Origin of the sequence: Companilactobacillus nodensis DSM 19682 = JCM 14932 = NBRC 107160 (genome assembly GCF_000615905.1) — a bacterium.
Lineage (GTDB): Bacteria > Bacillota > Bacilli > Lactobacillales > Lactobacillaceae > Companilactobacillus > Companilactobacillus nodensis.
Map to the genome: position 1 here is coordinate 56536 of NZ_BAMN01000002.1, position 57671 is coordinate 114206.

Sequence of the window (57671 nt, forward strand, 5' to 3'; positions counted from 1 at the left end):
CCATTTGATGATATTTCAAAATCTAAGTTTAGACTAGCATTAGTAGTTGATATTTATGATAATTATGTTTTAGTTTTCAAAATAACTTCTAAGTACACAAACAAATCTACTAATACCAAGAAGTTTTATTATCCTATAAAATATTGGGAGGAAGCTGGTCTTATAAAAAAGTCATATGTTGATATTCATAAGAATTATAAGATTGCTAGAAGTACAGTATTTAAACGTCCGCCTATTGGGAGACTAGAAATTACTGATATAAATGATCTATATTTGTTTGTACAGACATATAAAAATAATTTGTGATTACAGAAACGACTCGAAAGTAAAATTTCGAGTCGCTTTTTTCTTTGCTCAAATATATCTTACAAAATTGTAAGTAAATGTAATATGAATCGAACGACCTTTTTGACGATTTTTTTTATGATAGATATATCAAATGGAGGTTCAAGAAATGCAAAAAATTGTAGAAGTGAAAAATGTTGAAAAGATTTATGGTAAGGCTGATGAGAAACAATTCAAAGCTTTGTCGGATGTAAATTTTGAAGTTCAACCAGGAGAATTCGTTGGTATCATGGGGGCATCTGGTTCAGGTAAGACAACATTATTAAATATTTTGTCCACTCTTGATACGCCTACAAGTGGTTCGGTTAAAATTGCCGGACAAGATATCACTAAATTAAAAACTAATGAGATGGCTGATTTCCGTGCTAACAAGATTGGTTTCATCTTCCAAGACTTCAATTTGTTGGAAAACTTAACAGCATACGAGAATATTGCCTTGCCACTGGCATTACAAAATGTTTCACCTAAAAAAATCAAACCAGCCGTTACAGCTATTACTGAAAAACTTGGTTTGACCGAAATCCTCAATCACTATCCAACTGAATTATCTGGTGGTCAAAAACAACGTGTCGCTGCGGCTCGTGCCTTGGTTCATGAACCAAGTATCGTCTTCGGTGATGAGCCAACTGGTGCGCTGGATTCTAAGAGTGCCCGTGCCTTGATGGATACGATGACTAAGATCAATCAAGAAGATAATGTTTCGATCCTTTTGGTAACACATGATCCTTTCTCAGCTAGTTACTGCGACAGAATCCTCTTCATCAAAGATGGTGAAATTGGCCAAGAATTGAAAAAAGAAGACAGTTCTCGTGGTGAATTTTATCAAGAAATCTTAGATTCATTAGGAACGTTTGTCGAATAGATTTCAGAGAGTGTAGACATTTGGTTTTAGTAACTCGTTTCAAATAAGGAGATTAAATTATGTTAAACAAACTAGCCCTAAGCGGCATCCGTCATCGAATGCGAGACTACACAGTTCTGTTCTCGGGTTTGATCATTGCTTCAGCAATTTTTTATATGTTTTTGTCGTTAGCCATCAACAAAACATTTTTGAGCTCTAATTCACCAGCTGCAGCGACAGCGTTCATCTTTGGCTTTGGAATCATTCTGTTGGCAATAATTACCATCGTCTACATCAATTATGCGAATAGTTTCCTGCTGAGCATGCGGCAAAAAGAATATGGGATGTTCATGATGCTCGGCGCCAAAAGTAGCAAGATCTCTAGAATGATTTTTGTTGAAACATTTGCCATCGGTACTATCTCAACTTTGATCGGCTTAGCAATCGGTATTATTGCGACTAAATACGTCAGTCAGATGGTAATATCGGCACTGGATATGCAAGTCAAACACTTTGACAGTTTTTATTTACCAGCTCTGATCTGGACATTTGTATTTTTCATTCTATTGTTTATTTTTTCAGCAATTCGTAATTCAATTACACTTCGTCGAACAAAGGTTTTGACGCTATTACACAAGGACAGTCAACCAGCTAAGATCAAGCGTAACGGCGCTCTCAAAGTTATTCAAGCCATTATCGGGATTGTCTTCTTGGCAATCGGTTATTATGTAATGTGGTATATGGGTAAGAACGCGTTGTTCATTTATCTAGGTGTGCCCATTGCCTTGGTTACTATCGTTATCGGTACTTACTTCACGATCAATGCCGCTATTACAGCAGTGATCTCAATGTTGAAGCGTAACGAAAGATTTGCTCAAAAAGGTTTAAATAATTTTACGCTGTCACAATTAAGTTTTAGAATCAGTGATTACACTAAGATCCTATCAATGGTATCGATTATGTTTGCTCTAGCCCTTGGTGCGATTACGGTTGGCCTTGGCTTTCAAAATCAAATCGACACAGTTGTGAATGGTCAGAATTACTATGATGTGGCAGTTCATAACGCCGATACGGCACAAAAAAGTCGGATAAATCACTTGAGTGGTGATGATCAATTTAATTATTCATACAAAGCTGACGATAAGGGCAAAGTTCTTTATTATCGTCAAAGTGAGTTCAAGAAGCAACCGTTCCATTATGAAGCATTCAATATGAAGAGCATGATTGCGACAACGAAGAAGAGTAGTAATATCGCTGATCCGAATGTTAGTTATTCAATGTTACAAAATATGATGCCTAAATATCGAATGAGTCAGGTCAAAATGGTTAGTGATGCTGAGTTTGATAAGATTCAAGCTAAGACTGATACTTTGACATTGGTTAAGACAACTTCATTTAAGGATAACTTAAGTAAGATCAAGGCTATCTCTAAAGAAGAGTCAAAACGTTATCCTGAATTGAAACAAGCAGGTGGTGATAAGTATAGCGCCTATACTTTGATCAATGGATTCTTCTCCGGACTAGAGTTCATGGGCTTCTTCCTCGGAATTGCCTTTCTAGCAATGCTTGCCAGTTGCTTGATGTTCAAGATCTTGTCAGGAGCAAACGGTGACGTTAAGCGTTACAACATGCTTCACAAGATCGGTACACGTCAAAAGATGCTTCGTTCTACTATTAATAAAGAAATTGCCGTGTTATTCGCAGTACCAGCTGGGCTAGGTATCATTCATGTGTTGCTGGGACTACAGATGTTCAAGGGTATTTTATACAAGCCATATACACATATCGAAATTCCGTTTGGAATCTTCATTGTCTTGTATCTATGCTATTACTTCTTAACACGCTACTTATATAAGAAGATCGTTTTAAAATAAAGTTTAACCAGTTTTCCTTTCGGGGGAACTGGGGTCAACGGGTATTCCCCCTAACTAATACCTATTGACCCCAGCTCCTCCGAATAGAGGAGCATTAATTGTTTAAAAGCGTTGAAGAAACCTTCCCCCTCTGAGACGCAATATTATATGGAAATCCCTCAACAAGATTCCTGAAACACCCTTCAATATATGTAATGAGAATTCCCGTTCTCAAAAGTGTGAGAGCAGTCACACTAAATTCGTCACCTATTAATTAGGTGGCGTTTTTTTATTTGTTGATATTCACTTCGATTACAGACGATGTATTCCGCTGTGTGAACCGGTTCGAGCCGCGGTCTCGAACCTCGATTTTGAACTTTGCCGAGACCGCAAATTTCAAAATACGTTCGTTATGTAAGGACGAAACGTCCTAACATAATTATCACTGCACAACACATCGTCTTCCATCTACGTCGTAATTTAGATTGTCTTAATGTGATTTTGAGATAGCTGTCCAATCGGCGATGAGCCGGAGGGCACAAGCAATAATCCAGCAGTGGCAGCGGTGTTGGAATGTTTCATTCCTACAGCGCAGGGCGTGTTATGAAATTCACGGTCCGTGTGAAGTTCATAACCGAGTTTCGAGACCTTGGCTCGAAACGTACCTCACAGCGGATTCTTGCTTGTGCCCGTAGGCGCAAAACAAGAAGAACATTCTTACCAAAGGTGTTCTTCGTTTGATTAAAATAAATATAATTTTAGGAGAATGTTTTAATTTATGATACAATTAATTACTTGATAAAATTTTAACAATCATTTAGTTCGTATTTTGAGGTTAAGTGAATATTTAATAATTTTTTTCATATAGTAATATGTCAAGACAAACCATTGACATGAAAGAACTCTAGCGTAATAATCACGTTGTGCTAAAGACGAACATGTTCATTGTTTGAACGTTTTTTGTTGCTAAATTCATATTTAAACATTAAAATTTCTTTAATGATTATTTTTCAGGAAATTTTAAGATAAATTTCAGAGGGAATAGAAGGGAGAAAGTTTATGTCATCAATGATTGAATTCCGTGATGTACAAAAATATTACGGTAAGTTTCACGCACTAAAGGACATCAACTTAAAAATCGATAAGGGAGAAACTGTTGTTTTGATCGGACCTTCAGGATCTGGTAAGAGTACTCTAGCCAGAACTGTTAATGGTCTGGAAACAATTCAAGAGGGACAGTTGATCATCAACGGTCATGATATTGCCGACAAGTCGACTGATATCAACCGTATTCGTACAGATGTCGGGATGGTTTTCCAACATTTTAATTTATACGCCAATAAAGACGTTCTTGAAAATGTTATGTTAGCTCCAAGAATCGTATTGAAGTTGAGTGAAGAGGAGAATAAGAAAGCTGCTATGGCTTTACTAGACCAAGTTGGTTTGGCAGATAAAGCTCATAACATGCCTTCTCAGATCTCTGGTGGACAGGCACAACGTGTAGCCATCGCTAGATCACTTGCAATGAAACCTCGTTGCATGTTATTCGACGAACCAACTAGTGCGCTAGACCCAGAAATGATCGACGATGTTTTGGGTGTTATCAAGTATGTTACTAGCCAAAGTGATATGACATCACTTATCGTTACTCACGAAATGGGCTTCGCTCAGGAAGTTGCTAACCGTGTTATTTTCATGGCTGATGGTCAGATCCTAGAAGATGATGAGACAGAGAAGTTCTTCAAGCACCCTTCAAACGAACGTGCAAATCAGTTCTTAGGTAAGATCATTAAGCATTAAAATAGGGGGTATTTGATATGAAAAGATTCAAGTATTTGTCATTGATCATCACGTCATTGCTCCTAGTTCTGACGCTTGCCGGATGTGGAACACAACCATTATCTTCCCAAAATGTTTTGGAAAACGACAAGAAGTCGAACACGATTACTTGGGGTGTTAAGGCTGATCAAAAATTGATCGGTTTGATCGACGTTAAAGATGGTCAGGAAAAAGGTTTTGAAATTGATTTGGCTAAGGCTATTACCAAAAAAGTCCTTGGCAAGAATGGTAATGCGAAGTTCGTTACCGTTACATCACAATCACGTATTCCATTGTTAAAGAATGGAAATATCGATGCGATCATCGCGACAATGTCTATTTTGCCGGATCGTAAAAAGGTCATTGATTTTTCAGATTCGTATTTTGACGCTGGACAATCGATCTTAGTTAAAAAGAATTCATCTATTAAGAGCGTTAAGGATCTGAATGGTAAGACTGTAACTAGTGCTGTTGGTTCTAACTCAGTTGATAATATTCAAAAGATTGCTCCGAAGGCTCGAGTACTTCAACTTCCTGACTTTGCGCAAGCATTGACAGCTTTGAAGTCTGGTCAGGGTGATGCTATGACAACTGATAATGTTATTTTGGCTGGTCTAGCAGTTGAAAACCCTGACTACAAGTTAGTCGGTGGAACATTTACAACTGAACCTTATGGTATTGGTATCAATAAAGGTCAACCTGATTTCCGTAACGCCATCAACAAGGGTCTTGCAGAAGTTATTAAGGACGGAACATACAACAAACTGATCATGAAGTGGTTCGGTAATGTTCCAGGATTTGATTACAAGGAGGTGCTGAGAAAATGATAAAACTACTAGTAGATAATTGGTCAGCCTTTATTTCTGGATTCGGTTGGACAGTCTTATCCAGTCTCTTGGCACTATTCTTCAGTTTGATCATCGGTTCACTGTTCGCTATTTTGGAAGTTATGCCTAGTAAAGTTGCTCGTGTGATTGGGAATGTTTATGTTGAAGTTTTCCGTAATATCCCGTTGTTGGTTATCACGATGTTCTTCTATCTGGTTATTACACTATACGTGGTGAAAATCAATGGATTCACAGCCGGTACGATTGGACTGACGATTTATACTTCAGCCTTTATCGCTGAAACAGTTCGTTCAGGTATTAACTCAGTTGATGTTGGTCAGATGGAAGCCGCCCGTGCGCAGGGAATGACTTTTTGGCAAGCTATGCAGAACGTTGTTTTGCCACAGGCATTCAAACTGGTTATTCCGCCACTAGGTAATCAATTCATTAACTTGGTTAAGAATTCATCAGTTCTAGCTTTCGTGGCTGGATTTGACTTGATGTATCAAGGTAATGCGATTGCTTCAACAACCTTTGAAACAGTCAATACATATGTTGTTGTCGGCTTGTTCTACTTAGTTATTACATTGCCGATCAGTTATTACATGCAACATCTAGAAAGAAAATTAGCTTAGGGGAGGACGTATTATGCAAAACTGGATAGACGCGTATTCATGGATCAATATACGATTCCTGCTCCAAGGGCTAGAAATCACAATTTTGATCTCAGTAATTTCAGTAGTATTAAGTTTTATTTTTGGTTCAGTTCTAGGAATTATTCGTTATGCGAAGATTCCATATTTTTCAAGGATCATTGGTTTTATTATCGATGTTATCCGTAACTTACCATTGCTTTTGATCATCTTCTTTACATACTTTGGTTTGCCAGCATTTGGTTTCAAACCAGATACGATTCCAGCAGCCATTTTAGCGATGACAGTCTTCGAATCAATGATGATCGCCGAGATTATCCGTTCAGGTATTTTGGCTGTTGATATTGGTCAGATGGAAGCGTCTCGTGCTATGGGTATGAAGATGGGCCAAGCTATGTGGCACGTTGTTTTACCACAGGCTTACAAAAAAATGATCCCAGCTTTGGTTAGTCAATTTATTTCATTGATCAAGGATACTTCATTGGCAACGATTATCGTTGTGCCAGAGTTGATGCAACATGGACAAGTGGTTTATGGACAAAATCCTAATTACATTATTCCGGTCTTCGTTGCGATGGCTATAATGTACTTTGTTGTTTGTTACGCTTTGTCGTTGTTGTCTAAAGTTATTGACAGACGAATGGCTTAAAAAAATTAGAATGCGCAAGCATTCTTTTTTGTTTGGTTTGTGGTTGGTTATGCCGCCTGCGGTTGGAAGTGAGTGAGCCTGCTGTGGGACCGACTTCAGCCAAGGTCTGAAGTCTCGCATTTGAACTCCGCATAGACCGCAAATTTCAAATGTCGTCCAGTAGAATGGGAACGGCATGAACCGCCGTTCTCATTCTACTATCACTGCTGGCTCGTCACTTCCATCCTCCGGCTGAAGTATCCGCTGTTAGTGTTGGGATGCTCAATCTGGGTGCTAGTGCTGCTAGTATTAGCTGGAGGTGGAGAGATTTTTACCAGCCGTGAGTGTGGCGTAAGCCACAGGACGAGCTTTAAGATTTGCGAAGCAAAGCTCAAAGTCGAGGTCCGAGACCATGGCTCGGGCCGGTCCCCACGGCAGGTAAAACATCTCGGAATCGTAAGCGGCAATAGAAAACCAAAATTAGAGAATTATTAAAATGAAAGCTTGACTTATAATTTAATTACTGATAATATTCAAGTCAATCAAATAAATAAATATAAGTGTCTGAAGCAAGTAGTACTGCATCTGTGTGTAAGAAAGCCGGTGGTTGATGCGAACCGGTCAGGGTGTACGTCATGAAATACCAGACATGACTTGGTTTTTCCAAGCGGGTAAAGAGAACCGTTACTTCTCGAGAGTGGAGAATATTTTATTCTCAATCTGGGTGGTACCACGGTTATTAGTCGTCCCTGTTGCGTAAGCAATAGGAACGACTTTTTTTGTATCTAGGGTTTGGAAAGGGAGATTAATTATGGAAAACAAAGTCAGCTTCAGAGAGGCAATTTCAATTTTAGTAGTAATGTTAGTCGTCTTGGGATTCAGTGTTATCAAATTTGGATTATCACCACAGACACCAGTTCTAGTGGTTATTGGATTATTAGTTCTTTGGGCTAAGGTTCGTGGAGCTAGTTGGGATGATATTCATGCTGGAATTATTGATGGTGTTAAGAATGGTATCGTACCGATTTTTATTTTTATTCTGATCGGTGCTTTGATCGGTACTTGGATTGCGGCTGGGATCATTCCTTCAATGATGGTCGCCGGATTCCACATGATTTCAGTTCAGTGGTTCGTTCCTTCAGTCTTCATCGTTTGTGCGATCATCGGAACCTCTGTCGGTAGTGCCTTCACAATTATTTCTACTCTAGGTATTGCATTATTCGGTATGGGAACAACAATCGGTGCTAATCCAGCCTTGGTTGCTGGAGCAATTATCTCAGGAGCAATCTTTGGAGATAAGACTTCACCACTTTCAGATTCAACTAACTTGGCTTCAGCTATAGCAGAAGATGACCTATTCGCTCATATCAAGAACTTGATGTGGACGACGATTCCTGCTTTTATTATTTCTCTTATCCTTTACGCTATTATTGGAAAAAGCGGTTCATCAAACGCTAGTTTAGGAAATATCAACACAACTTTGAATGTTTTGAATAGTAACTTCGTTATTTCTTGGTGGGCTATCTTGCCAGTGGCACTATTGTTCGTATGTGCGATCTCTAAGGTTCCTGCTATTGCTACCTTGATCCTGAATATCACCGTTACAGTTGGAATGATCTTCATTCAAAAACCAAGCACGCAGATTAAAGATGTTGCAGGTTTCATCGAAAGTGGATTTGTTTCTAAGACTGGTAATTCAGCTGTTGATGCCTTACTTACTCGTGGTGGTATCACTTCGATGATGGGTACAGTTTCATTGATCTTCTTAACTCTTTCATTAGGTGGTCTGTTGATGAAGTTCAACGTCATTCAAACAGCCATGACACCACTCGCTGCTAAGCTTAAGACTCCGGGTTCAGTCGTTACAGCAACTATCCTTTCAGGTATCGGAGTTAATATCTTCGTTGGTGAACAATACTTATCAGTTATCTTACCTGGTAAAGCATTCAAATCAACCTTTAACAAACGTGGTCTTGATAACTTAGCACTCAGTCGTGTACTTGAAGATGGTGGTACAGTTATCAATTACTTGATTCCTTGGGGTGTTGCCGGAGCATTCGCAGCCAATACACTCGGTGTTTCAACGTTAGCCTTCTTACCATTCTGTTTCTTCAGTTTATTATCACCAATTCTTTCTATTATTAGTGGCTTCACTGGAATTGGATTGAAACGTTTGGATAAGTCAGAGAAGACTGCTGATAATGATGATACTGTTACGGCATAATTATTTTCAGAAATATTCCATATTAATTACTGAAAAAGTAGTTTTTATGGAATATTTTTTTGCCTTTTTTGACCTTACAAAATTGTAAGGTCAGGTTATTCTAATCACACTAAATCAGTATATTTATTAGGTAGAATTAAATGTATAATGGAACAAGTCTTTTTGAAAATAGGGAGGAAATATGAAAAGGATTAAACTTACAATTTGGGGAATTGCCGCTGTCATGGCAATTATTGCTATAGCCGTGATCGTAGGCAAAAGCAACGATGACCAAAATGATAAATACAACACTTATACAGTGAAATCAGAACAAACTGATAACTTCACAGGTGTTGTTCAAGCAGACCAAAAACACGCCGTCAGTGATGAACCAAAAGCTGACGATGAAACACTCGCATCATCAAATGTCAGAAATGGCGAAGAAGTTATCAAAGGACAAGTTCTCTTTACATTCTATCGAAACATGTCTAGTGAGATTGCTTCAGCTAATCTAGAGATCAGACAAGCTCAATTAGCCATTCAACAATTGAACACAACAACTGATAAGAATACTGATTATCAAATCGAATTAGCTAAGGACCAAGCCGTCTTAGGTGACGCTCAAGATAAACTAAATAAATTGACTAAAGCACAAAGTCGTACGGTTCTAGCACCAACTGCTGGACTTTATTTTAAGGATAGCGAAGGCCGTAGTTTTGTTTACGGTACACCGATCATTGAGGGTAATGTCAATGAATTCTCATTGGATAAGATCAAAAAGGGCAAGTCAGTTACTGTTATCAAGAATAATGGCGACAAGATCAAGGGAACTTATGGTTCTAAGGACAAGATTCCATACAATAATGGTGCTGTTTCTTACTATCACTTCCAAGTAAACACTGATGAAACTTTGACTTATGGAATGCATGTCCAGATTCAAAATAAAACTCGTGGTTTCAAGATTCCTAAGACCGCTGTTAAGTCAGGCGATACAGTTTATGTTGTCAAGAATGACAAGAAACACCGTCGTGTACTTGATTTAACTAAGTATGATAACAATTATTACGTCAAAAAAGGAATCAAGGCTGGCGATAAGCTGGTCTTGTTCTAGGGCGGTGATTTCATGTTAAAGATAAGTAACGTGGGAAAATCATACGGCCAATTTAAAGTCTTACAAGATATTAACTTAGAAGTTCCCGAGGGCGAATTTTTGGCTATCATGGGACCATCTGGTTCTGGTAAGTCAACCTTGATCAATATCCTGGGACTTTTGGATCAAGATTATACTGGTGAATATTTATTAAATGATAAGAATTATAAAGATACTTCTGATAACCTTTTATCGCGTATTCGTGGTGATCAATTGGGATTTGTTTTTCAGAATTTCAAACTATTAACTACTTATAATGTCTATGAAAATATCGAAGTTCCATTGGTGTATAGCAAGACAGAGCAACACAATAAGCTAGAACGTGTTGAAGATGTAATCGAACAAGTTGGTTTGGCAGGCAAAGAAAAAAGCCGTCCTTCAGAGTTATCTGGTGGACAGCAACAGCGTGTGGCAATTGCTCGTGCAATCGTTAATCACCCTAAGCTGATCATTGCGGACGAACCAACTGGGGCTTTGGATACTAAGACTAGTAAGGAAATCATGGATATTTTCACGAAGTTGAATCAAGCTGGCACGACGATCATCATGGTTACTCACGATGAAGAAGTTGCCCAGTACGCGATGCGAACAGTCTATATTCGTGACGGAAGACTATATCATGACGCAAAGGATGTGTTTAAGAATGATTGATAAGATTATGATCGCATTCAAGTCGATTGGTAAGAACAAAAATCGCAATTTTCTAACGATGTTAGGAATCATCATTGGTATTGCCTGCGTTATTGCCATTTTAGCTGTTGGTGATGGTTTCACGAAGACAATGACTAAGGGTATGGGAACACACAATGACAAGGGTCGCGTCACAATTAGTTTTCAATCGTCGTCATATGATGATGTAACTAGTGGTCTCACCCAAAACGACGTTAGCACTTTGGAACGAGTATCTGGTGTCGATCACGTCAAGCTAGACAGCAGTAATACTGCTGCTACGGCTAAGATTCAATATAAGACTAAGCGTGAATCAACGGATTTGAACAAGGCACCTAAGCATTTGAAGCTATATAAGGGTGTCGGCACGACGATCGATAAGTCGGATATGAGTAATATTTTTATCTCACATGGCTTAGCAACACGTATCTTTAAAGGTGAATCAGCGTTGAACAAACCGCTTATTATAGAGGGAAATGTCTTCATCATTCGTGGAATCTACAAGGTTAGTGACTTCAACTATCGTCCTGATATTTATGTTTCAAAAGATGTTTTCAAACAACTCTTCGCTAATCAGATCACACAAAATATTGCACGTATCTATGTGCAACCAGATGCTAATAAGAAGACTGTCGGTAAGCAAGCTGTTCAGCAGATGAAGAAATTTGGTGAAGACAAGCAGATGGGTAGTTATTCTGTTTCTAATCCAGATCAAATCAGTAAGACCTTCACGAAGATGTTGAATTACATTACTTACTTCGTAGCATTAGTAGCCGGTATTTCACTATTGATCGCTGGTATCGGCGTTATGAACGTGATGTATATCACTGTATCAGAACGACGCAAAGAAATCGGGATTCGTCGTGCCTTTGGGGCAACCTCGAACGATATCCGCAGTCAGTTCTTGATCGAGAGTGTGGTACTTTGTGTTATCGGTGGTTTGATCGGTATTATCTGCGGTTATGCACTGGTAGCTGTCATCAATGCCTTCTTACCATTCAAGGCAATCGTGACCGGATATTCATTAGCTATCTCCTTGTCAGTTTCAACTGCGGTCGGCTTGATTTTTGGTTTTATTCCATCAAATAAAGCTGCACAATCACCACTGGTTGGATTACTTAAGGAAGAATAGTTAGTTTTAAAAAGGGGATTAATATGAAAAAATTATACAAATTAGATGGCTGGACCTTGTTTGCAATGTTTTTGATTTTAGCATTCATGGAATTGATACAGATGTTCTTATCTAATCAAAGAATCGGCGCCGCTCCAGCAATGGGCAAAGCCTTGGAATTAGGAATGTATACTGTAACGATTATTTTTAGCTTTGCAATTTATTACGGCGTTATGTACCTAGTATTGAATAATAATGAAACGGGATTTCAAAAGACGATTTTTGTCAATATCGTGATTGGATTAACGTTGGCCTCATTGTTAAGCATCATTGCTGATTTAATTACCGGTAAAGCTCCTAATATTTGGATCAAGATAGTAATTGGTTTGATCGGTAATGGCTTGATTGCTTGGACTAACTGGAAAGAATTAGATGTTTCCCAAAATAGTAAAATCAAGATCAGTGTTTGTACAGCAATCTGTTTTGTTGTATCATCACTCTAATAGTGTAACGGCGTTATGAGTCTGGGCAGAAATGTTCAGGCTTTTTTATTGTCATAATTGTATTTGATTATACTGGATCGAAATAGAGATAGAATGGATATTCATGCTATGCTGTAGGTAAACATTGCCGGAAAGGGCCATAATTATGAAGAAGATAGTAATCTTTCTTGTGACAGGACTTTCAGTGTTATTCTTAGCGGGATGTCAGTCCGCCGACGATTCTGATAGGGATAGTGCTAAGGATAAAGAAGCGTCAGCACAACAGGTTCAGAAGCAGACAATTGCGAAGAATAAGACTAAGTGGGATGCACAAGTGGCTAAAGCCAAAAAGATAGATGTGACTTCTATTGGTGAGACATCCTCATATGTTTTCCCTAGTAGCATTAAGAAATTCAAAGAAGCTAAAAGTCTGTTGATCAAGGGAACAGTTGTTAATTACGAGAAACTATCTTATATTCACGACGATGCTTACACGAAGGCATCTATTAAGATTGATAAGGTGTTGTTAGGTAATCAAAAAAAGCTTGAGGGCAAAACCGTTACTTTAATATTACACGGTGGTTTAACCAAATCGAGTGATTATCTATCTGATAAAAATGATTTAGAGTATAACGGCGTTTCGGTCAACCCTCATTCAGATGAAGAACTATATATCCATGATACTGATGCACCACTACCAGCTATCGGATCAAGTATCATCACAGATATTAATTACGTTGAGTATGATGACCAAGATAGTACCGCTTTTGCGAATGCCATGCGGCTGAATAAAATCAAAACCAAAACTGTCTACCGACCACGTGCGGAACAATTTACACTTTGGGTCAAGGATGCTGGTGCCAAAGAATATGTACTGAATAATGAGAACCAGAGAAACAATGCCGACCCCAATGATCTATCTTCAGAAACAGCCTTTACTAAAGAGATAAATGACGCTTATAATAAATAAAAATAACCTCTCGTTGGAGTTTTCCAACAAGAGGTTATTTTTGTGTTTAGTCAGTGAATGATTGATTCAATTTGTTCAATCCACTGTCATTAAACTTGATGTCATCTAGTTGCGATGATTTATCGTGCATGATATTGGTGATCTTATCAGTCATATCATCAACCGTTGACTGCTCAGAATCTTCAGGGAAGATACCCACGATTATGTAGTCGATCGGTGTCTTATCGTTACCCCAAGCAATGGGATCTTTGAATGTTAAAGTCATTGTGTGAACATTACTCTTTTTCTCGCTAGTAGCAAACATGAAGACAGCACGGTCTTCGATAATGATATTTCCGGCAGCGGCACTTGCGAAGATACTGCTTTGAATGTTCTGTTCGTCAATATTGAATTCATCGGCAGCCTTTTTTGCGGCCAATTTTAAGGCACTGAGTTGATTGTTATCCTTTAATTCGATATTTGCAGTTGTGTGGTTTTTTCTAAAAATTTTGAACATAATATATATCTCCTTTGCATTTTTATAAATTCAACGAAGCGGTTCGACATGTCTTAACTTCTCTACATAAGTTATGATATTCTATCGAACCCGTTTCATAGCAAGGGAAAAGTCCAAAAAAATTTTAAAGATTTATTTATCGAATGATATATGAAACTAGAATGGCATGGCAGTAGTGATCGTTGGTATGATTCTAATAACCAATATAAAGGAATAATTATGAGTAAATTTGCTGGAATGATAATAATGATGATAACTTTTATACCACTGACAGCTTGTTATCAAACTGAAGCTGAGTGTACAAACGATGCAAAGAGAATGCTGGATGAGCGCATCGCTAGATTTGAACTTACCAACATGCCTATTTTGGATATTATTTATACTGATATGATCTTTGATTTGAACGGCACAAACAAAGGCAGCAACAAATCAGAAGAAAATTCTGATATAGTTATTATGCGGGATAAAGTATTTTTCCAAGTTGGATATCGAAAAATCAACATCCAAAAAAATAGATATAATAACAAATTAAACCGTTCAACGGTGAAGTAGGGGAAGAATGAAAAAAATCTGGGGAGTTTTGGTAATTCTGTTGGCAGTTGTGACGCTGATCAGTTGTAGCAATAGTGCTCACAAAGCTATAATAGTAAGACTGAAAATGAGAATGCTTCATTAAAGCGTAAAATCAAAGTTAATAAAAAACATTGGAACAAGATGACTTCAGCCGCCATAATTGAATATTTACCTGGCAGCACTAACTTTGATGATGTTTTTCCAAGTACTTGGCATGATATGAAGCATAAAAATGATTATGTAATTGAAGGTACGATCGTTAATTATGAAAAAATGGAACATCAGCCACTGCTTGTGCAAACTAAGGCAACGATCCACGTTGATAGAGTTTTGAGTGGGAGTAAAACTTTGGAGCATCAATACATTGCTACGACGGTTCCGATGGGATTTGCCTTTTCAAAGGACATTAAGTCCAGCGTTGACGGTAGTTCTGATCAGAAGAATACGGAGGTTCTTTATCGACAAACGAACTTCCCCTTACCGAAGATAGGTAGTCAGATAATTACTGGTATTAAGTCTAATAAGAAGAAGTTTGAACAGAACCGAGCATTTAAAAAAGAAATGGCTAAGTACAACTTAAGTGGTTCTGATTCATATTTGATCACAGAACCAAATTATAATTTCTGGATTAAAAATGATGCTGGCAAGTTCATTATCAATAATCTTGATATTAGGAATATGAAGAAGAGCAACCCTAATTACGATAAGGTATACAGTCTTGTGGAATTGACCAAACAATTAAATAGTAAGGTTAAGTAGTCCATGATATTATATGAGCAAAAGGGGTGAGGACTATGATGTATTCTTCAACATTGATAGTACTTTTACTTATTGGTCTAATTTGGTATATGGCTTCGAATAATAATAAAACAGTTAATAATAAGAAAGTAACGCCTATTTTTATTGGTGTTATCGTAGTGGCGGTTCTGGTTATTACAGTTATGCCGATGATCGGTGGCTTTGGTATGTTCCACGGTATGGGTGGTTATGGCATGGGAATGCGCTGTTGGTAATGATTACACAATAATATAAATCAAAAAATGAGATCTCAATTATGAGGTCTCATTTTTTTAATGTAGAAATTTGATATATCAAGCTAGTATTTGTGTACAAAAAACGAATTTGTAACTTATTTTGTAGTTCATAAAAAAGATAGAATAACTTTCGAAAGCGGTTTCACATAGGGAGGAATAAAAATGAAAGAAGTAACACCTAAAGGAGGACTGGAGAACTCGTCAGAACGCAAAAAGAGATCCAAGTTTCGGCAAAAGTTCGCCAATAATGGTCCTTTCATTATCTTTGCGTTGCCGGGTGCCATCTGGATGGTATTTTTCTTCTATATTCCAGTATTCGCCAACGTTGTAGCATTCAAGGATTTCAAATTTTCACCAGATGGATTCATGGCCAGTCTTGCACAAAGTAAGTGGGTCGGATTCCAAAACTTCAAATTCCTATTTTCTTCAAATGCAGCATGGCTGATCACCAAGAATACGTTGCTCTATAACTTAGGATTCATTACCTTGAATCTGATCATTGCCGTATTCTTCGCCATTGTAATGAGTGAATTGAGACATAAGAAGTTAGTTAAGACGTATCAAACATCAATGCTTCTACCATATTTCTTATCATGGGTTATCATTGCTTACTTCGTAATGGCATTCTTGAACCCCGAAAAAGGATTGCTTAACTCAATGCTTCACACAGATATCAACTGGTACGCTGAACCGAAGTATTGGCCATTCTTCCTGTTGATGTTAGGAACTTGGAAGGGTATCGGATACAACAGTATTTTGTACTTTGCGACAGTAATGGGTATCGACCCAACGTACTACGAAGCTGCCATGGTCGATGGTGCTGGTAAGTGGCAACAGATCAAGAACATCACCATCCCCCAACTATTACCATTGATGACACTAATGACGATCCTAGCAGTTGGTAATATCTTCCGTGCTGACTTCGGATTGTTCTATACGGTTCCACAGAACTCAGGGGCGTTGTATAACGTTACTTCAGTTCTAGATACATACATTTATAACGGATTAACTGCCACAGGTGATATCGGTATGTCTAGTGCTGCCAGTTTGTATCAATCAGTTGTTGGTTGTATCTTACTTGTTTCGACAAATATGCTTGTACGTCGTTTTGACGGCGACTCAGCACTATTCTAAGAGGTAAAAAAATGACTAAAAAGAAAGCTATTGAGGATGTTACAGTACGAGCCTTCGGTAAGAAGACTGACTTGTTTTTCAACGTTATCATCGGGTTATTCGCCATTACGTGTATCTTACCGTTATTCTTCGTAATCGTGATTTCGTTGACTGATGAAAATACTTTGTCCCAATATGGTTACCAACTATGGCCTAAGAAATGGAGTTTCGCAGGTTACGAGTACTTGGCAACAATGGGTGGCGAGTTGATGAGATCGCTCTGGATTTCAGTGATCGTAACGGTCTTCGGTACGATGATCAATGCGACATTCACTTCCACATACGCCTATGCTATTTCGAGAAAATCGTTCAAGTATAGAAAATTCTTTACGATCTTCTGCTTGATCACAATGTTGTTCTCACCTGGTATGGTTGCCAATTATATCGTTGTTACTAACATGCTTCACTTAAAGGATACCTTGTGGGCTTTGATCTTGCCGATGGCTGTCAGTCCTTTCAATATCATCGTTATGAGAACCTTCTTCAAGCGCCAGGTTTCTGAATCGATTATCGAGTCAGCTCGAATCGATGGTGCAAGTGAATTGAGAATCTTCTTACAGATTGTTATTCCACTAGCTGTTCCTGGTATTGCGACGATCAGTTTGTTCGCAGCACTAGGTTACTGGAACGATTGGTTCAATGCTCTTCTATATATTTCAGACGATAAACTAGTTCCACTGCAATACTTATTGATGAAGATTCAAGCTAATATCGAAATGCTGACACAAAATGCCGGAACTGGTGCTCAATTTGCTGGTGGTCTAGCTGCTGTTCCTAAAGAAGCAACGAGAATGGCGATGGTTGTTATTGCGACACTACCAATCGCCGCAACCTATCCATTCTTCCAAAAATACTTCGTCCGTGGTCTTACTATCGGTGGTGTTAAGGAATAGGGGGCGTGTATGAAGCCATTCAAATGCACCAACTTAAGTGCAACAGAAATTGAAGAGATTGAATTCATTGTTAAGCATCATAATATTGATTTACATAATCTTTCCAAAATAACCTTGTGTTTAGTACCAGATGGTAGTTTAAAAGACGAATTTAGTTTGTATCGCTCGAGTAGGTTTTTGAAGATAACGGCTAATAGTCTGAATGGTATCAAATATGGCTTATGTGAATTAAAGAATACTGGCTACAAGCAAGTGAACTTACATTATACGGCACGATTATCTGAACGGGCAGTGATGATCGATTGTGGTCGTAAGTACTTTTCAGTCGATTTTTTCAAGAAGTTGATCGAAGAAATGTTTGTTAATAAGTTTAATACACTTCAATTACACCTTTCGGATAATGAGGGATTTCGAATTGAATCGGAGCTGGTTCCTGAGGCTGTTTCGTCAGAGTTCTTAACCAAAAAAGAAATTCGAGAAATCGTTGCTTATGCACATAAGTTTGGAATACAGATTATTCCGGAGTTAGACAGTCCAGGTCATTTGAAACAAGTCTTATCAAAGCATCCCCAATTCCAACTGCCGAATTCCAATGGCTTGAATATTTCTGATGAATCAGCAATTGAATGGTTCAAACAAATTTTACGTGAGTATTTTGAGTTGTTCGCTGATAGCAAGTACTTCCATATCGGTGGCGATGAATTCGTTGAGTTCGATAAGATCAATGATTATCCCGAGTTAGTTGCTTACGCTAAGAATAATATCGATACTCAAGCAACAGGAATTGACACGTACTTACATTACTTGAATCAAATTGCGGAACTGGCGACCCAAAGTGGCTTTGTTCCGAGAGTATGGAATGATGGCTTGTTCAGGGATGAATATCCAGATCCAGTCGTCAAGCTGAGTACGGATTTTGAAATAACTTACTGGACCAAGTGGAACTCAAAAATGGCACCGGTCCAAACGTTCATTGATCATGGATATCAAGTTATCAATTACAATGACGGTTACTTCTATCATGTTCTAGGCGAAGCGGCGTCATATCAATATCCCACTGTCAAAAAGATCGCGCGGTGGCAAATCAATGAGTTCCCAGAATATCAGTACGTTGAAGATATAAGCAACATTAAAGGACAGTCGATGAATGTCTGGTGTGATATTCCCGATGCCCAAACTGAAACAGAAGTCTTACATGCATTAACAAAATATATGCCGATAATCCACGGAAAAGAGTGGTGCGTTCGCAATAGGTGATTTTAATTTTAATAAATGGGTGGTAATTATGAGGAGATCTGTGAAGTACGTTTTAGGCTTAGTACTAGTTCTGATAGCAGCGATCGGTTTAACTGGTTGCGGCAATAAAAAGGAAGCTAATAAAGATTCTGTTCCAACGATATTGATGTATCAAATCGGTGACAAACCTAAGAACTACGATACTTTGATGGCTAATGCGAATAAGATCCTGGAGAAAAAAGTTCATGCCAAACTGAAGATCCAATATATCGGCTGGGGTGACTACGCACAGAAGATGGCCGTTATCGTTTCATCAGGTGAGAACTACGATATTGCCAAAGCTGATAATTATGTTGTTAATGCGCAAAAAGGTGCGTATGCTGATTTGACCAAGTTGCTTCCTAAGTATGCTTCAAGCGCATATAAGGACTTGGATGAAGCTTATATCAAAGGAAACAAGGTTGATGGTAAGCTCTATGCTTTCCCAGTTAACGGTAATGTTTTCGCACAACAAACATTAGCTTTTAATGAGAAATATTTAAATAAGATCGGTATGAATGCTGACGATGTTAATTCATACAAAGATTTGGAACCATTGCTAGCTAAGTTCAAAGAAGAGGATCCTAAAAAGGTTCCATTTGCGACTGGAAATATGTTCCGAGTTGCGGAGAGCTTCGATTACATTCTAAGTACTGAATTGCCTTTTGCAGTAGATTACAGCGAGGGTGCTGACGGTAAGACAATCATTAACCCATATGATAGTGAAACAATGAAGAGTGATCTGCGTGTGATTCGCAGTTACTACAAGAAGGGTTATATCGATAAGGATGCTGCCACAAATAAGACAGGTTATCCACTGACCACTGATAATTGGTTAGTTAGACAAGAGACTCAAGGTTCATTAGGTGTTGGTAATCAAGCCTTGTCAGAAGCTGCTGGTAAGGAAATGGTCTCAAGATCGATCACAACTCCAGCTAAGACTAATACACAAGCACAGATGTGTGACTTCGTTATCAACAACGGTTCAAAGCACAAGATCACATCATTGAAGATCTTAGGTGAGATCAATAGTAATCCTGAATTATTGAACGGCCTTGTCTACGGTGTTGAAGGTGAATCTTGGAAGAAGATCGGCAATGACAGAATTGAATTATTGAAGGGTTACAAAGATGGCTATCACATGGCTGCTTGGAATACTGGTAATGCGGATATCGTCTACAATACCAAAGATGTAACTGATGAAATGTTGGAACAAAAACGTGTTGATACTGAGAATGCTGTACAATCACCAGCTTTGGGATTCCAATTTGATTCATCAAACGTTAAGACAGAGATCACTAATGTTGCGGCGGTTATGAACAAGTATATTGCGGACCTTAATACCGGAACAGTTGATCCAGACAAGACGATTCCTAAGCTCGACAAGGAATTAAAGAGTGCTGGTTACGATAAGGTAATGAAAGAAATGCAAAAGCAATACGACAAGTTTTTACAAAAATAATAGGGGGACCATTCAATGAAGAAATGGGTTAAATATTTATTTGGATTAGTGCTTTTACTATCGGTAAGTGTTGTTGCAGTAGCATGTGGAAATAAAAAAAGTTCATCTGGTGATGGCGATACACCAACATTATTGATGTATCAAATTGGTGATAAGCCAAAGAACTATGATACTTTGATCGCCAATACTAACAAGGTTCTAGAAAAGAAAGTTCATGCCAAGTTGAAGATTCAATACATCGGTTGGGGTGACTACGCTAAGAAGATGCCAGTAATTGTTTCATCAGGTGAGAATTATGATATCGCTAAGGCTGATAATTATGCGGTCAATGCCCAAAAGGGTGCCTATACTGATTTGACAAAGATGATGCCAGAATATGCTCCAAAGGCATATAAGAACCTTGATCCCGCTTATATCAAAGGTAACAAGGTTGACGGTAAACTTTACGCTTTCCCAGTTAACGGTAATGTATATGCCAAACAAGTAATTACTTTTAACAAGAAGTATGTCGACAAGTATGGTTTAGATATCGACAATATCAAGTCATACGATGACTTAGAAGCTGTTTTTGCCAAGTTCCACAAGGAGAATCCTAAGGTTCAAACTTTCGCATTAGGACAAACTTTTAGAGCCGCATCAGATTTTGATTATCCACTAACTGATGTTTATCCATTTGCAGTCGATGTTGTTGACGGCAGAGAAAAGATCGTGAACCAATACGATACTGATAAGATGAAGAGCGTCTTAAGAACTCTTCACAAGTACTATCAAGAAGGATACATTGCTAAAGATGCCGCAACTAGTGTTACTGATTACCCAATCAGTGGTAACACATGGCTAGCACGTCAAGAGACACAAGGACCTTTTGATTACGGTGACAATTTACTAACTATTACAGCTGGACAACCACTAGTATCAAAGGCTGTGACACCAGCTATTAAGTCAGCTGCTCAAGCTCAAATGTGTAGTTTTGTTGTAAGTAGTTCTTCTAAGCACAAGGAACTTGCAGTAAAAGTTCTGGAAGAAATGAACACTAACCCTGAGATCTTGAACGGATTAGTTTATGGTCCTGAGGGTGAAGGTTACAAGTATGTTGATGATAAGAAACGTGTTAAGTTGCTCAAAGGATACAAAGAGAAATATCACTTGGCTGCTTGGAATACAGGTGACAACAGTGTGATCACACCAACTGAAAACGTTACTGATGAGATGATCGACACACGTGTAGCTGATACAAAAGATGCTATCAATTCACCAATTCTAGGTTTCCAATTCAAGACTGACAAAGTAAAGACAGAACTAACAAATATCTCTAATGTAATGAACAAATATATCTCTGGTATTAACACAGGTACTTCTGATCCTGACAAGGTAATTCCTAAGATGGACAAAGAACTAAAGGATGCTGGGTTTGATAAAGTTCAAAAAGAAATGCAAAAACAATATGATGCATTCCTAAAAGACAACAAGTAGAGATCGATTAGAGATTGTGGTTATTTCACAATCTCTTTTTGCTTTGAGATTAGAAATTAATATGTATACTAAACAGTGTAAATATGATTAAGGGGAATTATCATGGTTTCAAAATCCATTCAAGTACTCTTTATACGGATATATACGATCATCAAATTGAATCTGATCTTTTGGGCTTTAGCTTTTGCGGGAGTACTTGTTGCCGGCATTGGCCCCAGTGTTCTGACGGTCAGTGAGTTGTATTATACTCACGGATTTGATTACCGTGAAATAACATTTAGATCAGCTTGGTCCAAATTCAAGACTAATTTTAAAAAAGGAAATACGATTTTTTGGACATTTGCGGCAGTTGAAATATTATTGTCTTATAGCCTATACATGTCAGTTCAATTACATGGTCTTATCTTCATTATCAGTGACTTTGTGATTATCGCTATACTGCTATTGGCGATCTGTTTGTTCTGGTATGTGATGAATATCCAAAGTGGTTTTGTAATCAACTATCCTAATTCTTTGAAATTAGCTTTGGCACATTTCTTTTATAATTTTTTTGATAACGTTAAGGAAATTATCGCTTTGATCATCATTATCGGAGTGACTTATCGTTATAAGGGATTGATCCTCTTTGCGAGTGTCAGTGCCATGATCTTGATTACACACGCAGTCGGCAAAAACTGGCTCAAGCATGTGGATGAAGTTTATAAATAATGAAAAAATTTGTTAAAACCTTTTTAAAACACCAATATAACTTGCATCAGATAATGTACCTCTATACCAGGATCTTGATGGCGACTGTTACTGTCGTAGCACTGATTCTCTTGGGAGTTGCACTATCTAATATTAAGTTTCAATCTAATCAATCACTGTTGATCGGATTGTATAATTCCGCTGACACGATGGGTGACCAGCAGGCTGAGGTCAATAAGTTTGCTCGTGATCTATCTGATGATCCGATTCGAGTGGCTAACTATCGAGATTTTTTTGCCATGAACTCAGAAGATTATTTGAATAAGAGTCAGGAGGAATTTTCTGGTCAGACGTTCTATTATTTACCGACAGTGATGTATGACTTTTTTGATCAGAATAGTAGTTTTCAAAAAGTTACTCTGAATGAGAATTCTTCAAAGGACAGTATGGTAGTTACGCCTAAGGAAATCGGTGGTATCCGGATCAAGGCCAATAAGGTGCGAGCTGAGGGATTGTATTACACGGTGCCACTTGTCGACAAGACATCACTTAGTAATTTTGGCTCAGTCGTCGTGAACGTTTCACCGCAACGGATAACCCAGCGATTCGACAAGTTGAGCTTTAACAAGAGTCTGCAGTTTCTGGTCTTGTCAGATACTGGTCAGATTCAATATGGCTATCATCTCGATGAGCGTCTGAGATCTAAGAAGCTGAAGAATTATTGGCTGGGTCAGGATCAGCAATTTATTTCAAAAGATCTCAGACAGAGCTATTTCATTAAAGGACTCAATATGCCGGGTAATCGTTATATCTACACGTTGATCCCGAAGCAAGATGTCTATCTGAAAATGATCATTTGGTCAGCGATGATCATTGGCTTAGCTATCGCGATCGAGCTATTTCTCAAGTGGAGTTTTCGCTGGGTCTTCAAGTATTACAACAAGGAATTGTTGTGGATGACGAATTCGATGACGGCTATTTCTAATGGTGAGATCAATGCTAGATTGCATGTTCCGAGACAAGCTGGCGAGATCAGGACGCTGGCAGAAGGTATCAATACGATGCTTGATGCGATCGATAAGTATGTCTTGCAGATCTATCAATTGAAGCTGGCACAAAAAGATGCCAATTTGAATGCTTTGCAGTCGCAGATCAATCCGCATTTTCTTTACAATACTTTGGAATATATTCGGATGTATGCCTTGAATGAGGGTGAGGATGAATTGGCTGAGGTTGTTTTCAACTTCGGTAGTTTGATGCGAAATAACATTAGCCAAGAGACGAATGTTCCGTTGGAACAGGAATTTGATTTTGCGGAAAAATATAGTTACTTGTATCAGATGCGTTATCCGGATCAAGTCTCCTATCAATATTCAATTGCGGACGAAGTCAAGAATGTTGTCGTTCCTAAGTTCATTATTCAGCCGCTGGTTGAGAATTATTTTAAATATGGTTTGGATCTGACGAAAATTGACAATGCGATTCACGTATCTGCAATTAAAGAGAGCAATGAGTGTGTGATCAAGGTTGAAGATAATGGTAAAGGGATGTCAGAGACAGCCATCAAGCAGCTGAAAGATCACTTAGATTCAGATATTGATACGTTGATGAAGAATTCTAAGTCAGTAGGGATAGCCAATATTCAAGCACGGATGCAGATCAAGTTTAATAAAGAGTTTGATTTGGATATTTATCGTAACAAATACCAGGGAGTCACAATACAAATGTCGTTCAAATTGAGGTGATCATATGTACTCGGTACTTTTAGTCGATGATGAGTATATGATTTTGAAGGGTTTAGAGAGAATTATTGATTGGTCAGAATTTGGTTTTGAAATCAGCACTACCTGCAAGAGTACAGTCCAAGCGTTAGATTATCTGGAGAATTCAGCAGTTGATCTAGTGATCGCGGATGTCAATATGCCGTCAATGACAGGCTTAGAAATGATCGAAACAGCTCAACGTAAGAGGATCTCGTTTGAGTTTGTTATCTTGTCAGGATATCAGGACTTTGAATACGTTCAACACGGACTGCAGATGGGCGCAGTTGATTATTTGCTGAAACCGATCGATGCCAATAAGTTGAAGGATGTTCTGGTTAAGATCAAGACCAAGCTTGATGCGGATAATTTGTTTAAGGAGCAGCTTTCGAAGATAACTAATATCACGATGCAGCAATTATTGTTGAATGAATTAACTGATGAGGAAAAAAATGATTTCCTAAGTAATTATGGTCTGTCATGTGAAGTGATCAATGCCGGTATCACAGTTATTGCTTGTAATCGTCTGCATGATTTTAAGAAAATTTTGGATTTCTGCCATGATCAGAATCAACCGCTGCTGTATTCATCTGATGATACGTTATTCATTGCCTTTATTGGGAATAACGGCAGTCTGATCAAGTTCATGCGGGACTTGGAGAATCTTCAATATATAACGAGTGAGTCATATATGACTGTCGGTTCGCGAGTGAACGACTGGAATAGTTTAACTGAGAGTTTTGAACAGTCTAAGAAGCTTGGCTCACTGTATAAGTTTTATACTCGCAAGGATAATTTTTTGAGTAACCAGACTAGAATGGATTGGCTCAATCAAGCGACCGTACCGAAGTTTACGCTGACTGAGATCCGTAATGCGATCAACAATAATGATTACGAAGGCTCGATCAATATTTTGAAGCAAATTTTTTCGGAGTTTTCGAAGAATGCTATTAATCCGAGTTATGCACGACAAATGGCTTTTTTGATCTTCTTAGAGATTCACAAGAAGATGGACCTCTCTGATAAGGAATATCAGGACATTGTTGTGAGGATCAATAAGTCTTCTAGCTGGCAAAAACTAGAAGATCTATTGATATCAATGATCGATGTGCTACTTGATCAGCAGAGCCAAAATGATTTTGTATCGTTGAATGTTCAAAAGACGATCGAGATAGTTAATCGGGAATATCAAGATGATATTAATCTTTCTTTGATATCAGAACGGCTGCAGTTGAATACGAATTACTTAGGCCAATTGTTCAAGAAAGAAATCGGCGAGAGTTTCGCTAGTTATTTGAATCATTATCGTATTCGTAAAGCTAAGGACTTGTTGAGTGACAGTCAAATGAGTGTTGCCGATATCGCCTTGGATGTAGGTTACGTTAATACCGGATATTTCTTCAAGAATTTTCGAAAGATATCTGGACTATCTCCAAAAGAATTTCGCCAACAGAGCCATGAAATGTCTAATTAATGATGAGGATAGTTAAATGAATAATTTGGGATTGATCGATATTGGTGGTACGTCCATCAAGTTCGCCATTTGGCGAAATAATGAATTAGAGAAATTGCCTGCCGTTATGACGCCAGATAACTTGGAAGGATTCTACGAAGTACTGACGAGTGCGGTTGAAAAGATGAAGCTAGAGGCACAGATTGTTGGAGTTGGTATTAGTTCACCCGGTGCAGTTGATAAAACTATCGGCGTTATTAGGGGAGTATCTGCGGTGAAATATCTGCATGACTTCGATATCTTGAGTGTGCTGACGGAGAAGTTTGGTTTGCCAGTTAGTCTGGAGAATGATGCCAACTGTGCTGCTCTTGCTGAATTGGATGCCGGTGCCGGTAGGGGTGTCGCCAGCTTGATATTTTTGATACTCGGAACCGGTGTTGGTGGATCTGTTATTGTTGATCATCAGATTTGGCACGGCGCGCACTTATTTGGTGGTGAGTTTGGTCTCATGTTGATCGATGGGTACAAGACATTGAGTAATTTAGGAACGGCAGTTAATGCAGCAGCGAGGTATAACGCTGTTAATGGGACGCAGTGTTCTGGTAAGGAAGTTTTCGCGTTAGCTAAGAGTGGTGATACTAGCGCCCAAAGAGAAGTTCAGACGATGTATCAGGCTCTTGCTAAAGGAATTTTCAATTTGCAGTATTCATTTGATCCTGAACGAATCGTGATCGGTGGAGCAGTGTCTAACAACCCTGATTTAATTCCAGCCATTGAGGATGAAATAGATAAACTCAGGGATGTCACCGGAATTACCTCGGTCAAACCAGAATTAGTGACTTGTGAATTCACTGATGGTGCGAATCTGCGTGGTGCAATGGTTGACTTTTATCAAACTTTTGAATAAAAAAGGGACTCACTTTCATGAGTCCCTTTTTTTTATGGTAACAAGGTTATTCGATTGATTATCTTACCACCAGAAATCACTTGATCATGCGTTATATAACGGTCTGAAGAAACGTGATCGTTCACGGATTCTAGATGATTGAACTGGTTCTGTGGCAAGTTGTTCTTGGTGATGATAGTTGTTTGTTTACCGTTAGGCAAGTTTAATTTTACACTGTCGAATTGTGGTGAACCGACGACGTATTGACCACTGCCAGGGCAGACAGGTAGAATCCCAGAGTTGAGAAGATATACCAAGCTGACATTGAACCGTTATCCTCATCACCTGGATAGCCATTGATCGTGTCATTGAACTTATTCAACAGTTGTTTAACTAAGATCGAAGTGTATTCAGGCTTGTCCGTGTACATGAATAAGTAAGGAATGTGGAAGCTTGGTTGATTTGATAAGGCTAATTGACCGAAGTTAAGCTGAGCCATTTCCGTCATTTCGTGAATTTCGAAGCCGTAGCCACCGACATGATAGGCGGGAGCTTGGTTACACAGTTCTACTAGTGTATCTCTGAAGCCGTCTTCGTCGTTATAGAGGTCTCTAAGTCCATCGATGTCGTGAAAAACTGAGAAGCTGTTTTGCCAAGCACTACCTTCGGTATAATCGGTGCCCCAGCTTAGTGAATCAAACGGTTCTTTGAATTTGCCGTTTGCTAATTTGGCACGCATCAGGCCGGTCTCTGGATCGAAAAGATTCTTATAATTCATTGATGAGTTGAGATACTTTTGTTGGATATCTGTTTCACCAAGAATCTTAGCAACTTGGCTAATGCAGAAGTCACTGTAAGCATAATCGAGCGTATTGTTGACACTCTCTTTGTATTTGTCAGCCGGTAAATATCCATAACGGTCGTAATCAGCCGTACCTTGGCGTCCAAACTTGTCATTGTCAGCCTTCTTAGTTGAGCTATCGATCATTGCCTTTAAGAATAACTTTAATTTATCGTCTGATAATAATCCTTTCACAGCAGCATCCGCAATCACTGCATCAATCAATGTTCCGGGCATCATACCACGCTCGTCTGGTGCGAGCCATTTTGGCAGGAAACCACTTTCGAGGTAGCTATTGTAGAAGCCATCTAACATCTGTTTGAAGGTCTCTGGTATCAAAATAGAGAACAGCGGGTAAACAGTCTTGCTGGTATCCCAGAAGCCATTGTTCATGTACAGGAATCCTGTCTTAGTGGCTTTGTTGTAGATGTCAAAATGGATTGGTTCATTATCTTGATCCAGTTCGTAACACCGTTGTGGGAATAGAAAGACTCGATAGAGATTGTGATAAAAAGTTGAAATGTTTTGTTTGTTTTGATCACTAACTTCAATCAAGTCAAAATACTTTTGCCATTCTGTGGCTGCTGATTCAACAGAAATATCAAAATTTGGATTTATGCGATCAAGATTTAACTCTGCCTGTTTTGGACTAATAAATGAAGTAGCCAAGGTCACATTGAGCTCAGTGATATCGCCAAAGTTAACTAAGAATAGGTCATACAATTCGGTTTGAAATTGTTGAGTAGATTTGATCGTAGCATCAAAGTTAATTTTTACAAATTCGTTAAAATCATCGCTAAAGTCAGAAGCATAGTTTTGGACGGTCACTGATAATTGATTACCTGCAACATCAAAACGCCCAGTCTTAGGTACTTTTAATAGGAAACCATTGCTATGTCTATTAAAGGTGTACCGTACATTAGCTCCATAAGCACTGGCGGTTAATTCTGATGTAACGTCATAACGTTGATCTTGGATGCGTAAATAGTTAGGTTGAAAGATGGCTCTTTCAGGATCATATGAACCGCTAATAGTATTCAAGTCGGTAATATCGACTGATTCACTGATGGCGGTAAAAATAAGTTGCTGGAAGTCGCCGATCCAAGGGCTAGGCTGATGAGTCAGTCTAATTCCAGAATATTTGTGATCAGTGGGTTTGAAAAACCAAGAGGTGTCCTCATCAGTTGTTTGTACACAAAAATAATTCATGCCAAAGGGTACACCGGTATAGGGCAAGGTATTCCCATGTGAGAAGTCGGGACTGTTATTAGTACCGTGTCGGGTGTCGATATTTTCGATGTTCATTTCAGAACTCCTTATTTGGTAGATTGTCGACTGATCAATTTAACCGGAATAGTAATAGTGTCGGGAACGTCAAAATTTGGATCTTTGATTTTATTTAGTAAGATCTCAGTTGCTTTTGCACCAATTAAATTGAAGTCTTGATTGATTGTAGTCAGACTAGGATAGCTCAGTGAAGCAGCCTGAATATTGTCGAAACCTACGATCGATACAGCATTCGGGATATCGATATCTTTTTTGTGCAAATAATTAATGATATTGATGGCTGTAACGTCATTTTCAGCGACGATGGCATCGATCTTTTTCTCAGAAATATAACTAGCAATGGTCTCAAAGTCACTCTTCTTGTTGAGAGTGATGAGTGGAATATCAGTCGTGATACTTTGCTCTTTGAGTGTCGTCAAAAATCCCAAATAACGTGAACGAACTGAGATCTCTGAAAGAGCTGAGTCAGCGACAAAACAGGGGTGTGAATTGCCCTTTAAGACAGCGGTAGTTGCTAACTTACCACCGTCCAAATTATCTGGCATTACACATGGCAGTGGGAAATTCAGGATCTTCTTATCAAGTAGAACGACAGGAATGTTTCGCAAATAGAGCGAACTCAATACACTGATATCTTCACTGACTTGGTTGACGTAATAAAGAATCCCGGCGACGTTAGTCAGAATATTGGCGTAGTCTTTTTTGAACTCTTGATTACTGATAGTTTTCAAGTGATATTCAGGAGTGTTATTGATCTCCTTGAGTACACCACTCATGTAGTCACCAAATTCATAATTGTTGGCAAATGGAATTACCAGAAGAATCTCTTGGACGTGAATGTCTTGAGAGATGGAATTCTGAATAACGATCGTACCTTTACCCTGTTTTCTAGCGACTAATTTATCCTGTTCCAACTCGTTGAGTGCACGTTTGGTAGTTATCCGACTGACCTGATACTTCTCAGCTAGTGAGAGTTCACTAGGAAGGGTCGATCCGATGGGATATTTTTGAGAAAGAATATCTTTTTTTAATGATTGATATATCAACTTATACTTAGGTTGCATGGCTATCCGTCCTTTACTTTACTGAATATAACATAAAAAAATCAAAAAACAACTAGTAATCTGTTATCGCTTGCATTATACTTTCACTTAAATATGATATATCAACTTATGGAGGTAAATAATGAAATTAACGCAACCGATTAAGTATTTTATGGAAGAGGTAGCATACGTGTCCCAAAAGACGCCGGATTGGTCCAAAGTTTTTGAAGTTACTTACACTAATACTTGGAAAACGGCTATCAAGCCAATGCCGGAGAACGGTACCTTTGTCTTAACTGGTGACATTCCCGCCATGTGGCAGCGTGATTCAACTTGCCAAGTGCGTCCATATTTGGTTATGGCGCAACATATCCCCGAAGTATCTGACTTGATATATGAAGTTGTGAAACGACAATTCTTCAATATGAACCTTGATCCATATGCGAATGCCTTCAACGCGGAAGCTAATAATGCTGGTCATCAGAAGGATAAGACTGTGATGACACCGTGGATCTGGGAACGAAAGTTTGAGATCGATTCGTTATGTTTCCCAGTTCAGTTGTCATATCTATTGTATAAGAATACGGGCCGAAAAGACCAATTCGATGAAAATTTTGTTAGTGGAATTAAAAAAATGTTAATGGTTTTTGAAACGGAGCAACATCACAACACATCTGACTATCGTTTTGAACGGACTTATGATCGTCCAGAAGATACGCTGGTTAATGATGGAAAAGGCAGTGAGGTTGGCTATACCGGTATGATCTGGTCTGCCTTTAGGCCTAGTGATGATGCCTGTGTTTATGGATACTTAGTTCCAGCCAATATGTTTGCAGTTTTAGTTTTGGACTACATCCAAGAGATTTTTACAGAGATCATTCCTAATGAAGTAATCGTTCAAAAGGCTAGAAAAATCCAACGAGAAGTTCGTGCTGGTATTGAAGAATACGGAACAACGACTAACGCTGCTGGTGAAACGATCTATGCCTATGAAACTGATGGCTTAGGGAATCATCTCATCATGGACGATGGCAATGTTCCTAACTTGTTGGGTACACCATATCTCCATTACACCACAATGGATGATCCAATCTATCTGAATACAAGAAAGACGATCCTTAGTCCGGAGAATCCTTATTTCTATGTTGGAAAATATGGTCAGGGACTAGGTAGTCCGCATACACCAGAAAATTATATTTGGCATATCGCACTGTCCGTTCAAGGATTAACACAAGCTGATGAGGCTGAAAAAGCCCGTTTATTGCAAAACATGGTCGACACAACGGCCGGAACTGACTTAATGCACGAGGGATTTGACGTAGATGATCCTAATAACTACACCCGTGAATGGTTCTCTTGGGCCAATATGATGTACTGCGAACTATTCCTCAACTACTACGGATATCAAATTAAGGAGTAATTTAAAATGACTAAGAAAAAAGTATTTGTAGTTTCACACAGCCATTGGGATCGTGAATGGTACATGGGTTATGAACATCACCACATGCGTTTGGTGACTTTGATGGACGACTTATTGGAACTATTCAAGACAGAACCAGGATTTAATAGTTTTCATCTTGATGGCCAAACAATCATCTTGGATGATTACTTGCAAGTTAGACCTGAGCGAGAAGCAGAGGTCAGACATTATATTGAAGAGGGCAAGCTAAAGGTTGGTCCATTCTACATTCTTCAAGATGATTTCTTGATCAGTTCGGAAGCTAATACACGCGATATTTTGATTGGAGCACAAGAATCCAAGAAGTGGGGTAACAAAGTTAACTTGGGTTACTTCCCGGATACCTTTGGTAACATGGGTCAAACGGCACAGATGATGAAGTTATCTGATCTGGACTTTGCGGCCTTCGGACGTGGTGTTAAGCCAACCGGATTGAATAATCAAGTCTTTGAGAATGAGAATTATAGCTCACAATACTCAGAGATGTGGTGGAAGGGTCCAGATGGATCGAAGGTTCTAGGATTGTTATTTGCCAATTGGTACAGTAACGGTAATGAAATTCCAGTGGATAAGACTGAAGCTAAAGAGTACTGGGATCAAAAATTACAAGACGTTGAAAAATATGCCTCAACGGATAATTTGTTGATGATGAATGGTGTTGATCATCAGCCAGTTCAAAAGGACGTGGTCGAGGCCTTGGATGTTGCCAGTGAATTATATCCAGATTATGAGTTTATTCATTCTAACTTTGACGACTACTTAAAGGCCGTCGCTCAAGATATACCTGAAGACTTATCGGCCATCGATGGTGAGCTAACTAGTCAAGAAACAGACGGTTGGTATACATTGGCTAACACTGCTTCTAGTCGAGTCTATTTGAAACAAGAAAATACAAAAGTTCAACGACAGTTAGAAAATATCACTGAGCCATTAGCAGCTATTGCATACAAGAATACCGACAACTATCCACATGATCAATTAAAATATGCTTGGAAAACTTTGATGCAGAATCACCCACACGATAGTATCTGTGGCTGTTCAGTGGATGAGGTTCACCGAGAAATGATGACGAGGTTTGAAAAGTCTCGAGAAGTCGGTGAGTACTTAGCTAATGACGCGCTAAACATCATTGCTTCAAAAATAAATACAAGTGTCTTCGCCGTTGATAGCAAGCCATTTGTAGTTGTTAATACTCAAGGCTACGAGAAGAGCCAGATGGTGTCAGTTGAGATCGAGTGGGATCGAGCACCATTCTCTGAGGGTAAGCCGAATGATCAGTATGAATTGATGCAATCAAGATTGGCTGAATTACCTGAGTTAGAGGTAGTTGATAAGCATGGTTACAGTATTCCATTTGAATTGGTGAAGTCGGAAACCCGCTTTGGTTATGATCTTCCAAAAGAACGATTCCGTATTCCATATATGGGCTTGTTCATTACGATTCGGATTCCTGTTGAGAATTTGCCAGCTTTATCTTGGACAACTTTGGCACTACAGAAGAAGTCTCAAGCGGTTATCAAGGATGATCATAAATTATTTGATGTTGAGAGTAATACGCTAGAAAACAACTGGCTCAAGGCGACTGTCAAGTCAGATGGTAGCTTGAAGATATTGGATAAGAAGACTGATCGGGTTTATGACGACCAAATGATCTTTGAAGACACTGGTGATATTGGTAATGAATATATCTATCGTCAGTCGGCCGATAAGAAGACTATCTACTCGACTGATTCTCAGGCTGAAATTGAAGTATTGATCAACAATGAGTACGAAGCCAAGATCAAAGTCTCTCAAGATATGTGTATTCCTGTTTCAGCAGATGAAAGATTGGAGTATGAACAAAAATCGGTTATTGATATTACTGAACGAACTGCCAGACGCGCTAAAGAATGTCGAATGATTAGAGTTTCGACAGTTATTGGAATAACTAAGATGGAAGATCAGTTGAAGTTTTTGACGACGTTTGATAACACTTGTTTGGATCATCGTGTACGGGTATTATTCCCAACAAAATTGGAAACAGACACGCATAACGCCGAATCAATCTATGAAGTAGTTGAACGTAGTAATCAAGTGAGTGATTCTTGGGAGAATCCTACCAATCCTCAACATCAACAAGCCTTTGTTAACGTCCAAGATAACCGTGGCGGCGTTACGATCGGTAATTTAGGATTGAATGAATATGAGATTTTACCTAAGGACAACACGATTGCTGTGACCTTGTTGCGTTCGGTTGGTGAAATGGGTGACTGGGGTTACTTCGAAACTAAAGAGGCTCAATGCCAAGGTGCACAGAGCTTTGTTTATAGTTTGTCATTCCATGATAGAAGTACAGCCAGCCAAATCAATAGTTATATGCAGACTCGTAATAATCAAGTTCCATTACAAACGATCCAGACTGACGTTCATGATGGCGAATGGAAGTTAAGTCATGCAGTTTACAAAGTCTCAGCTGACGACTTTGTCATTACTTGCTTCAAGCAAGCTGAGGATGGAACTGCTGATATTATTCGCGGATACAACATGACTAATGAGTCAGAAGCCATTGGTCTTAACGTCGAAGACACTAAGCTGCACACGGTCAACTTATTAGAAGAACCATTAAATGATATATCCAAAGAAGTACTTGAACCGGCTGAAATTAAGACTTTTAAGATTAACTGGTAAATCATTTTTGAACAAACTGACTATAAAATATATCAAATTTTGGATACTTTGCCGTTTTTATGAAAACGTTTCTATCATATTCTTGTTATCGTAAAGAATAATAAAAAAGGATGTTTAAAAAATGGTAGAAATCGACTTAAATCACATATATAAAAAGTACGCTAATGCTGAAGAAGAAAATTCATATGCTGTATCAGATTTTGATCTTCACATTAAGAACAAAGAGTTCATCGTTTTCGTTGGACCATCAGGTTGTGGTAAATCTACTACACTGCGAATGATTGCCGGTTTGGAAACAATCACTGAAGGTGAATTGAGAATCGACGACGAGTTGATGAATGACGTTGTTCCTAAGGACCGTAACATCGCCATGGTTTTCCAAAACTACGCGCTATACCCACATATGACAGTTTTCAAGAACATGGCCTTTGGTTTGAAACTACGTAAGTATGAAAAGGACGATATTGAAAAACGTGTTAAGTATGCGGCTGATATCTTAGGATTGACAGAATACTTGGATCGTAAACCAGCTGCTTTATCTGGTGGTCAAAGACAACGTGTCGCTCTAGGTAGAGCCATCGTGCGTGATGCCCCCATCTTCTTGATGGATGAGCCGCTATCTAACTTGGATGCTAAATTACGTGTCAGCATGCGTGCTGAAATCGCTAGACTGCATCAACGTCTGCACACTACAACTATTTATGTTACCCATGATCAAACCGAAGCGATGACAATGGCTGATAGAATCGTTGTTATGTCAATGGGTGAGGTTCAACAGATCGGTACACCGCAAGAAGTATATGTAACGCCTAGAAACAAATTCGTTGCTGGATTCATCGGTTCACCATCAATGAACTTCATCGATGTAACTTACAAGGACGGGGTTATCACAGATACTGAAGGTTTGAAGATCGCTGTTCCTGAAGGTCGTGCCAAGGTTCTTGAGAAAAAAGGTTATAACGGTAAACAAATGACCTTAGGTATTCGTCCAGAAGATATTCATGCTGAAGAGGCCTTTAGTGAAACTTGGCCTAATTCAGTCGTAGAAGCTGAAGTTGTTGTTTCAGAACTATTGGGTGCCACTTCAATGTTGTATTCCAAAGTTGACGGAACTGAATTTGTTGCAATCGTTGATGCGCGTGATTATCATAAACCTGGAGAAAAAGTTAAGTTGTCGTTTGACATCAACAAGGCTCATTTCTTTGATATTGAAACTACGCTAGCAATCCGCTAATTCAAGGAGGCAATTTATGGTAATTGACCAATTATTGAAGATGTATCCCAGTGCAAAGGTGATCTCAGTACCAAATTGGAAAGACAAGTCAATTATCAATTACCGAATTGCGGACGAATGGGTGTCGATCGAAAAAAATGAGCTAGATGATCGTCAGGTCGAATTGCTTGAGTTATTGAGTGATCATAATGAAGACGAGATAACGAATGATTGGTGGCAGTTTTTGAATCAGCGAAGTAATGATATACCGCTAGTGTCAAAGCAAACTGTTAAAATAAAAATCATTCAGTTTCACACCAGTAAACTAGAATCACGAGATTTGTCGCAACAGTGGATCAGAGCATTTTCATCGTTCTTCAACAAAGTTATTGATACGTTTTGGGTAACATCAGAATACGGAATACTTATTTTGAGTGATTCAGAAATATCACTTGATAATACTGAATTGATATCAATGATCCAGTTGATCGATGAAGACTTTGGGACTAAGACGGAAGCTTATGTAGGTCAAACCTGGGCTTTGAATGAAGAATTGCCAGAAATATTTGAGTTGGAAAAATGTATTTTTGAACAAAATGATGGTGATGCTGTTAGTAATTTATCTTCTGATGTTATTTCGTTCATGTTCAATCAAAAATTAGCCAGTGAAAAATTATTTATCGTTTTGAAAAATACTATTACTTCTAACTCTGAATATATTGCTATGATCCGTTCGTTGTACTTGAATCAAAATAATATTGCCAAAACAGCCAAAGATCTATATGTTCATCGCAATACGCTCTTATATCGCATCGACAAATTCAATCGAGAAACCGGATTGAACTTGAAATCGATGGATGATCTAGTACTCTGTCACTTACTACTTTGCTAACGAGAAAGAGGTCAATATGATTAAGTTCCCAGATAACTTTTTGTGGGGTGCTGCTGCCTCAGCACCACAGACTGAAGGTCACAGCCTAACTAATGGCAAGTCAGCGACAACTTGGGATGAGTGGTTCGAACAGAATCCAGAAAAATTCAATCATGGACAAGGTCCGCAGGATACTTCTAATGTTTATGAGATGTACAAGGAAGATGTGGCAAATATGCCAAGGGTCGGTATGAATTCATATCGGACTTCGATTTCTTGGGCGAGACTATTGCCAGATGGCAGGACTTTGAATCAAGAAGCAGTTGAATTTTATCGTGACTATTTTCAAACGATGCTCGATCATAATGTTGAACCGATCGTTAACTTGTTCCACTTTGATATGCCATGGTGGTTGATGAAAGAAGGCGGTTGGGAGAACCGTAAGTCAGTTGACGACTTCGCCTTTTATGCCAAAACAGCATTTGAACAGTTTGGAGATCTAGTTAAGACTTGGTCAACATTCAATGAGCCACTGGTTCATATTGAGTGTGGATATTTGTATCAATTTCATTATCCCGCTATCGTTGACTTCAAGAAGGCGGTTCAGGTTGGTTATCACACATTGATGGCGCATGTCTGTGCAGTCAGAGAATTTCGTAATAGTGGTGCCGATGGTAAAATTGGAATTATCCTAAATGTTCTACCAGCTTATAGTCGAAGTGATAGTGCTGAGGATATCAAAGCCAAAGAAGCCGCAGATCTATTGAATACGTACAGTTTCTTGGATCCGACGGTGCTGGGTGTGATACCAGAAAAACTGATTACGTTATTGAAAGATAATGACTTACTGCCGTACGTTGATGCCGCAGACAATGAATTAATCGCGAAGAACACGGTCGATTACATTGGTATCAACTATTACCAACCAAGGCGAGTTAAGGCGCCGGATAATAGTGTTAAGAAAGCACGGATGCCAAGTGATTTGTACGAGAGTTATGACTGGCCTGATAAGAAGATCAATCCTTACCGTGGTTGGGAAATCTATCCTAAGGCGTTATATGATGTGGCGATGATGATGAAAGATCAGTATCACAATATTCCTTGGTTTGTCAGCGAAAATGGAATGGGAGTTGCTGACGAACAACGTTTCATGGGGGATGATGGGATGATCGATGACCAGTATCGTATCGACTTCATGAAGGAACACTTGGAGTGGCTTCATAAGGGGATCGAAGCTGGTAGTAATTGTTTTGGTTATCACGTCTGGACATACGTTGATTGTTGGTCCTGGTTAAATGGCTATCGTAACCGTTATGGACTTTATAGCGTTGATCTCGATAATGGTTTTAAGCGAACGGTCAAGAAGAGTGGATTGTGGTTCAAACAGCTTTCTGATAATAATGGATTTTAACCAAAAAATAACCGAGGTATTCGCAAGTTTAAGCGGATACCTCGGTTTTTTGGCATATAATGTAATTATTTATGGAACTGCTTTTAGAAAGGAATTTATCATGACACCAGCTGAAAAAGTTACTACGTACTTAGACAATCTTGGAATCAAATACAAAATAGTGGAACACCCTGCCGCATATACGACTGAACAAGCCGATGAATACATCAAAGGTATGGAAGGCGTTCGGACAAAATCGATGTTCTTAACTAACAAGAAGAAGCGTAATTTTTATTTGGTTATTATGGATGATGATAAACGACTGGATATGAGTGAGTTTGGTGAAATCGTCGATAACAAACGTATCAAGATGGCATCTGAAGAGAGTTTGAAAGAGAAGATGGATCTGAGTGCAGGGGTGGTGTCGATTTTTGGGCTCTTGAATAACACTGAAAAGGACATCGAAGTCTTTATCCAGAAAAAAATCTCATCAGAGGAATGGATGACCTTCCATCCTAATGACAATACTAAGACACTCTTTATTAAGACCGAGGATATGTATAAGTTTATCAAGTCAGTAGGATTTGAATATCAAATTATCGACTTGTAACGCCGTTACAAAAAAATCAGTGTGGTATTTTGCCACACTCTTTTTTTGTCCTAAAATTTGTTAGTAAAGCTAAAATAAGTTCACTACCAAAATTTGTGAAATCGCTTACCATTATTTTCATGAGATGAAGAAAGGGAAAAACCAAAAAGGAGGATATCTTAAGAGGGACCCGTTTTTAACATCTTAAATTAAGGTATTACAAAAAATGGTGAGGATGATCATATGAGGATTAAGAAAAATATAATCAAGAAAACATTTTTCCGTAGTTTGATTTTTGTAATGGGATTGATCTTAGCTCTTGGGGCAGTTGGAAATACTGCTCAAGCAGCTGTAAGTACGACTAATAATGATAAGCACTTCATGGTTTATTATCGTGCCTGGCGTGATAAGACTATGCAAGGTGTAAATACGAGCCTGCCAGACGAAAACTGGATCACAATGAGCGATATACCTTATGGTATCGATATTGTTAATGTCTTCAGTTATGTACCAAAGGGGCAAGAAGCACAGGCCAAACCTTTTTATGACGCATTAAAGAATAAATATGCTCCAGAACTACATGCACGTGGTGCCAGATTAGTACGTGGTATTGATTATGGAGAATTATTGAAGATCAAATATGCTGGTGACTTCCCAACTGATGAAGAATTCGACGCTTATGCTAAGCAAATGATCGCGGAATTCGTTGATTCGATCGGTATCGATGGATTGGATATCGATATGGAAACAAAACCTTCTGCTGATGATATTAAAATCTCAGATGGTGTGATCAAAGCTTTATCGAAGTATTTAGGACCAAAATCAGGTACTAACAGACCTTTCTTGTACGATACGAATGGTTCTAACCTAGCACCGTTTGAAAATGTTAGTGACAGCTTCGACTTCTTAGCTTACCAACAATATGGTAGTGACAATGTTCGGACAGCCAAAGCTGTTAACGATTACTCAGGCGTTCTAGCTGCTAACAAATTTGTTCCGGGATTAACTTTCCCTGAAGAACAAGATCCTGTTAACCGCTGGTACGATGCGACAGAACCTTACTTGAATAGTAACTTCTACAAGGTAGCCAATTATGCTGACCAAAATAATCTAGGTGGAATGTTCATCTATGCGCTTGACCGTGATGGTAGATCATATGAAACTGCCGATTGGTTGCATATCAAACCATCTAACTTAATCTGGACTAAGACAGCTATTATGCAAAGTGGTGGCGAAACAGTTGCCAACGCCAAAGAATACGCTGATCACTTCTGGAATCGTGTGAAGTTCACAGCTAATACAAAAGATGACATTACAGCTCAAATCATGAATTCTAAGACGATCTATGATGTTAACAAGGTTATTCTTGGTAAGGATTATGGCCAAGGTATCAGTTCAACTTATGATCCAATTCTCGAAAAGGGTCTATTGTCGATTAAAGATGCTGAACTTATTTCTCAATTGAACACAGCTGACAAGTACCTAGAACATTCAAAAGATTACGACAGTACTAAGATTGCAGAGTTAAAGACTGTTAGAGATAATGTTGCTAAGAACTTTGCAGGTAAAACATATACACAAGTACAAATAGATTCATGGGCTTCACAATTGGCAACTGCCAACAATGGATTATTGGGATATTCAGAAACAAAGACTAAAGGTGTTGTTGATACTAAATCAGCCGCTGACTTAAATAAATCATATGTTGAATTATATGACATTAACGGTAAGACAGTTTCGAACCGTGGTTTACAACCAAAAACTGCTTGGTCATTTGATAGAAAATTGACTAACAATAAGAGTGGTAAAGTTTACTACCGTGTTGCTACAAATGAATACGTTAGTGCCAATGATGTTAATGTTAGAAACGGTAATTCAGTTGGTAATCTAACTAACATCGAAAAAATAAATGGTGTAGTAAGTATCGATAAGTCACAAGCAGGTTATTCTCTATACAAACAAGACGGTTCACTTGTTGGTAACCGTGCGCTAGCTGGCGGAACAGACTGGCTTGTTTCAGCCAAAGCAAGTAATGCTAATGGCGATGTATTCTACAAGGTTGCTACAAATGAATGGTTGATGAGTGGCAATGGAGTTTCATTCAAATAAAGATTTCGACATATCTACTCCCTGGATATTTGAAAAAAATAAAATAAAAATGGCGTCCATAAGTCGGACGTCATTTTTTGTGCCAACAATGACATATTGTAAATAGAATGATCTGAGACCTTAATATGCTGATTAATCTTGAACGTTGATTTGGTAAGGTTGTTTCTGTCAATCCAAGATAAAAACAACTTATGAAAAAATATTTATAAATTTATGAACTTGTAAATTAAAAGTCATTTTCACTGAACATATGCAAATAAACGACTATAATAGAACTTGTACAATGAAAGTTGTATCAATTAGAAAGGAAGCTTTAAGTATGGCTGCAGTAGTTGATAAAAGAAGTTTGTTAGATGAAAAAATGAGTGACGTTTATGACTGGAGTGACTCAGATCTACCAGTTCGCGATGCCCTTTGGATCATTTCATGGAAGCATCAAATCATAACACTGATAAGACTGAAGCAGAAGTCAAACCTTACAATGATATGAGTAATGACGAATTGAAAGGTAAGGTTGAGGCAGTATTGAAGGCTTAATCATACGACCCTTGATAATTGTTGACAGACCGTAAGGTCTGTTTTTTTTTTACTCTTTTTTAAAATTTCATCAAAAAAGGACAGACCTAATGGCCTGTCCTTTAGTATTTAAATTAGAAATTCATCAATTGATTCAAGAGTTCTTTGGCAGATTCATTCAAACTGTCCTTTGACTTGTCATAGCCAAGGTGAGTATAGATCTCACCAACGTAGACTTTATCTTTGTAGAGTTTGTTGAAGACTTTGTCGATGATCGGACGAGTCTTTGCTTCCTCTTGAACTGGTCCGAATGGATTAGCGAAGAAGGTTGTACTCATACCAACTTCATCAGTTGTACCCAGAGCCTTTCTCTTACCAGAAATGAAGGTTTCCTTAGCGTGATCTTCATCAGGGAATTGGTGTAAGCCGATTGCAGCATCGTAGTTGTTGGCGTAAACCCACATATCGATACTGTGGTGTTCCACTACACGTTTGTAAGTATTGGCTGGCAAGATAACACGAGCATTCTTCAATTCTGGATTCAAGTAGATACCACGATCCATATTGTTGAAGGCTACAGAACTGCTCAAGTCGTCTAGTCGAACGAAAGCACCTGTTTCAGTACCTTGTGCGTAGACATTGCCGTCTTCGTCAAAGGCAAAGCTGCCCATGTCATCGAAGATAGTCTCAATGTCGATGATCTTGTCATCGGCAACTTCTTGCAGAGCTTCGATCGATTCTGACTTTCCGGCACCGGAATCGCCGAAGAAGACAACTGATTTTGTTTTACCATTTGAGAAGCTGATACGAACCATTGAACCGTGAATTGGTAGGCGGTCTTCGTAGATCATGTGCAAGTTGTGAAGTGTTAGACACATCTTCTTCATGTAGCCGAAGTAAGTAGTCTTGTCGTTGTATGGAACTTCGCCGACCCAGATGTCATTTTCTTCGTCATGGTAGTAGTGACAAACGTCGCCCTCAGTTTCGTCTAGTCCGAATAACAAGATTTCATCAGGCTTTTGTCCCTTGATGCTTGCTTCGTCCGCAACATCGAATAAGTTAGCTAGAGCTACACCACTGACGAAATAGTCACGGTGGAAGTAAATATAAGCTAGACTTTCACCGATACGGGCAGGGAAGCAGAACCAGTCTTCTTGTTTGCCATCGAATTTGGCAATTGGATTGCTGTTGACAGCACTGAAGACACCTTCACGTTTGTTAGACTTGGTGTGCATCATCATTGGCGGACGAAGCATCAATGTATCTAAGAAACGGATGCTCTTGAGGCTTTCATAGCCAGCTGGAGTGGGCCATTCGATTGATTGTGTCAGAACACAGGCGTTAGTACCAGCGTTGATCTGACGGTATGTACGATTAGTGAAACCTTGAATTTTTTCTTCAATGGCACGATAGAGGTGCAAAACGACCTCGTTGAAGTGATTATCGATATCCATGAAGTCACTTGTGACGATATCACTGTTGTGTTTGTTGATAAGAGAAACTCTAAAATATGAACGGTAATATGAGTAGAGATCTTCGATACTCTTTAAGATCAACTCATTATCATATTTTTCATAAACATCTTTATTATCAATTAAAATTGCCTTCAAGGTATTAACGTAATCTTTTGGATCGACTCCCTCGTAGCTATTGGTCAATGATTTTTGACTTTCGTCTAAGTATAGTTTTACTAGGTTATAAAAACCTTCACTATTGATCAATTGGAATATATCTTGAATGTACTCCTCGTTATAGTTGATAACTGCTACTGAACGATCAGGGTTCATATAAAATGCCCTTGATTTTACAGCATTTGATGTTTTAACCATGTAATAAGTTCTCCTTTCAAATTATGAGCTTAAATAATATTCTAAAACAAAACTGATAAAATAGACACAAGAAATTAAATAAAGATTAAAATTTTCTAATAAAAGACTGCTAGACGGGCTTTTTAGGTATAAAAAACTTTATTATAAAATTGTCAGAATGATAAGTGTACACAGTGTATACCGCAAATAGACAAATTATCAATAAATTGATTTTTAAATTAAAAAAGTTGCAATATAATTTTAATGATGTTATATTCGTAACCATAAATTAATTGATCAGTAGTTCAGTTGGTAGAACGCTTGACTGTTAATCATGAGGTCGCTGGTTCGAACCCAGCCTGGTCAGTAAAAGAGAGCCCACAGTGAGTGGACTCTCTTTTTTTGACTAATTTTTACTTTCTTCAACTAAGCCGTCAAAGAATTTTTGGAGTGAGACTTTACCACCCGTACTGCGATTGCCTTCCAAAAACTGCATTTCGTTTCTCACATTACGGTATTCGTAGAGCATATTGGAATACTCGACGACGATTTCATCTCCGAGATTATCGATCGAGATATTGGCTAGGTTAGTCAGACCAGTTTTGACTGAACGGCGAATACGTTGTAATAGGACTTTTCGTTCTTGCTCGTTGATATTGTATTCATCTTCCAAGTTGACTTCACTGAAGCTAAGCTTTTTGGTGGTCATGATCTGACAGAGTGACATAATATCAGATGCGCCTTTTTCAGATGAGATACCGAGATAAGTCAGAATGGATCTGACTTTTTCTTTTTGCTTGTGGCCATCGTCAACTGGGGCAGCTTGAGCGTTGCCACCGATCAAAGATTGAATACTAGAGAGCTTTCGTTCCATTTGAATATTTTGAGTAACTTTTTCAACGACAGTTTTGACTTCGATCATATTGATCGGTTTGTCGATAAAGAATTCTATTCCTGCTTCATAGGCTTGTTCCCGCAAGTCATTATCACGAACTTGCGAGATCATGATGAACTTGAGGCTACTCTTGGATGCTTTGAGTTTTTTGATCAGGTCGATACCACTGATGTGCGGCATTAAGAGATCAACTAGGACGATATCTACGTCCAATAACATTATTTCAGACAGAGCTTTTTTTGCATCAGTGGAGATACCGACTACGTTATTATTCATATTCTTATCAATGATACGATGCAGGATCATTGTGACAGATTTGTCGTCATCTACGATATAAAAATTCATTCGGCTGTTTCCTCCTGAAGTAGTTTGTTCTTATTGAGAGTCACCTTAAAATTAGTTCCCTTATTCAATTGTGAATCAACTTGGATCGTCCCGTCAAACTGTTCTTTAACTAATAAGGCAACGTGTGATAGACCAATTCCACGATAGACATCGCCTGATGCGTTGAACTTAGTTGTGAAGCCAGGTTGGAAGATCATATCTTTGGTTTCTTCATCCATACCGATTCCATTATCAGAGACATTCAAAATTACATGATCGTTCTTATCTTCGACTGTTAAGCGGATCAATCCATTTGGTTTGTCGTCGAGTGCGTCGACAGCGTTGAAGATCAAATTGGAAATGATCGAAACTAAGTAATAGTGGTTGGGGATGACTAAGTCGAGATTGTTTTTCACTTCGATCACAACGTTGGGACTTTTTTGCTTGATCGACTCGCGAATATAATTTGTGATAACCTTGAGCACATCACTGAGCATCATGGGCATGTTGTTGTCTGAACCGAAGTAATCACCAAGTCCGCGAATGACATTTTGATAGTCTTTTTTGATTTCATGAACGTCACGAGCAATATCCAATGCCATATCCTGTTGTTTTTGATCAGTGCCTTTATCCTTGAGATCCTGATTTAGAAGATAAGCATTCTTCATAACATTTTCGATTTCGGAGATGTTTTTTTTCATGAAGTAGACTTCACTTTTGACTGAAGCTGCGATCCAAATGAATTGGTAATAGCGCTGTTCGTGCTTTTCTTGACGCACCATCAGAGTGAAGTAATGATACAAAAAGGCCAGAAGGCAACTAAGAAGTGTCCGGATCAGCGCAGTGATGAAGATAATTTGGAATAATTCATATGTATAGTGGGAGAAATCGGTCAATAAACTGATTTCAAAGAAGTTGGCGACATAGTCACAAATCAGAATGATCAAGAAGAATGAGCTATTGTTGCGAACACCGCGACGCCAATATAGGAAGTAATAAATTACTCCGTAAGTGAGATAGAAGACCATGTCAGTGACAACGAACTGAATAATCTTATCAACACTACCGTCGTGACTGATGAATAATAGTAGCCCCCGAAAGATCGGCGAGGCCATGGCGATACAGAACATCAGCTGGATAGGGTTGATGTCATCATTGAAATATAAAAATATCGGTAATAATAATGCCGCCAGCGTCAAAATAAATCCTGGTGCATAAATTTGAAAATTAACTTGTGATGCTAGAGCGATGGAAGTGGCGGCAATAAAGGTTCTGCGCCATCTTCCTTGCATAATAAAGTTGTTGCTCTTAAACAAGTGTAAACACCTCCAAAAAATAAATTATAAATAAAATTGAAGTTCTGTGAAGTTTTCTGAATACGCTTACTACAATGAACTTGTTAAATATTGAAGGAGGAATTCACAATATGTTCAATTTGCGTAATCGTAGTTTTTTGACACTATTAGACTTTACACCAAAGGAAATGGGATACCTACTAGATCTTTCAGCAGATCTTAAGACAGCTAAGTATACAGGTACAGAACAACAGAAACTTGCTAAGAAGAATATTGCTTTGATTTTTGAAAAATCTTCAACAAGAACTCGCTGTGCTTTTGAAGTTGCCGCTCATGATGAGGGTGCTCAAGTTACATATCTTGGCCCTACAGGTACTCAAATGGGTAAGAAGGAAACAGCTAAGGATACAGCCCGTGTTCTTGGTGGAATGTTTGACGGAATCGAATATCGTGGATTCTCACAACGTACAGTAGAAACATTAGCTAAGTATTCAGGTGTTCCAGTTTGGAACGGATTAACTGATGAAGATCACCCAACACAAGTATTGGCTGACTTCTTAACAGCTAAGGAATGCTTAAAGAAACCTTATAACGAAATGAACTTCACATACATGGGTGATGGCCGTAACAACGTTGCTAACGCTTTGATGATCGGTGCTTCAATCATGGGTATGACATTCCACTTGGTATGTCCTAAGGAATTGGACCCAGCACAAGACTTGTTAGACAAGTGTGAAGCTATTGCTAAGAAGACTGGTGCTAAGATCATGGTTACAGATGACATCGACAAGGGTGTTCTTGGTTCAGATGTTATCTATACTGATGTTTGGGTATCAATGGGTGAACCAGATGACATCTGGAAGAAACGTATCGACTTGTTACAACCATACCGTGTTACAAAAGATGTTATGGCAAAGACAAAGAATCCTAACGCAATCTTCGAACACTGTCTACCTTCATTCCACAACGCAGAAACAAAAGTTGGTCACGAAATTTATGAGAAGTACGGTTTGAAAGAAATGGAAGTTTCTGACGAAGTCTTCGAAAGTGATCAATCAGTTGTATTCCAAGAAGCTGAAAACAGAATGCACACAATCAAAGCTGTTATGGTAGCAACTCTAGGTGATTAGGAGAAATTAAAATGTCAAAAATGGTCGTAGCTCTCGGTGGAAACGCCCTAGGCAAATCTCCTGAGGAGCAATTAAAACTAGTTAAGAATACCGCTAATTCACTTGTTGGACTAGTTGCGGCTGGTAACAAAGTTGTTATTAGTCACGGAAATGGTCCTCAAGTTGGACAGATCAATCTTGGAATGAATTACGCTGCTGAACATGGACAGACTGCAGCTTTTCCATTTCCAGAATGCGGAGCAATGAGCCAAGGTTACATTGGCTATCATTTACAACAGAGTCTTCAAAATGAACTTCACAGAAGAAAGATCGATAAGAACGTCGTTTCCGTTATTACTCAAGTTGAAGTAGATGCCAACGATTCGGCTTTCCAAAATCCAACTAAACCAGTTGGAGCCTTCTACGACCAAGCTACTGCGAAGAAATTCAAAGATGAGAAAGGTTACACATTCGTTGAAGACGCTGGACGCGGATATCGTCGTGTTGTAGCATCACCACTCCCAAAGGAAATTGTCGAATTGAAGAGTATCAACGATCTGATCGAAAGTGATAACTTAGTCATCGCTGGCGGTGGCGGCGGTGTGCCCGTTATCAAGAATAGTGAAGGACTTCAAGGAGTTCCAGCTGTAATTGATAAGGATCGCTCAAGTGCCCTGTTAGCTGACAAGATCAACGCAGATACACTAGTTATTCTAACAGCCGTCGATTATGTATACGTAAGCTTCGGTAAGGATAATGAAAAGAAATTGACAGAAATCAACAGCGACGAAGCTCGCAAGTACATTGACGAAGGTCAATTTGCTGCCGGTAGTATGTTGCCAAAGATTCAAGCATGTTTGAATTTTGTCTAAGGAAATAATAACCGCAGTGCATTGGTCACATCCCTAGATCATTTGGATGATGCACTTGCTGGAAAAGTCGGCACAATCATTAAGAAGTAATTTATGTGAGAGGTGGCCAGTCCACCTCTCTATTTTTTGAGATATTTTACAGGAGATGAAATTATGGGAAATGTAGGAGCAGTTAGCGAAACACCAAAAGCACCAAAAAAGAAAAGATTCAAATTAAAGATGCCAGGTGCCTTCGTCATACTGTTTATTTTGACAATCGTTGCCGTTATAGCGACATGGACTATTCCTGCTGGAGCATACTCGAAGATGGTTTACAGCAGTCCCAACTTGAAGATTACCAGTCCCACCGGCAAGGTCTCTCGTGTACCAGCCACACAAAAAGAATTGGATAAACTGGGTGTCAAAATCGACATCAAGCAATTCACATCCGGTGGTATCACCGATGCGGTCTCAATTCCTAACACGTATCAAAGATTAAAGCAAAAGCCCGCTCAAGTCGGTGCTATCACTAAGAGTATGGTTCAAGGTACGATTGAAGCGGTCGACATCATGGTCTTCATCTTCGTACTGGGAGGTTTGATCGGTGTTGTTAAGGCCAGTGGTGCCTTTGAATCAGGACTAATGGCGTTGACTAAGAAGACTAAGGGACACGAGTTCCTATTGATCTTCATGGTTTCTATCTTGATGGTACTTGGTGGAACACTCTGCGGTATTGAAGAGGAAGCTGTTGCGTTCTATCCGATCTTAGTTCCTATCTTTATCGCGATGGGTTATGATTCGATCGTTTCAGTTGGTGCAATTTTCTTATCCAGTTCGATCGGAACTTGTTTCTCAACGATCAACCCATTCTCAGCCGTTATTGCATCTAACGCTGCCGGTATTCCTTTCACTGAAGGTATCGTTTGGCGTGCAACTGGATTAGTGATCGCTGCGATCGTTTTGGAATGCTACTTGTACTGGTACAGTAAAAAAGTCAAAAATGATCCTACATCTTCGTATACGTACGATGATCACGAAGAATTCAATAGTATGTGGTCAGTTGAATCAAGTGATGAAAAGAAAGGTAAGAAGTCGATTTTTACCGGACGCAAGAAGTTTATCTTGATTCTATTCGTTGCGGCATTTCCAATCATGGTTTGGGGTGTTATGTCACAAGGTTGGTGGTTCCCAACAATGGCCTCATCATTCTTGGCATTTGCTATTATTATCATGTTCTTAACTGCAACTGGTCACAATGGTATTGGTGAAAAAGGTGTTATCGATGCCTTTGTTAATGGTGCTTCTAGTTTGGTTCGGTGTCTCATTGATCATTGGTTTAGCACGTGGTATCAATATTGTTTTGAACAATGGATATATTTCAGATACTATTTTGCAGTCATCATCATCGTTGGTCTCACACGTTAGTGGACCAATCTTCATCATCGTTATGATGTTCATTTTCTTCGTACTAGGATTTATCGTTCCTTCATCTTCAGGATTGGCTGTTCTATCAATGCCAATCTTTGCTCCATTAGCTGATACGGTTAATATTCCTCGTTTCGCTGTCGTTACAGCTTATCAGTTCGGCCAATATGCTATGTTGTTCTTGGCACCAACCGGATTAGTTATGGCGACACTTCAAATGTTGAACATGAAGTATTCACACTGGGTAAGATTCGTTTGGCCAGTCGTTGCGTTCGTATTAGTCTTTGGTGGAACACTTCTAGTTATGGAAGTTGTATTCTCATAAGTAAATTACAAGTCATGCACGAAAAGTGTATGGCTTTTTTATTTTGAATAGTAAAATATAACTTATCAGATACAAGGAGCTTTATAAGAAATGATAAATAGACCATTGATAAGTATTACAAATGTTATTTGGAGTTTTGACATTGAGTCAAATTCATTGTTGGTTCTCCTGTTAAAACGTTCTGAAAGTCCATATAAGGGTAAGTGGGGCTTACCAATGACTTATTTGCGTGAGAACGAAAGTGCAGATGAGGCTTCTTTGCGATTGGTCAAAGAAAAGATCGGTGTTAAATTATCAAAGGTCAATACGGAGCAACTCCAAACTTTTACCAACGTGAATCGGGTCAAGGGTGAGCGTACGTTGTCGTTGACCTATATGATTTATTTACCAGACATGCCCAAGTTAGTTGCCGGCTATGGAGCTGACGATGCCAGATGGTTCAGGATCTCTGCCAATAATCACAGCTATCAGTTGCGTAACGGTGATTTAGAGTTCAAAACTCTATCCGAAAAAGTTTCTGACGAAAAATTTTATTCAACAACTGATCACGTCTTAGTCTCTGATCATGAATTGATTTTGCGAACGGCATTCACACGAATTCGCAATCGCTTGGATTATTTACCAACGATCTTGTTGGTGCTTGGTCCGACATTCACTTTGAGAAGAGCACGCATGATCTATGCAATTTTTCTACGAGTTAAACTTTCTGAAATTGATAATTCTAATTTCAGAAAGACCCACGGTAGTCTATTTGTCGACTCTGGCTATGAACATAAGCCGCGTTCTGGTCGTCCAGCCAAAATCTATCGATTGAAATAAACTTGACAGCACTGTAAGCGTGATGTTAAGCTCTTTTTATCTTTAAAGGTATAAAGTACCTAAATCAATATATTGATTGTCAAAAATAAAATTATTGATATTCCGGAATGTCAATAATCATAAAAAGGGGACAACATGCAAGATACGTTGATTCAAAAAAGTACAAAGAAAGGGCGCAAGCTCTTATTAGTCATTGGTACAGCTTGGTTGTTTGATGCGATGGATGTCGCATTGCTGTCATTTATTATGCCATTGATCAAGACTGAGTGGAATTTGACTCCAGCTCAAGTCGGATATGTTAGTTCAGTTACTTCGTTAGGTATGGTGTTTGGTTCGCTTCTCTGTGGCTACCTGGCTGATAAATTTGGCCGTAAAAATGTAATGATCGTCACACTGATAGTCTTCTCCGTCGGTAATTTATTACTGGCATTTACGAAAGATGTCAATCAATTCATGCTGGTCAGATTTATTACCGGTATGGGACTAGGTGGAGAATTACCAGTTGCGGCTACAATGTTAGCCGATAATTTTAAGGGTAAGACACAAGCTAAGATGTTGATTATGGCTGATAGTTTTTGGGCCATTGGTTGGATTCTAGCTGCCGTTATTTCTAACACCGTTACACCAATGTATGGTTGGCGTGCTAGTGTTGTCGTTACATTCTTTGTAATGATGTACGCTTTTGTTATGCGCCGTCACTTACCAGAGAATTATGAGAAAAAAGAAAAGACTAGTTTGAAGGAACAATTTGCGGGTATTTTCAACCATGATGTTATTGGTAAGACAATGGCACTGAGTTTTCTCTGGTTTGTCGTAATGTTCTCGTATTACGGTATGTTTCTATGGCTTCCGAGTGTATTGGTAATACGCGGTTTTTCAATTATTCACAGTTTTCAATATACATTGATAATGAGTTTGGCGCAGTTGCCAGGTTATTATTTGGCAGCATGGTTGATGGGAAAAATCAGTCATAAAAATATTTTAACTATGTATTTAATTGGAACGATATCCAGTGCTTCAGTTTTCGGCGTTGCATCTAGTGAATGGATGTTGTTGGCGAGTGGTGCGTTCTTGTCATTCTTCAACTTAGGTGCTTGGGGGGCATTGATTGCTTTCACACCAAGTCACTTCAAGGCTGATATTCGTGGAATGGGCGTTGGATTCTCACAATCGATCGGTCGTATTGGCGCAACACTTGGTCCTTATCTTATCGGTATGTTGATCGGTATGGGCTTTGGAATTCCTGTCGTCTTTGGAATGTTCGTTGTTGCCTTGATACTAGGTATTATTGTTTTGGCAGTTGGAACTTCCGAAACATATTAATGGATATTAAAAAAAGGCCGCCAGTTGGCGGTCTTTTTGATTTGTAGATTAATTTTGAACAGAGTTTTTTGATGGGTGGTTCAAGAAAATAAATACGGTACCGATGATTAGTACGACAATTGCTGGAAATGCCATAGAAGCTGTAAATACGAATAATGCGTTACCGATTATACCGAGAACTGGTCCAACAATTGAAATGTTTGCTTTTCTACTTTTAAGAAGTGCAATAATGTTAAGCACTACGCCAATTGCAGCGAAGAAATAGAAAAATGATCCAGTTCCACTAGTTAAGTTTGTACCTGTGAAAGCATCACTCGCTGCAGTACTAAATATTACTGGCCATGATATGGCAAATAGTACACAATTGATGATTCCAAGAATCCCCGTCCATATGTTTATTTTTAAATTCTTCATAATGAAGTCTCCCCTATCTATGAATTCAATCTAATTATACTAATCATTGATTATTAATAAAATAATAAATTAATATTATTTGTGAAAACCGTAACAATAATTCAAATGTCTGATATTATTTATTTAATAAATAGTATTTGATATAGGGAGGATGAATCATGGGGGCAGATATTTTTATTATTATCCTATCTCTAGCTGTTTTAGGTGGAATTGGATATTTAATGTATAAGGGGATCAAACAGCGAACCGCAACTAAAAAATTTCCAGTATTCTTGGTTGCGTCAATTGTTGTAGCAATATTTGTTGGTTTACCTGCGGTGGGGATGATATTCTACTCAATCGATGATATGGCTAATCCAGCACCAACCGTTACGGTTCAAACAAAGAAAGTTAAAATTACAGGTACAAATTCTACCGGTATTTTGAAGGGAAAAACATCTCCTAGAATTTCAGTGAAACTGTATGACGTAGACGAAGAAGCAACCTTTAAAACTGTTAAGTCCGATAAGAATGGTAAGTTCACCGTTACAGGGTTAGAGGAGAATTCGACGTACAAGGTTACAGCTAAGAATAATGGTAAGAAGTCTGAGGCAGTTAAGGTAACCGTTAGTGACATACCGGCTGCAGCATATACTAAACTTACTATTAATAACCATAACGATACTGGGGATTTAACGATTGAATCTGATAGTAACAATCAAGTACAAGTAAGTGGTGAATCTAATCCAGGTGCTAAAATCAAATTTGAAGATGCTGACAATGATTACTCAGTTGCTAAATCAGTTGTTGCTGGGGCTGATGGTAAGTGGTCTGTCGTTTTGGATGGTCCAGCTAAGAAAAAGAAAAAGGAATATAGTGTTGTAGCAAAAATTAATAATTTGGTAGCCAATGAAGGCACCTCGATTTATGTTAAAAACCCAAATTATTCAAAACCAGTTAAGAATGAGGAAAGCACCGATAATGAAGCTGCGAATGTTGATAATAGTGGTCAACAAGATGTTAGTGATGGAAAGACAGCTACAAAGAAACATAAATCATGGTCGGTTGCTGGTAATACATATACTACTAACGTTGATTATTATAAGATTACGGGTTCCAAAGTTTATACTATTGCTGATGGTACAAGCATATTGGCAGTTTACGTTGACTACGGAAACTTCTCATCTAAAGAGCAAGATCCAATGACAACATCATCTCTGTACATTCATGCTTATCAAAAAACGAAAACACATGATAAAGATTTGACGTATGGAATTCCGTTGGATGCGGATGGTAATGTGATCGAACAACAACGTAATGATAATATGTCAGGTTCAGTTCTGCCTAAGACAGAAGTACAGGGTGTTTTATTCTATCAATTAGAGAATAATGCAACAGTTAAACTGGAATTTTCTAACCAAATATTTAAAACTATTGGGGTCAAGAACATCGATCTAAACTAAAAAAAGATGACACGTTGAAATGTTCATTTCAGCGGTCATCTTTTTTAGATATATATTAATTAACACGCTCTAACTAAGCATCTGATTATAACTAGTAACACGATTGAATCCATCATCACGTTCGAGCATTGTTAAACTGGAATTTTGTGGGCTTTCAGTTACGTCAAAGTTACCGGCGTTATAACGGTCAGTGATTGAGCGAATCGTTGTTCCATGTGAAACTAGCAAGATCTTATCGCCGTCTTTGGCGATTTCATCTAGCTTCTTAAAACCACGATTCAAGCGAGTCCAGTATTCTTCAGCGTTTTCAGCATCATGGAAGGGATCAGCCTCTTTCATGAAGTCTTTAGTAGCGTCTAGGCTATGTTTGGCAATGATTTCGCTAAAGGTTGAAGCGCCGTGAGGTTGTCCGACCATGAACCATGCTTCAGGGGAGTTCATTCCTTCGAAGTAACCGTAGAATTGTTCTCTGAATTCCATTAGTTTTTGAGGTTGAACTTTGTCTGCGTTCACGTTGGCATCCATGATCAACTTACAAGTGTCAATGGCACGACGCGCATCGGATGAAAATGCTGCTTTGAAATCGACATCCTTCAAAGCTTGGGCAGCCTTTTTAGCGACCTCAACACCATCAGGTGCCAGTGGTGTATCTGACCAGCCTTGCATTTTGTTGTAACGATTGAACCAAGTTCTTCCATGGCGAACCATGTAAATTTGATATTTTGCCATTTCTTCCTCCTCAGAATTTCATAACATAATCTTACTACAAAAGGTCTGTCGCTTGCTATTAATGAAGTTTTTGGTTGTAACTAGTAACGTGATTCGTTCCATCGATTCGTTCTAGCATCGTCAAACTGGAATTACCTGGCAATTGGTTGAGCTCGTAGTCACCATCCTGATATTTGAAGGCGAGTGAAAGGATAGTTGTACTGTGAGTGACTAAGAGAATTTTATCGCCATCGTGTGCGATTTGATCGATTTTTTCAAATCCACGATCCAATCTATTCCAATACTCCTCAGCACTTTCAGCGTCGTGGAAAGGGTCAGCTTCTTTAACGAAGTCCATTGTGGCATCGAAACCATATTTATAGACGATCTCTTGATAGTTCTTGGCATTGTGTGAATTGGAGATCTTATCCCAAGCCTCATCAATATTATCACCTTCGAATGAGCCGTAGAATTGCTCTCTGAATTCAGTCATTTTTTGTGGTAATGGCTTGTTCATGTTTGCTTTAGCGATGATTTCAGCTGTATCCATGGCACGTCTGGTGTCTGATGAGAAGGCAGCAGCGAAGTTGACGTCTTTTAGTGCTTTGGCAGCGCTGTGAGCGACTTCGATTCCATCTTGAGTCAACGGTGTATCTGACCAACCTTGAATTTTTTGATAACGATTGAACCAAGTCTTTCCGTGACGGATCAAGTAGATTTGATATTTTGACATAATGTCCTCCTCAATATTTCTATATTTATTTTACAATACGGAGCCATAATTTTAGAACTTTGTGTCTCCATTGTGTAAAGTTAATATTAGTGGAGGTATTTTGTTGATGAAAATTGCAATTATTGGTGCCAACGGCAAGGAAGGTTCTCTTATCGCTAAAGAAGCAGAAAATCGCGGAATCGAGGTTACTTCGATCGTTCGCAGTGCTGAAAAGTCAGTGACTGATAAATATCTAGTTAGAGATGTTTATGATATTACCGCCGATGATCTCAAAGGTTTTGATGCAGTCGTTGATGCATTGGGATTCTTTGGTGACTCAGTTAAGGAATACGTTCCTTCAACTAAGCACTTGATCGATATCCTTAAGGGTTCAAATACCAGACTATTGGCAGTCGGTGGAGCTGGTTCATTATATCTGAATGCAGAACACACTGAACAATTGTTCCAAAGTGCTGGTTTTCCAGCCGCAGTTAAACCTTTGAGTGAGGAAATGGGTAAGGCCTTGGATCTACTAAAAAATAGTGATATCAACTGGACTTATATTAGTCCGGCTGCGGACTTCGATCACGATGCCGAGCGCACAGGTAAGTACGTTTTGGCAGGGGAAGAATTAACTTCAGATAATAAGGGCCAAAGTAAAATCAGTTATGCTGATTATGCAATTGCAATGGTCGATGAAATTGAAAATAATAAATATAAAAACGAAAGAATCAGTGTAAGGTGGTAATTTAATGAAGATATTAGTAACTTATATCAGTATGAGTGGTCGCAATGAGAAGATTGCTAAGCATTTAGCAACATACTTAGAAAATAAAGCTGAGGTTGACTTGGAACAAATGGTTGATGCGGATGCCTATTCGATTCCTGAATATGATGCGGTCGTTGTTGTGACTTACACTTATGGCGATGGACAAGTTCCAGATGAAGCCCAAGATTTCTATGAAGACTTGCTCGATGTCGACTTGGAGAAGACTAAGTTTGCCGTACTTGGTTCAAGTTCAAAGACTCACATTCATTACGGACGTGCGGTTGATTATTTCACAATGCAGTTAAACTCAGCTAATGGTGATCAGGTAGCTGATTCAGTTAAAATCAATGAAGATCCTGACGAAGATGACATGAAACGTGTTGAACGTCTAGGAGACTATGTGATCAAAAGTATTGAATAATAAATTTTAAACTCATTACTAAATTAGGTGATGAGCTTATTTTGTATGTCTATAAATACTGTTATATCAAGCTCATAAATATTATTAATAAGTAATATATGGTTTGACTATGACTTCGCTGACAATTTATGATAAAAACATCACAAGCAAGCGTTTACACTATTTTTGACGCTACACAATAATTGGAGGTTACACATATGACAGATTTCAGAATTGAATCAGATACTTTAGGAGAAGTAAAGATCCCAGCTGACGCCTTATGGGGAGCTCAAACAGAGCGCTCAAGAAACAATTTCCCAACAGGTGAGAAGATGCCGTTAGTAATTATCAAGGCTTTACTTCAAATCAAGAAAGCTGCAGCAATCTCTAATAAAGAACTAGATGCGATCGATCCTAAAAAAGCTGATTTGATCGTTGAGTCAATCGACAAGTTATTGGCACTAGATGACGAAGATCTTAGAAAAGACTTCCCATTAGTTGTCTATCAAACAGGTTCAGGTACTCAAACAAACATGAATACTAATGAAGTTGTCGCTCACATGGCAGCTAAAATTAATTCAGATATTGAAATCCTACCTAATGATGATGTTAATAAGGGTCAAAGTTCAAATGATATTTTCCCAACAGCTATGAGTATCGTAGCTTCAGTTGCTGTTGATAATTTGGAAGATTCACTTCAACATTTGATCGATGAATTGAAGATCAAACAAGAAAAATACTGGAGTGTTGTAAAGATTGGACGTACTCACTTGCAAGATGCTACGCCATTAACATTTGGTCAAGAAGTCAGTGGTTGGGCAAGCATGCTTGAACATGATCTTTCATACTTGAAGGAATTGAATCCAACACTTGGCGAGTTCGCTATGGGTGGAACTGCTGTTGGTACTGGCTTGAACGCTGCTCCTGGCTTCGCTGATATCATCGCTAAGAAGATGACAGAAGTCTATGGTGTTAAGTTCACAGCTGACACAAACAAGTTCTACGGATTAGCTGCACATTCAGGACTCAACGTTGTTCACGGCGCTATCAAGACTTTGGCCGCTGACTTAATGAAGATCGCTAATGATGTCAGATTCTTAGCAAGTGGTCCTCGTTCAGGTTATGGTGAATTACACATTCCAGCTAACGAACCTGGTTCATCGATCATGCCTGGTAAGGTTAACCCTACACAAGCTGAAGCTGTAACAATGTCAGCTGTTCGTGTTATGGGTAATGATGTCGTTGTCGGCATGGCTTCAAGTCAAGGTAACTTCGAATTGAACGTCTACAAACCAGTTCTTATCAGTGCTTTCCTTGAATCTGCTGAACTTCTAACAGGTACAATGACAGGCTTCGCTGACAAGATGATCCACGGTCTAACAGTTAATGCTGATAGAATGGAAGAATTAGTTGATCAATCATTGATGACTGTTACAGCTCTATCACCACACATCGGTTATCACGAAAGTGCCACAATTGCTCAAACGGCTGAAAAAGAAGGAACAACACTTAAAGTAGCTGCTGTTAAATCAGGCTTAGTAACTGAAGAACAATTTGACAAATGGGTTGACCCACTTAAGATGACAAATATTTAGAGGATTACGGAGAGGCGAAAGTCTCTCCCTAATTCTTTTAGTGAAGAACAAAATAAGGGCAGGAAAGAAAAAATGACAAAAAAACACAGTAAAATCAAAAAAGCTAATAAGAAGAAACAAACTGCAAAATTCAAATTTGTACCAACTGATATCAGTGAATTACAAGACCACTATGATTTAATCATCGTAGGTTCTGGGGGGACGGGACTAACAGCCGCTATTCAAGCACATGAATTAGGACTATCACCAGTGATCCTAGAAAAGATGTCAAGTATTGGAGGAAATACTACTCGTGCATCTTCAGGTATGAATGCTAGTGAAACTTCAGTCCAATTGGATCACAAGATCGTTGACAGCATGGATGATTTCTACAATGACACCTTCATTGGCGGTGGCAAGAAGAATAATCCTGAACTATTGAAGTTCTTCACAACTCACGGTGCTTTAGCAATCGATTGGTTGGCAAGTCATGGAATTGAATTGGATGACTTAACAACAACCGGTGGGATGAGTGTATTGAGGACACACCGTCCAAGTTCAATGGCTCCAATTGGCGGCTTCTTAGTTACGGAATTATTGAAGCAAGTCGCTAAAGAAAATATTCCATTATTCACTGACGTCTTAGTCAAAGAATTACTACAAGACGATGGCGCAATTGATGGAGTAGAAGTTGAAATCAACGGTGAGAAGTCAACTATTAAAGGTGATGCAGTTATTTTGGCCACTGGTGGCTTCGGAGCTAACCAAAAGCTACTTA

The 57671-nt window shown here is 38.7% G+C and carries 47 protein-coding genes, 1 tRNA gene and 5 pseudogenes (2 of these 53 only partly in view); 44 read left to right on the top strand and 9 right to left on the bottom strand.

Annotated features, from left to right (window positions below; translation table 11 throughout):
• The 13 genes from JCM14932_RS01730 to JCM14932_RS01790 form a co-directional block, all read left to right on the top strand.
• Nucleotides 1-306, top strand: partial view of a hypothetical protein gene (locus tag JCM14932_RS01730; protein ID WP_235700495.1) — the 3' portion only. Its footprint begins 45 nt before the window's first position; only the last 306 of its 351 coding nucleotides appear in the window; its start codon lies beyond the left edge, outside the window; the stop codon is at nucleotides 304-306.
• 148 nt (nucleotides 307-454) lie between these two features.
• Nucleotides 455-1207, top strand: coding sequence for an ABC transporter ATP-binding protein (locus tag JCM14932_RS01735; protein WP_025023337.1), 753 nt, complete (start codon nucleotides 455-457; stop codon nucleotides 1205-1207).
• Nucleotides 1208-1266: 59 nt separating this feature from the next.
• Nucleotides 1267-3060: an FtsX-like permease family protein gene (locus tag JCM14932_RS01740; RefSeq protein ID WP_025023338.1), complete on the top strand. Its 1794-nt coding sequence runs from the start codon at nucleotides 1267-1269 to the stop codon at nucleotides 3058-3060.
• A gap of 1047 nt (nucleotides 3061-4107) precedes the next feature.
• Nucleotides 4108-4839 (top strand): amino acid ABC transporter ATP-binding protein, encoded by a 732-nt coding sequence (locus JCM14932_RS01745; RefSeq protein ID WP_025023339.1) that lies wholly within the window; start codon nucleotides 4108-4110, stop codon nucleotides 4837-4839.
• Nucleotides 4840-4856: 17 nt separating this feature from the next.
• On the top strand, nucleotides 4857-5684 hold the full coding sequence (locus tag JCM14932_RS01750) for a glutamate ABC transporter substrate-binding protein (protein WP_025023340.1): 828 nt from the start codon (nucleotides 4857-4859) through the stop codon (nucleotides 5682-5684).
• A complete protein-coding gene (locus tag JCM14932_RS01755; RefSeq protein ID WP_025023341.1) occupies nucleotides 5681-6319 on the top strand; it encodes an amino acid ABC transporter permease in 639 nt (212 codons plus the stop codon). Before JCM14932_RS01750 ends, JCM14932_RS01755 begins: the two co-directional genes overlap by 4 nt.
• Before the next feature lie 13 nt (nucleotides 6320-6332).
• Nucleotides 6333-6986: an amino acid ABC transporter permease gene (locus JCM14932_RS01760; protein WP_025023342.1), complete on the top strand. Its 654-nt coding sequence runs from the start codon at nucleotides 6333-6335 to the stop codon at nucleotides 6984-6986.
• A gap of 790 nt (nucleotides 6987-7776) precedes the next feature.
• Entirely contained in the window at nucleotides 7777-9189 is a 1413-nt protein-coding gene (gene nhaC / locus JCM14932_RS01765; RefSeq protein WP_025023343.1) for a Na+/H+ antiporter NhaC, read from the top strand.
• Nucleotides 9190-9370: 181 nt separating this feature from the next.
• Nucleotides 9371-10279 carry an efflux RND transporter periplasmic adaptor subunit gene (locus tag JCM14932_RS01770; protein WP_025023344.1) on the top strand — a complete coding sequence of 303 codons (909 nt, stop codon included), beginning with the start codon at nucleotides 9371-9373 and terminating at the stop codon, nucleotides 10277-10279.
• 12 nt (nucleotides 10280-10291) lie between these two features.
• Complete coding sequence (locus JCM14932_RS01775; protein WP_025023345.1) at nucleotides 10292-10969, top strand: ABC transporter ATP-binding protein; 678 nt, start codon at nucleotides 10292-10294, stop codon at nucleotides 10967-10969.
• Complete coding sequence (locus JCM14932_RS01780; RefSeq protein WP_025023346.1) at nucleotides 10962-12119, top strand: ABC transporter permease; 1158 nt, start codon at nucleotides 10962-10964, stop codon at nucleotides 12117-12119. Before JCM14932_RS01775 ends, JCM14932_RS01780 begins: the two co-directional genes overlap by 8 nt.
• 23 nt (nucleotides 12120-12142) lie before the next feature.
• Entirely contained in the window at nucleotides 12143-12601 is a 459-nt protein-coding gene (locus JCM14932_RS01785) for a hypothetical protein (RefSeq protein ID WP_025023347.1), read from the top strand.
• 145 nt (nucleotides 12602-12746) lie between these two features.
• Nucleotides 12747-13550 carry a hypothetical protein gene (locus JCM14932_RS01790; protein WP_025023348.1) on the top strand — a complete coding sequence of 268 codons (804 nt, stop codon included), beginning with the start codon at nucleotides 12747-12749 and terminating at the stop codon, nucleotides 13548-13550.
• 46 nt (nucleotides 13551-13596) lie between these two features.
• Here JCM14932_RS01790 and JCM14932_RS01795 read toward each other — a convergent pair whose 3' ends face one another.
• Nucleotides 13597-14046 carry a PTS sugar transporter subunit IIA gene (locus JCM14932_RS01795; protein ID WP_025023349.1) on the bottom strand — a complete coding sequence of 150 codons (450 nt, stop codon included), beginning with the start codon at nucleotides 14044-14046 and terminating at the stop codon, nucleotides 13597-13599.
• A gap of 150 nt (nucleotides 14047-14196) precedes the next feature.
• On the opposite strand from JCM14932_RS01795, the gene JCM14932_RS01800 reads away from it, so the two are divergent.
• From JCM14932_RS01800 to JCM14932_RS01855, 12 genes are all read left to right on the top strand, one after another.
• Complete coding sequence (locus JCM14932_RS01800; protein ID WP_155832054.1) at nucleotides 14197-14598, top strand: hypothetical protein; 402 nt, start codon at nucleotides 14197-14199, stop codon at nucleotides 14596-14598.
• Nucleotides 14599-14760: 162 nt separating this feature from the next.
• Complete coding sequence (locus JCM14932_RS01805) at nucleotides 14761-15378, top strand: hypothetical protein (RefSeq protein ID WP_025023351.1); 618 nt, start codon at nucleotides 14761-14763, stop codon at nucleotides 15376-15378.
• A 35-nt stretch (nucleotides 15379-15413) separates the two neighbouring features.
• Nucleotides 15414-15632, top strand: coding sequence for a hypothetical protein (locus JCM14932_RS01810; protein WP_025023352.1), 219 nt, complete (start codon nucleotides 15414-15416; stop codon nucleotides 15630-15632).
• A gap of 183 nt (nucleotides 15633-15815) precedes the next feature.
• Nucleotides 15816-16787, top strand: coding sequence for an ABC transporter permease (locus JCM14932_RS01815; RefSeq protein WP_025023353.1), 972 nt, complete (start codon nucleotides 15816-15818; stop codon nucleotides 16785-16787).
• 11 nt (nucleotides 16788-16798) lie between these two features.
• On the top strand, nucleotides 16799-17719 hold the full coding sequence (locus JCM14932_RS01820; protein WP_025023354.1) for a carbohydrate ABC transporter permease: 921 nt from the start codon (nucleotides 16799-16801) through the stop codon (nucleotides 17717-17719).
• Between the two features lie 9 nt (nucleotides 17720-17728).
• A complete protein-coding gene (locus JCM14932_RS14210; RefSeq protein ID WP_025023355.1) occupies nucleotides 17729-18976 on the top strand; it encodes a family 20 glycosylhydrolase in 1248 nt (415 codons plus the stop codon).
• A gap of 28 nt (nucleotides 18977-19004) precedes the next feature.
• Nucleotides 19005-20456, top strand: a complete 1452-nt coding sequence (locus JCM14932_RS01830) for an ABC transporter substrate-binding protein (protein WP_025023356.1) — start codon at nucleotides 19005-19007, stop codon at nucleotides 20454-20456.
• 15 nt (nucleotides 20457-20471) lie between these two features.
• Nucleotides 20472-21929 carry an ABC transporter substrate-binding protein gene (locus tag JCM14932_RS01835; RefSeq protein WP_025023357.1) on the top strand — a complete coding sequence of 486 codons (1458 nt, stop codon included), beginning with the start codon at nucleotides 20472-20474 and terminating at the stop codon, nucleotides 21927-21929.
• A 102-nt stretch (nucleotides 21930-22031) separates the two neighbouring features.
• Complete coding sequence (locus JCM14932_RS01840; protein WP_025023358.1) at nucleotides 22032-22637, top strand: DUF624 domain-containing protein; 606 nt, start codon at nucleotides 22032-22034, stop codon at nucleotides 22635-22637.
• Nucleotides 22637-24361, top strand: a complete 1725-nt coding sequence (locus JCM14932_RS15815; protein ID WP_051528049.1) for a sensor histidine kinase — start codon at nucleotides 22637-22639, stop codon at nucleotides 24359-24361. The genes JCM14932_RS01840 and JCM14932_RS15815 overlap by 1 nt, the downstream gene beginning before the upstream one ends.
• A gap of 4 nt (nucleotides 24362-24365) precedes the next feature.
• Complete coding sequence (locus JCM14932_RS01850; protein ID WP_025023360.1) at nucleotides 24366-25850, top strand: response regulator transcription factor; 1485 nt, start codon at nucleotides 24366-24368, stop codon at nucleotides 25848-25850.
• A gap of 16 nt (nucleotides 25851-25866) precedes the next feature.
• Nucleotides 25867-26736 (top strand): ROK family protein, encoded by an 870-nt coding sequence (locus JCM14932_RS01855; protein ID WP_025023361.1) that lies wholly within the window; start codon nucleotides 25867-25869, stop codon nucleotides 26734-26736.
• Between the two features lie 32 nt (nucleotides 26737-26768).
• On the opposite strand, the pseudogene JCM14932_RS14220 reads toward JCM14932_RS01855, so the two are convergent.
• Nucleotides 26769-28861, bottom strand: a pseudogene (locus tag JCM14932_RS14220) (GH92 family glycosyl hydrolase).
• A gap of 11 nt (nucleotides 28862-28872) precedes the next feature.
• Nucleotides 28873-29907, bottom strand: a complete 1035-nt coding sequence (locus JCM14932_RS01865) for a GntR family transcriptional regulator (protein ID WP_025023362.1) — start codon at nucleotides 29905-29907, stop codon at nucleotides 28873-28875.
• Nucleotides 29908-30028: 121 nt separating this feature from the next.
• Between JCM14932_RS01865 and JCM14932_RS01870 the strand changes: the two genes are divergently transcribed.
• From JCM14932_RS01870 to JCM14932_RS14230, 8 genes and pseudogenes are all read left to right on the top strand, one after another.
• A complete protein-coding gene (locus tag JCM14932_RS01870) occupies nucleotides 30029-31306 on the top strand; it encodes a glycoside hydrolase family 125 protein (protein ID WP_025023363.1) in 1278 nt (425 codons plus the stop codon).
• A gap of 6 nt (nucleotides 31307-31312) precedes the next feature.
• A complete protein-coding gene (locus JCM14932_RS01875) occupies nucleotides 31313-34012 on the top strand; it encodes an alpha-mannosidase (RefSeq protein WP_025023364.1) in 2700 nt (899 codons plus the stop codon).
• A 121-nt stretch (nucleotides 34013-34133) separates the two neighbouring features.
• On the top strand, nucleotides 34134-35246 hold the full coding sequence (locus JCM14932_RS01880; protein ID WP_025023365.1) for an ABC transporter ATP-binding protein: 1113 nt from the start codon (nucleotides 34134-34136) through the stop codon (nucleotides 35244-35246).
• Between the two features lie 16 nt (nucleotides 35247-35262).
• Nucleotides 35263-36117 (top strand): helix-turn-helix domain-containing protein, encoded by an 855-nt coding sequence (locus tag JCM14932_RS01885; RefSeq protein ID WP_025023366.1) that lies wholly within the window; start codon nucleotides 35263-35265, stop codon nucleotides 36115-36117.
• A 16-nt stretch (nucleotides 36118-36133) separates the two neighbouring features.
• A complete protein-coding gene (locus JCM14932_RS01890; protein WP_025023367.1) occupies nucleotides 36134-37507 on the top strand; it encodes a glycoside hydrolase family 1 protein in 1374 nt (457 codons plus the stop codon).
• Between the two features lie 100 nt (nucleotides 37508-37607).
• Nucleotides 37608-38096 (top strand): prolyl-tRNA synthetase associated domain-containing protein, encoded by a 489-nt coding sequence (locus tag JCM14932_RS01895; protein WP_025023368.1) that lies wholly within the window; start codon nucleotides 37608-37610, stop codon nucleotides 38094-38096.
• 321 nt (nucleotides 38097-38417) lie between these two features.
• Nucleotides 38418-39707: pseudogene (locus tag JCM14932_RS16740) on the top strand (EndoS/ChiA family endoglycosidase); the annotation flags it as partial.
• A 796-nt stretch (nucleotides 39708-40503) separates the two neighbouring features.
• Nucleotides 40504-40721 (top strand): annotated as a pseudogene (locus tag JCM14932_RS14230) (P8 family protein).
• Nucleotides 40722-40834: 113 nt separating this feature from the next.
• On the opposite strand, the gene JCM14932_RS01910 reads toward JCM14932_RS14230, so the two are convergent.
• The gene (locus tag JCM14932_RS01910; RefSeq protein WP_025023370.1) at nucleotides 40835-42529 is read right to left on the bottom strand and encodes a phosphoenolpyruvate carboxykinase (ATP); all 1695 of its coding nucleotides are present in this window, start codon (nucleotides 42527-42529) and stop codon (nucleotides 40835-40837) included.
• Nucleotides 42530-42802: 273 nt separating this feature from the next.
• Here JCM14932_RS01910 and JCM14932_RS01915 point away from each other — a divergent pair.
• A tRNA-Asn gene (locus tag JCM14932_RS01915) sits at nucleotides 42803-42875 on the top strand.
• A 39-nt stretch (nucleotides 42876-42914) separates the two neighbouring features.
• Here the strand turns inward: JCM14932_RS01915 and JCM14932_RS01920 are convergent.
• Entirely contained in the window at nucleotides 42915-43748 is an 834-nt protein-coding gene (locus JCM14932_RS01920) for a DNA-binding domain-containing protein (protein ID WP_025023371.1), read from the bottom strand.
• Nucleotides 43745-45043: a sensor histidine kinase gene (locus JCM14932_RS01925; RefSeq protein WP_025023372.1), complete on the bottom strand. Its 1299-nt coding sequence runs from the start codon at nucleotides 45041-45043 to the stop codon at nucleotides 43745-43747. Before JCM14932_RS01925 ends, JCM14932_RS01920 begins: the two co-directional genes overlap by 4 nt.
• 110 nt (nucleotides 45044-45153) lie before the next feature.
• On the opposite strand from JCM14932_RS01925, the gene argF reads away from it, so the two are divergent.
• From argF to JCM14932_RS01950, 5 genes and pseudogenes are all read left to right on the top strand, one after another.
• Nucleotides 45154-46152, top strand: a complete 999-nt coding sequence (argF, locus tag JCM14932_RS01930; RefSeq protein WP_025023373.1) for an ornithine carbamoyltransferase — start codon at nucleotides 45154-45156, stop codon at nucleotides 46150-46152.
• An 11-nt stretch (nucleotides 46153-46163) separates the two neighbouring features.
• Nucleotides 46164-47093, top strand: a pseudogene (gene arcC, locus JCM14932_RS14235) (carbamate kinase).
• A 63-nt stretch (nucleotides 47094-47156) separates the two neighbouring features.
• A pseudogene (locus JCM14932_RS14240) lies at nucleotides 47157-48732 on the top strand (YfcC family protein).
• Nucleotides 48733-48822: 90 nt separating this feature from the next.
• Nucleotides 48823-49551, top strand: a complete 729-nt coding sequence (locus JCM14932_RS01945; protein ID WP_025023374.1) for an NrtR DNA-binding winged helix domain-containing protein — start codon at nucleotides 48823-48825, stop codon at nucleotides 49549-49551.
• Nucleotides 49552-49686: 135 nt separating this feature from the next.
• Nucleotides 49687-50874 (top strand): MFS transporter, encoded by a 1188-nt coding sequence (locus JCM14932_RS01950; RefSeq protein ID WP_034542373.1) that lies wholly within the window; start codon nucleotides 49687-49689, stop codon nucleotides 50872-50874.
• Between the two features lie 48 nt (nucleotides 50875-50922).
• Here JCM14932_RS01950 and JCM14932_RS01955 read toward each other — a convergent pair whose 3' ends face one another.
• A complete protein-coding gene (locus JCM14932_RS01955) occupies nucleotides 50923-51288 on the bottom strand; it encodes a hypothetical protein (protein WP_025023376.1) in 366 nt (121 codons plus the stop codon).
• Between the two features lie 158 nt (nucleotides 51289-51446).
• Here JCM14932_RS01955 and JCM14932_RS15825 point away from each other — a divergent pair, with 158 nt between their 5' ends.
• The gene (locus tag JCM14932_RS15825) at nucleotides 51447-52730 is read left to right on the top strand and encodes a DUF5067 domain-containing protein (RefSeq protein WP_025023377.1); all 1284 of its coding nucleotides are present in this window, start codon (nucleotides 51447-51449) and stop codon (nucleotides 52728-52730) included.
• A gap of 69 nt (nucleotides 52731-52799) precedes the next feature.
• Here the strand turns inward: JCM14932_RS15825 and JCM14932_RS01965 are convergent, their stop codons facing one another.
• Both JCM14932_RS01965 and JCM14932_RS01970 read right to left on the bottom strand, forming a co-directional pair.
• Complete coding sequence (locus tag JCM14932_RS01965; protein WP_025023378.1) at nucleotides 52800-53459, bottom strand: histidine phosphatase family protein; 660 nt, start codon at nucleotides 53457-53459, stop codon at nucleotides 52800-52802.
• Nucleotides 53460-53517: 58 nt separating this feature from the next.
• Complete coding sequence (locus JCM14932_RS01970; protein WP_025023379.1) at nucleotides 53518-54171, bottom strand: histidine phosphatase family protein; 654 nt, start codon at nucleotides 54169-54171, stop codon at nucleotides 53518-53520.
• A 106-nt stretch (nucleotides 54172-54277) separates the two neighbouring features.
• Between JCM14932_RS01970 and JCM14932_RS01975 the strand changes: the two genes are divergently transcribed.
• From JCM14932_RS01975 to JCM14932_RS01990, 4 genes are all read left to right on the top strand, one after another.
• On the top strand, nucleotides 54278-54898 hold the full coding sequence (locus JCM14932_RS01975) for an NAD(P)-dependent oxidoreductase (RefSeq protein WP_025023380.1): 621 nt from the start codon (nucleotides 54278-54280) through the stop codon (nucleotides 54896-54898).
• A gap of 4 nt (nucleotides 54899-54902) precedes the next feature.
• A complete protein-coding gene (locus JCM14932_RS01980; protein WP_025023381.1) occupies nucleotides 54903-55340 on the top strand; it encodes a flavodoxin domain-containing protein in 438 nt (145 codons plus the stop codon).
• Between the two features lie 197 nt (nucleotides 55341-55537).
• Nucleotides 55538-56914: a class II fumarate hydratase gene (locus JCM14932_RS01985; RefSeq protein WP_025023382.1), complete on the top strand. Its 1377-nt coding sequence runs from the start codon at nucleotides 55538-55540 to the stop codon at nucleotides 56912-56914.
• A 72-nt stretch (nucleotides 56915-56986) separates the two neighbouring features.
• Nucleotides 56987-57671 carry the beginning of a flavocytochrome c gene (locus JCM14932_RS01990; RefSeq protein WP_025023383.1) on the top strand. It continues 770 nt past the right edge of the window, so 685 of the gene's 1455 nt are visible here — the first part of the coding sequence; the start codon lies at nucleotides 56987-56989; the stop codon falls past the right edge of the window.

What these genes read in the sequence shown, in the direction of transcription:
- JCM14932_RS01735 (WP_025023337.1), top strand. Translation starts at nt 455, where the DNA reads ATGCAAAAAATTGTAGAAGTGAAAAATGTTGAAAAGATTTATGGTAAG.
- JCM14932_RS01740 (WP_025023338.1), top strand. Translation starts at nt 1,267, where the DNA reads ATGTTAAACAAACTAGCCCTAAGCGGCATCCGTCATCGAATGCGAGAC.
- JCM14932_RS01745 (WP_025023339.1), top strand. Translation starts at nt 4,108, where the DNA reads ATGATTGAATTCCGTGATGTACAAAAATATTACGGTAAGTTTCACGCA.
- JCM14932_RS01750 (WP_025023340.1), top strand. Translation starts at nt 4,857, where the DNA reads ATGAAAAGATTCAAGTATTTGTCATTGATCATCACGTCATTGCTCCTA.
- JCM14932_RS01755 (WP_025023341.1), top strand. Translation starts at nt 5,681, where the DNA reads ATGATAAAACTACTAGTAGATAATTGGTCAGCCTTTATTTCTGGATTC.
- JCM14932_RS01760 (WP_025023342.1), top strand. Translation starts at nt 6,333, where the DNA reads ATGCAAAACTGGATAGACGCGTATTCATGGATCAATATACGATTCCTG.
- nhaC (WP_025023343.1), top strand. Translation starts at nt 7,777, where the DNA reads ATGGAAAACAAAGTCAGCTTCAGAGAGGCAATTTCAATTTTAGTAGTA.
- JCM14932_RS01770 (WP_025023344.1), top strand. Translation starts at nt 9,371, where the DNA reads ATGAAAAGGATTAAACTTACAATTTGGGGAATTGCCGCTGTCATGGCA.
- JCM14932_RS01775 (WP_025023345.1), top strand. Translation starts at nt 10,292, where the DNA reads ATGTTAAAGATAAGTAACGTGGGAAAATCATACGGCCAATTTAAAGTC.
- JCM14932_RS01780 (WP_025023346.1), top strand. Translation starts at nt 10,962, where the DNA reads ATGATTGATAAGATTATGATCGCATTCAAGTCGATTGGTAAGAACAAA.
- JCM14932_RS01785 (WP_025023347.1), top strand. Translation starts at nt 12,143, where the DNA reads ATGAAAAAATTATACAAATTAGATGGCTGGACCTTGTTTGCAATGTTT.
- JCM14932_RS01790 (WP_025023348.1), top strand. Translation starts at nt 12,747, where the DNA reads ATGAAGAAGATAGTAATCTTTCTTGTGACAGGACTTTCAGTGTTATTC.
- JCM14932_RS01795 (WP_025023349.1), bottom strand. Translation starts at nt 14,046, where the DNA reads ATGTTCAAAATTTTTAGAAAAAACCACACAACTGCAAATATCGAATTA.
- JCM14932_RS01800 (WP_155832054.1), top strand. Translation starts at nt 14,197, where the DNA reads ATGAAACTAGAATGGCATGGCAGTAGTGATCGTTGGTATGATTCTAAT.
- JCM14932_RS01805 (WP_025023351.1), top strand. Translation starts at nt 14,761, where the DNA reads ATGACTTCAGCCGCCATAATTGAATATTTACCTGGCAGCACTAACTTT.
- JCM14932_RS01810 (WP_025023352.1), top strand. Translation starts at nt 15,414, where the DNA reads ATGATGTATTCTTCAACATTGATAGTACTTTTACTTATTGGTCTAATT.
- JCM14932_RS01815 (WP_025023353.1), top strand. Translation starts at nt 15,816, where the DNA reads ATGAAAGAAGTAACACCTAAAGGAGGACTGGAGAACTCGTCAGAACGC.
- JCM14932_RS01820 (WP_025023354.1), top strand. Translation starts at nt 16,799, where the DNA reads ATGACTAAAAAGAAAGCTATTGAGGATGTTACAGTACGAGCCTTCGGT.
- JCM14932_RS14210 (WP_025023355.1), top strand. Translation starts at nt 17,729, where the DNA reads ATGAAGCCATTCAAATGCACCAACTTAAGTGCAACAGAAATTGAAGAG.
- JCM14932_RS01830 (WP_025023356.1), top strand. Translation starts at nt 19,005, where the DNA reads ATGAGGAGATCTGTGAAGTACGTTTTAGGCTTAGTACTAGTTCTGATA.
- JCM14932_RS01835 (WP_025023357.1), top strand. Translation starts at nt 20,472, where the DNA reads ATGAAGAAATGGGTTAAATATTTATTTGGATTAGTGCTTTTACTATCG.
- JCM14932_RS01840 (WP_025023358.1), top strand. Translation starts at nt 22,032, where the DNA reads ATGGTTTCAAAATCCATTCAAGTACTCTTTATACGGATATATACGATC.
- JCM14932_RS15815 (WP_051528049.1), top strand. Translation starts at nt 22,637, where the DNA reads ATGAAAAAATTTGTTAAAACCTTTTTAAAACACCAATATAACTTGCAT.
- JCM14932_RS01850 (WP_025023360.1), top strand. Translation starts at nt 24,366, where the DNA reads ATGTACTCGGTACTTTTAGTCGATGATGAGTATATGATTTTGAAGGGT.
- JCM14932_RS01855 (WP_025023361.1), top strand. Translation starts at nt 25,867, where the DNA reads ATGAATAATTTGGGATTGATCGATATTGGTGGTACGTCCATCAAGTTC.
- JCM14932_RS01865 (WP_025023362.1), bottom strand. Translation starts at nt 29,907, where the DNA reads ATGCAACCTAAGTATAAGTTGATATATCAATCATTAAAAAAAGATATT.
- JCM14932_RS01870 (WP_025023363.1), top strand. Translation starts at nt 30,029, where the DNA reads ATGAAATTAACGCAACCGATTAAGTATTTTATGGAAGAGGTAGCATAC.
- JCM14932_RS01875 (WP_025023364.1), top strand. Translation starts at nt 31,313, where the DNA reads ATGACTAAGAAAAAAGTATTTGTAGTTTCACACAGCCATTGGGATCGT.
- JCM14932_RS01880 (WP_025023365.1), top strand. Translation starts at nt 34,134, where the DNA reads ATGGTAGAAATCGACTTAAATCACATATATAAAAAGTACGCTAATGCT.
- JCM14932_RS01885 (WP_025023366.1), top strand. Translation starts at nt 35,263, where the DNA reads ATGGTAATTGACCAATTATTGAAGATGTATCCCAGTGCAAAGGTGATC.
- JCM14932_RS01890 (WP_025023367.1), top strand. Translation starts at nt 36,134, where the DNA reads ATGATTAAGTTCCCAGATAACTTTTTGTGGGGTGCTGCTGCCTCAGCA.
- JCM14932_RS01895 (WP_025023368.1), top strand. Translation starts at nt 37,608, where the DNA reads ATGACACCAGCTGAAAAAGTTACTACGTACTTAGACAATCTTGGAATC.
- JCM14932_RS01910 (WP_025023370.1), bottom strand. Translation starts at nt 42,529, where the DNA reads ATGGTTAAAACATCAAATGCTGTAAAATCAAGGGCATTTTATATGAAC.
- JCM14932_RS01920 (WP_025023371.1), bottom strand. Translation starts at nt 43,748, where the DNA reads ATGAATTTTTATATCGTAGATGACGACAAATCTGTCACAATGATCCTG.
- argF (WP_025023373.1), top strand. Translation starts at nt 45,154, where the DNA reads ATGTTCAATTTGCGTAATCGTAGTTTTTTGACACTATTAGACTTTACA.
- JCM14932_RS01945 (WP_025023374.1), top strand. Translation starts at nt 48,823, where the DNA reads ATGATAAATAGACCATTGATAAGTATTACAAATGTTATTTGGAGTTTT.
- JCM14932_RS01950 (WP_034542373.1), top strand. Translation starts at nt 49,687, where the DNA reads ATGCAAGATACGTTGATTCAAAAAAGTACAAAGAAAGGGCGCAAGCTC.
- JCM14932_RS01955 (WP_025023376.1), bottom strand. Translation starts at nt 51,288, where the DNA reads ATGAAGAATTTAAAAATAAACATATGGACGGGGATTCTTGGAATCATC.
- JCM14932_RS15825 (WP_025023377.1), top strand. Translation starts at nt 51,447, where the DNA reads ATGGGGGCAGATATTTTTATTATTATCCTATCTCTAGCTGTTTTAGGT.
- JCM14932_RS01965 (WP_025023378.1), bottom strand. Translation starts at nt 53,459, where the DNA reads ATGGCAAAATATCAAATTTACATGGTTCGCCATGGAAGAACTTGGTTC.
- JCM14932_RS01970 (WP_025023379.1), bottom strand. Translation starts at nt 54,171, where the DNA reads ATGTCAAAATATCAAATCTACTTGATCCGTCACGGAAAGACTTGGTTC.
- JCM14932_RS01975 (WP_025023380.1), top strand. Translation starts at nt 54,278, where the DNA reads ATGAAAATTGCAATTATTGGTGCCAACGGCAAGGAAGGTTCTCTTATC.
- JCM14932_RS01980 (WP_025023381.1), top strand. Translation starts at nt 54,903, where the DNA reads ATGAAGATATTAGTAACTTATATCAGTATGAGTGGTCGCAATGAGAAG.
- JCM14932_RS01985 (WP_025023382.1), top strand. Translation starts at nt 55,538, where the DNA reads ATGACAGATTTCAGAATTGAATCAGATACTTTAGGAGAAGTAAAGATC.